Origin of the sequence: Bradyrhizobium sp. sBnM-33 (assembly GCF_032917945.1) — a bacterium.
GTDB lineage: Bacteria > Pseudomonadota > Alphaproteobacteria > Rhizobiales > Xanthobacteraceae > Bradyrhizobium.
This window is the reverse complement of sequence record NZ_CP136624.1, coordinates 283,435-340,382: the sequence shown is the minus strand read 5'-3', so window position 1 is coordinate 340,382 and position 56,948 is coordinate 283,435. Positions and strand designations below refer to the sequence as shown.

Sequence of the window (56,948 nt, the reverse complement as noted above, 5' to 3'; positions counted from 1 at the left end):
TGATGTCGAGGCCTTCGACCGCCTCGCGCTTCAGGCTGGAAGCATCGGCGAGCGCCGGGTAGCACACGGCGGGTCGCAGATTGGCGAACAGGCCGAGATCCTTGCGCAGGCGCAGAAGACCTGCCTCGGGGCGCACCTCGTAGGGCACGCTGTCCCACTTCGGGCCGCCGACGGCACCGAAGATGATGGCATCGGCCGCTTTCGCCTTGTCCATGTCGGCTTCCGAGATCGACACCTTGTGCGCGTCATAGGCGGAGCCGCCGACCAGCCCCTGCTCGGTCTCGAATGACGCGATGCCTGCCGCGTTCAGCCAGTCTATCAGGCGCTGCACCTCGCCCATCACTTCGGGGCCGATACCGTCGCCGGGGAGAAGCAGCAGTTTCTGGGTCGCCATGTCGTTTACCTCCAGTTCGTCATGGCCGGGCTTGTCCCGGCCATCCACGTCTTGTGTGCGTTGGCAGTAAGACGTGGATGCCCGGCACAAGGCCGAGCATGACGGAAAATGAGAAATCCGGGCGGAGTGCTAGAGCGGCATTGCGCGATTGGCAAGACACCATTGCGGCCGAAGAGCCTGTGCATCCCCGTGCCGGCCTGCCACAATGCCGTTCCGCCGGAGCAATTCCTTGCACGCCCCCGATCGTCCCGCGAGTTACGCGCATCCCGCACGGCTGATCCTGATCCTGTCGCTGGCGCCGACCGTCGGTCTTGGCATCGGCCGCTTCGCCTATGCGCTGGTGCTGCCTGATATGCGCGACACGCTGGCCTGGAGCTATTCCGCCGCCGGCTTCATGAACACCATCAACGCCGCCGGCTATCTCGCGGGCGCCCTGTTCGCCTCGCGGATGATCCGGCGTTTTGGACTGGCGGCTTCGGTTCGATGGGGCACGCTGGCCTGCGTGTTGTCGCTGGCGCTCTGCGCCACCACAGGCAATTTCTACGTCCTGAGTTTTGCGCGGCTTCTGGCGGGCGTCGGCGCCGCGGCCGGATTCGTCGGCGGCGGCGCGCTGGCGGCGACGATTGCGCAGTCGCGCCCCGAACGGGCGAATTTTCTGCTCAGCCTGTTCTATGCCGGCCCCGGCATCGGCATCCTGGCGTCGGGACTGGCGGCGCCGTTCGTGCTTCAGAGCTTTGGGCCGGGCTCGTGGTGGATCGTCTGGTGGGCGATGACCGCGCTGGCGGTCATCATGACCATTCCCGTTCTGCTCGCGCCGCTTCATGACGGCGTGACGGCCGCCGCGACCACAACGGCCAAATTCGCGATTGCGCCGGTGGTGATCTATCTCGCCGGGTACTTTCTATTCGGCGCCGGCTACATCGCCTACATGACCTTCATGATCGCCTATGTCCGCGACGCCGGTGGCGGGGCCGCGGCACAGAGCGCGTTCTGGAGCCTGATCGGCCTCAGCGCCTTTGTCACACCCTGGGTGTGGCGGCGCGTGCTGGCGCTCGACCGCGGCGGCCTCGCCACCACGATCATTCTCGGCGTCAACGCGATCGGCGCGGCGATGCCGATCTTCGGACACTCGGTTTGGCTGCTCGCCACATCGGCTCTGGTATTCGGCGTCGCGTTCTTCGCCGTGGTCGGCTCCACCACCGCCTTCGTCCGCTTCAACTACCCGCCGCAGGCTTGGCCCAGCGCGATCGCGGCGATGACGATTTCATTCGGCATCGGCCAGACGCTGGGCCCGATCGTGGTCGGCGCGATCACGGATGCGCTGGGCAGCCTGTCGTTTGCGCTGAACGTTTCCGCAGCGATGCTGGCGTTAGGCGCAGTGTTGTCGGCGTTTCAGAGAAAGGTGCGAAGTTTTTAGTGGAAGTGCGCCAGTCGTCATTGCGCGGAGCAAAGCGGGACGAAGCAATCCATCTATCGCTGCGCGGAGACGTGGATTGCTTCGCGGAAGCCTGTCATCCGGCGCGCATTCGCGCGACCCGTTGGCTCGCAATGACGGCAGCGAAAAGCACGCTCGACGGTCTTCCCAGAAGCTGCCTTACACTCGTATGCTTTGGACGCTTCCGACCACAAAGTGTGGCAGTTTGCGGCATAAAGTGACGTCGCCTGATGGTAAGGTGTCCGCTCGGCACCGGGAACTGTGGTATCTTCCATCAACGCGATGGGGCGATAGCTCTCCCGGGTTTCGAGAAGGACCAACGTCGTGAAGCGGGACTTCGACCTCATCGTTTATGGCGCCACGGGGTACACCGGCCGTCTCATCGCCGAATATCTGGCGACGTCCTATCGCGGCGACGATGCTCCGTCCTGGGCGATCGCGGGACGCTCGACCGACAAGCTCCAGAAGGTGCGTGTTGACATCGGCGCACCGGACGATTTGCCGTTGGTCAAGGCGGATGCCGACGAGCCGGCCAGCCTGCGTTCGATGTGCGAGCGTGCGGCCGTGATCATCACGACTGTCGGGCCCTATCAGCTCCACGGTCCCGGGCTGGTGGCGGCCTGCGCGGCCACGGGAACGGCCTATGTTGATCTCTGCGGCGAACCGGTTTGGATGCGGCGCATGATCGACGCCCATCACGAAGAAGCGAAACGAACCGGCGCGCGCATCGTCTTCTCCTGCGGCTTCGATTCGATCCCGTTCGATCTCGGCGTGCTCACGCTGCAGGAGAAGGCGCGCGAGAAATTCGGACGCCCGGCGCGGCGGGTCAAAGCCCGCCTGCGCAAGGTGAAAGGCGGCATGTCTGGCGGCACCGCGGCGAGCGCCCAAGCAACGTTGGCCGCCGCCGCGCGCGATCCAGCCCTGATCGGGCTGCTGACCGACCCCTTCGCGTTGACGCCGGGGTTCACCGGGCCTTCTCAGCCGTCGGGCCTCATCCCCGAATACGACCCGCACATGAACGCGTGGCTCGTGCCGTTCCCGATGGCGCCGGTCAACACCAAGAACGTGCACCGCACGAATTTCCTGTTGGGTCATCTCTACGGCAGGGATTTCGTCTACGACGAGATGATGGTCGCGCCGGGGTTGGGGGAAATCGCCGGCGTAACGACGGAGACGTTCGCCACGGTGTTTTCCTTGTTCAGGACCGGCGGTCTCAAACCCGGCGCAGGCCCGACCCGGGAAGAGCGCGAGAAGGGCTTCTATGACATCCTCTTCCTGGGCGAGCAGCCGGATGGCGGACGGGTCGAGACGGTCGTCAGGGGCGACCGCGATCCGGGCTACGGCTCGACCAGCAAGATGATCGCCGAGAGCGCTCTCTGCCTCGTGCGCGACGTGCAGGGCGAGGGCGGCATCTGGACGCCAGGCGCGCTGATGGGCCCGGCGTTGCGCAAGCGTCTGACGGAGCGCGCCGGCCTCACCTTCAGCGCGCGTTGAGGTAACGCTCAGAACTGCAGCGGCGTGGTCCAGTGCGGTTACTTTCGCGCAGCACCAACGCCACCGCATCCTCTCGCCTTTGCGCGAGAGGATGCCTATGTTGCGGAGTACCTGCAGCGCCCCCAAAGCGACAATGGGAGATATGCCCATGGACGCGCCGAGCAAGGAATTTGCGCTGGCGGGCAGCCTTGAGGAGCTGAAGCTCAAGGGGCGGCTCGTTGTGCACGGTGGCCATCGTCCGATCCTCGTCATCTACGACCGCGGACGCGTCTTCGCGCTCGACAATCGGTGCCCGCACATGGGCTTCCCGCTCGAGCGCGGCAGCGTCGAGGACGGCATCTTGACCTGCCACTGGCACCACGCGCGCTTCGATCTCGAGAGCGGCTGCACCTTCGACCTGTGGGCGGACGACGTGCCGATCTGCCCGGTCGAGGTGCGCAATGGTAACGTCTGGGTGAAGATCACGTTCACCCATGCCGATCTCGTCGCGCACTGGCATCAGCGGCTTGCGAACGGCCTCGCCCACAACCTTGGCCTCGTCATTGCCAAGGCCATACATGGTCAGCTCGCGGCCGGCGTACCGCAGACCGAAATCGTGCGGGAGGTGGCGCTGTTCGGGGCGCAAAATCGCGACGGCTGGGGCGTCGGTCTTACGATCTTGACGGCACTCGCCAATATCCTGCCTGTGCTGCCGGAGGAGGAAGCCTATCTCGCTCTGTTCCACGGCGCACGCCGCGTGGCGGCGGATTGCGACGGCGAGGCGCCGCGGCGGGAACGCGCGCCGCTTGGAAGCCGGCCGGATCCGGCCGCGCTGAAACGCTGGCTGCGGCGTTGGACAACCGTGCGCCATCGCGAGGCGGCCGAGCGCACCCTGCTCACAGCGGTTGCGGCCGGCTTCTCCCCGGCTGAACTGGCTGATGCGCTGTTCGCTGCCGAGACCGAGCGGGCGTTCGCCGACACCGGGCACTCCCTCGACTTCATCAACAAGGCATTCGAATGCCTCGACCTGATCGGCTGGCAACATGCGGCGGCTCTGCTGCCGACCGTCGTCGGTCAGATGGTAGCGGCCCGTGGCGCCGAGGAATCGACTGCCTGGCGCCAGCCCGTTGACCTTGTTGCGTTGTGTGAAGAATCAACCAGCGAACTCGCGGACCTGTTCGCTGCCGGACGCGGCTCGCGGGACTGGTCGGGCCACGCCGCACTTGCTCAAGAGCTGCTCGGTGACGATCCGGCCAGAATCATTGATGCGCTCAAGGCGGCGATCCGCGCCGGTGCCGCTCCGGCTGACCTTGGCCAATCCCTCGCGTATGCGGCAGCGCTCAGAGTGGCGCGCTTCGGCAATGCCAACGAGCACGCCGACTGGGAGACGGCGCATCACGTCTTCACCTACGCCAACGCAGTCCACCAGATGCTGATGCGCATCGGGACTGCCAATATCGACGCTCACGTCACGGCCGTGCGCGGCGTATTGCACGGGGCGATGGCGCTCTACCTTGCTCGCTATCTCAATGTGCCACCGGCGCGCATCCCGGGCGACGGCGGCGAGCAGCTCGATGATCTGCCCGCGGATCCAGAGACGATCGGCGCCGCCTTGCTCGACGCCTTCGACCGGCAGAGACAGGTCGATCTCGCCGCACGCCTGGTGGCACGGCATCTCACGCTCGGCCATTCGCCGCAGGCGCTGATCGCTACGCTCGCGCATGCGGTGCTGCGAGAAGATGCAGGCTTCCATGCGTATCAGATACTGGAGGCGGGAGTCCGGCAGTTCGGCGCGTGGGGCGACACGGACGAGGGCCGGCACATCCTCGTTGCGGTTACCCGCTATCTGGCGGCGCATTCACCGACCGAACGCGCGTCACTGCAGACAGCCGACATCGCCCGCCGCTTAATGCGGGGTGGTGAGCTGCATCAAGAGGCTGGATCGTCCTGAGGTCACGCACTGAGGGCGAGCGACGAAGCAGTCCATGCCCCGGCAAGCGGAGAAGTGGATTGCTTCGCGAAAGCCTGCCATCGGGCACGCCTTCGCGCGACCCAGTGTCGCGCAATGACGCCGCGGCGACTAACTTCCGCTGAACGAATTATAGCCTTGGTCTTCCCAGAAGCCGCCCTTGTAGTCGTTGGTGACTTCCATCGAGATCACGTATTTCGGGTTCTTGAAGCCGAGCTTGGTCGGCACCCTGATCTTCATCGGAAAACCATAGGCGCGCGGCAGGATCTCGTCGCCGAATTTGAACGTCATCTGGGTCTGCGCATGCAGCGCGCTCGGCATGTCGAGCGGCGAATTGTAACCGTCCTTGTCGGCGCACTGGAACCAGACATATTTCGCGCGCGTATCCGCGCCGACCAGTTTGAGGAAATCGCGCAACGGCGTGCCGGTCCAGCTTCCGATCGCGCTCCAGCCTTCGACGCAGATATGGCGTGTGACCTGCTTGACCTGCGGCAGTTGATAGAGCTCGTCCAGCGTCCAGGACTTCTTGTTCTCGACCAGGCCACGCACCTCGAGCTTCCAGCTCTTGCCGTCGACTTCAGGCGCCTCGTCAAGATCGTAATAGGCGTTGAACGGGAACGGCTTTGTAATCGCGCTTTCCGGGAAGGTCGGCGCCATCGCATTGGGATTGAACATCAATGCCTGCACGCCGTCATTGAATTTCGAGACCTGCTTCAGCATCTCCTCGGCCGAGAAACTGTCCGTGACGTCGCAGCCGGTCAGAAGCGTCAGCGCGCCGAGGCTGGCGCCGCCCGAGATGAAGCGCCGGCGGGTGAGATCCGGCATGGACTTGAGGGCGTCTCTGACGAGAAGCGTCTTATCGACGCCGGGGATCAGAAGCTTGCGCATGCGGCCCATGATCATTCTCCCTTGAATTAGCGGCCGATGATCATGGCGCGCAGACTCTTCGGCACCAGGAGGGCAAGCGCGACATGAACCACCATGAAGGCGACGATCGCCGCCATGCAGAAGAAATGGACGTAACGGGCGCCCTCGTAGCCGCCGAACAGCGCCGTCAGGTATTGCAGTTGCACCGGCTTCCAGATCGCCAGACCCGACAGCACGATGAGGATGCCGACGACGATGATGCCGGCGTACAGCAGCTTTTGCACGTAGTTGTATTTGGTGAGATCGTTATGCGACAGCTTGCCGGTCAGCGCAGCTTTGGTATCTGAAATCACGCCCTCCGGCGTGATCGGCAGCAGTTTCTTGCGGAAGCGGCCGGTAACAAAGCCCAGCACCAGATAGATCAGGCCGTTGACCATCAGCAGCCACATCGCGGCGAAATGCCAGAGCAGCCCTCCGGCGAGCCAGCCGCCCAGCGTGACCGAACGGGGGAACGTAAAGCCGAATAGCGGCGAGGCGTTATAGATCTGCCATCCCGACATGATCATCAGGACCATCGCGAAGGCGTTGGTCCAGTGCAGCGCCCGCACCCAGGCCGGCTGAATGATTTTTGCCTTGGCTGACGCGGCGTGTTCGTCGCTGACTGTTACGGCCGACATGGCTCATCCCCGCTTGCAATTCGTTGTCGAATATACGCCCGGAACCCGGTTTTCGTTACTGCCATGACGCTATCAGATCGATGCCTGACGCGTATCGACCTTCACGAAAAAGCGAGCCGGGTTGCCCCGGCCCACCAATCCACGCGTCCCGGTTGGGACCAGTCAGGGGCGCGCGGGGGCTCAAGATGCCGGCATCAGCACGGTGTCGACCACATGGATCACGCCGTTCGACTGATTGACGTTGGTGATCGTGACCGTCGAGGTTCCGCCCTTGGCGTCGACGATCCAAGTCTTGCCGTCCTGCTTCTTGACCGTCAGCTCCTCGCCTTCGGCCGTCTTGAGCTTCTTGCCATCGGTGAGGTCAGCCGCGGCGAGCTTGCCGGGCACGACATGGTAGGTGAGGATCTTGGTCAGGGTCGCCTTGTTCTCAGGCTTCACCAGCGTCTCGACGGTGCCGGCCGGCAGCTTGCCGAAGGCGGTGTTGGTCGGCGCGAACACGGTGAACGGGCCCTTGCCTTGCAGCGTCTCGACCAGGCCGGCCGCCTTCACGGCGGCGACCAGCGTGGTGTGGTCCTTCGAATTGACGGCGTTCTGGATGATGTTCTTGGACGGGAACATCGCCGCACCGCCGACCATCACGGTCTTTTCTTCCGCGCTGGCGGGCGCGGTGATGGTGGCGGTGAAAGCCAGCGCGCTGAAGACGGCGGCGGACAGAAGTGCAATACGTTTCGACATGAATCTTCTCCCGAGGATTGTTGCGGCCGGCGGGTCTCCGCCGGTGATGAAAACAACGACGCTGGTCAATGGACCGGTTGATTTCGTCGTCGTTGGGCCGAGCTACGGGAGGTTTTTGGGCCGGTTTCGGGGAATAATTTATCGTGATGTCTGAAACTTTTGAGGGCGTGATCCGTGCGGCGCCCGAGCCGTAGCCCGGATGGAGCGCAGCGCAATCCGGGATTCTTCTCAGCGGAGAGATATCCCGGGTTGCGCTGCGCTCCACCCGGGCTACGAGAAGTTCAATCCCTGCTATTCGGCGTCTGGATGAAGCCGCGATTATGCGTCGGGCTGATCAGGATCTCGTTGACACAGACCCGCGGCGGCAGGCTGGCGACGAAAGCGATGGTGCGACCGCAATCCTCCGGCTGCAGCATTTTGGCTTGCTCTTCCTCCGAGGGCACTACCGGACGCAGCTTCAGAATCGGGGTCGCGACCTCGCCGGGTGAGAGGCAGCAGGCGCGCAGCCCGTTGACGCACTCGTCCATGTTGAAGGAATGGGTCAGCGCCAGCACCGCATGTTTCGTCGTGGTGTAGGCCGGGCCCGGCATCTTTGACACGTGACGGCCGGCCCAGGACGCGACGTTGATGATGCAGCCGTCCTTTTGCTTTCGCATCGCCGGCAGCACCGCGCGCATGCAGTAGAGCACGCCGTTGAGGTTGATATCGACGACCTTGTCCCAGCCCTCCAATTCCATGTCGGCCCAGCTTCGCTTCGGCACGTTGATGCCGGCGCTGTTGACCAGGAGGTCGATCCGGCCGTGTTTGGCCAGGATCTGCTCCGCCGCCTTGTTGACGTCTTCCTTGTTGCTGACATCGAGCGCGATCGCCTCGGCTTTGCCGCCCTTTTGGGTGATATTGGCCACGACCTTGTCGAGGGCATCTTTCCGCCGCCCCGAGACCACCACCGTCCAGCCATCGGCCGCCAGCGCCTCGGCGCCGGCCTCGCCAATCCCGCTGCCACCGCCCGTCACCCAGGCCACGCGTTTCCCGCCATTTGTCATGCAAACTGTCTCCGTTGCTTTTTGAAGGGCGTTCTTGCTATTCCAGCCTGCGAAATTCGCAGGCCAGCGCCCTCTTAGGGAAGTTTGCATGAACACGACCGCCAACGCCAACCTGTTTTCCCGCCTGTTCGACACGCTCGACGATCCGAACCGGCTCGCGATCGAGATGCTCGATGGCACGCGCATCAGCTATGGCGAGCTGATCGCTCGTGCTGGCCAGATAGCGAACGTGCTGGCGTCGCGCGGCGTCAAGCCCGGCGATCGCGTTGCGGCCCAGACCGAAAAGTCCGTGCCGGCGCTGGTGCTGTATCTTGCGACTGTGCGCGCTGGCGCGGTCTATTTGCCGCTCAACACTGCCTATACGCTGAACGAGCTCGACTACTTCATCTCCGACGCCGAGCCCGCGCTGGTCGTCTGCGATCCGTCCAAGGCCGAGGGCATCGGTGCCATCGCGGCGAAAGTAAAGGCAAAGGTCGAAACGCTTGGGCCCGACGGCAAGGGATCACTGACGGACGCCGCCGCCAAGGCCGATGCCGCCTTCGCAACGGTCGCCCGCGGCAATGACAATCTGGCTGCTATTCTCTACACCTCGGGCACCACCGGCCGCTCCAAGGGCGCGATGCTGACGCACGACAATCTGGCGTCTAACTCCTACAGCCTGGTCGACTATTGGCGCTTCACCGACAAGGACGTGCTGATCCACGCGCTGCCGATCTATCACACCCACGGCCTGTTCGTGGCGAGCAACGTTACGCTGTTCGCCCGCGCCTCGATGATCTTCTTGCCTAAGTTCGACCCTGAAATGATCATCAAGCTGATGGCGCGCGCCACCGTGCTGATGGGCGTGCCGACCTTCTACACCCGGCTGCTGCAGAGCCCGGCGCTGTCGAAGGAATCGACCAAGCACATGCGGCTGTTCATTTCGGGTTCGGCGCCGCTGCTCGCCGACACCCATCGCGAATGGGCCGCGCGCACCGGCCACGCCGTGCTGGAACGCTACGGCATGACCGAAACCAACATGAACACGTCGAACCCCTATGACGGCGAGCGCGTGCCCGGCGCGGTCGGCCATCCCCTGCCCGGCGTGTCCGTGCGCGTCACCGATCCCGAGACCGGGAAGGAGCTCGCGCGCGAGGAAATCGGCATGATCGAGGTGAAAGGGCCCAACGTGTTCAAGGGCTACTGGCGGATGCCGGAGAAAACCAAGTCCGAATTCCGCGACGATGGCTTCTTCATCACCGGCGATCTCGGCAAGATCGACGACAAGGGCTATGTGCACATCCTCGGCCGCGGCAAGGATCTCGTGATCTCGGGCGGCTTTAACGTCTATCCCAAGGAAATCGAGAGCGAGATCGACGCCATGCCGGGCGTGATCGAATCCGCTGTGATCGGCGTGCCGCACGCCGATTTCGGCGAAGGCGTCACCGCAGTCCTGGTCTGCAACAAGGGTGCTGATGTCACCGAGGCGGGTGTGCTGAAGGCGCTCGAGGGCCGGCTCGCTAAATTCAAGATGCCCAAGCGCGTGTTCGTCGTCGACGAACTGCCGCGCAACGCCATGGGCAAGGTGCAGAAGAATATTTTGCGGGATACGTACAGGGATATTTATGCGAAGAATTAGCGGCGCGCCGCCGATCCGGGGGCAGAGACCATGGACGAAGCGCAAGCGGCCGAGATTCTTGATTACTTGATCGAAGCGGCCCGCGAACTCGATGAGGCGAGGGCCGCGGCGGACATTCTTGCACACGAGAACAAGGAAGCTGCCTCGGTCAGGGATCTCGTCATCAAGCTCAATTCGGAGCTGCTGCAAGCGATTTATGAGCGATTTCCCGATTTGCTGCCGTTTAAAGAATTTCCCGCAATCAGCAGCTCGCTGAGATGGGACCAGGTCCGGCTTCCGCCCTCCGCCTCCGAGGCGCAGGTCGATCAGATCATCTTCTCGGTCATTGCACCTATCTGGCACAAAATGGCGCGCATCATCGGGGATGCCGTAAAACGCGGCGAAGAGCTCGCTCTCGGAGTCACCGACGAAATGTTCGCTGCCCGCATTCGGGTCTTGGTTGAGGCGGGTCGCCTGGAAGGCCAGGGTGATCTTCGCAAATGGCGGCATAGCGAGGTGCGCTTCAAAGACTGAGCGGGCGGCGACCCGGCTCAGCGGACCGGTGCCCGCTATTGTCCATTCAACAGACTAATCACGAACCCCCGGCTGGCTTCTCCGAAGATCAGGCCTTCGTCGACTATCTCGCTGAGCGGTCGCGCGGAACTGATCCCTTTGACGTGCAGCTCCGCGCCCTCAACACATAGAATGCATATTCAATTCTTCGCTCGCGCCCGACGCCGTGGTATACCAAGCCTCTGAACAATCGCGTTTCGTAGCGCATAGCAATGAACGCTGACTCCATTCCAAGCGATTTGATCGTTGCGCGGACGGACTCGACTACGTAAATAGAATTTATCTACCGCGTTCCCCGATGGGCCGGCCGCGGCCCCACACAACGTAAAGCCGCCGAAATGACCGCCAGGATAGAACGACCGCTATCGCCCCATTTGCAGACCTATCGCGTCACCCTGACGATGGCGCTTTCCGTCATCCACCGCGCCACTGGCATTGCGCTCTATTTCGGTACCTTGCTACTCGCCTGGTGGTTGATTGCAGCGGCGTCCGGCCCCGGGGCGTATGCCCACGTGCAGGCCTTCACCGGCAGCATCATCGGCAAGTTGATCGTATTCGGCTACACTTGGGCGCTGCTGCACCATCTGGTCAGTGGTATCCGCTACTTCTTCTGGGACCTCGGCTACGGCTTCAAGCCCAACGAACGCGAGGCACTCACCTGGGGCGCGCTGATTGCGGGCATTTCGCTGACCGTTTTGGTCTGGATCATTGCCTACACAGTCGGAGGCGGACGATGAGCGGCCGCTCCTCGATGCGCACGCCGCTCGGCCGTGTCCGCAATCTCGGTTCCTCGCATTCCGGCACCACCGATTTCTGGCGCCAGCGCCTCACGGCGGTGGCCATGACGCTGCTGATCGTGCCGGTCATCGTGATCGTGCTGATGCTGATCGGCCGCAACCAGGCCGGCGCGGCGCAAATCCTCGGCTCGCTTCCGATCGCGATCATCCTGGTGCTCTTCATCATCGCCAGCGCCTGGCACATGAAGATCGGCATGCAGATCATAATCGAGGACTATGTGCACAACGAGATGGTGAAGCTCGCCAGCGTGATGGCCAATAATTTCTTCTGTATCGCGGTCGCCTTGGCGTCGATCTACGCGATCGTCAAATTGTCATCGGGAGTGTAACCCATGGCGTCTCAAGGTTCGGCCGCTGAAGGTAACGGCAAGGCCACTAGGGCCAGTAGCCCGGCCAGCAACGGAAAAGCCTATCCGATCGAGGACCACACCTATGACGTCGTGGTCGTCGGCGCCGGCGGCGCTGGCCTGCGCGCCGTGGTCGGCTGCAGCGAGGCTGGCCTGCGTACCGCCTGCATCACAAAAGTGTTCCCGACGCGTTCGCATACGGTCGCGGCCCAAGGCGGCATTTCGGCTTCGCTCGGCAACATGCATCAGGACGACTGGCGATGGCATATGTACGACACCGTCAAGGGGTCGGACTGGCTCGGCGACCAGGACGCGATCGAATACATGGTGCGCAACGCGCCGGACGCCGTCTACGAGCTGGAGCATTGGGGCGTGCCGTTCTCGCGCACCGAGGACGGCAAGATCTACCAGCGTCCGTTCGGCGGCATGACCATGGACTACGGCAAGGGCCAGGCGCAGCGCACTTGCGCCGCCGCTGACCGCACCGGTCATGCCATGCTGCACACGATGTACGGCCAGGCGCTGCGCCATTCGGCCGAGTTCTATATCGAATTCTTCGCCATCGACCTGATCATGGACGACCAGGGCGTCTGCCGCGGCGTCATTGCGCTCAAGCTAGACGACGGCACGCTGCACCGCTTCCGTGCCCAGACCACGATTCTCGCCACCGGCGGCTACGGCCGCGCCTACGCCTCCTGTACCTCGGCGCATACCTGCACCGGCGACGGCGGCGGCATGGTGCTGCGCGCCGGCCTGCCATTGCAGGACATGGAGTTCGTCCAGTTCCACCCGACCGGGATTTATGGCGCCGGCTGCCTCGTCACCGAGGGCGCACGCGGCGAAGGCGGCTATCTCGTCAATTCCGAGGGCGAGCGCTTTATGGAGCGCTATGCGCCCTCCGCCAAGGACCTCGCCTCCCGCGACGTGGTCTCGCGCTCGATGACCATCGAGATCCGCGAAGGCCGCGGCGTCGGCAAGAAGAAGGACCACATCTACCTGCACCTCGATCATCTCGACCCGAAGGTGTTGCAGGAACGGCTGCCCGGCATTTCCGAATCGGCGAAGATCTTCGCCAATGTCGACGTCACCCGCGAGCCGATTCCGATCGTGCCGACTGTGCACTACAACATGGGCGGCATTCCCACCAATTATCACGCCGAAGTCCTGACCAAGAAGGACGGCGACGACAATGCCGTGGTGCCGGGCCTGATGGCGATCGGCGAAGCGGCCTGCGTGTCCGTGCACGGCGCCAACCGGCTCGGCTCCAACTCGCTGATCGACCTCGTCGTATTCGGCCGCGCCGCCGCGCTAAGGCTGGCGGAAAAGCTGACGCCGAACGGCAAGCAGCCCGAACTGCCGAAGGATTCCGCCGACATGGCGCTCGGACGGCTCGACCATTACCGCCATGCCTCCGGCGGCACGCCCACCGCGAAGCTGCGGGACAGCATGCAGCACGTGATGCAGAACAATTGCGCGGTGTTCCGCACCGGCGAAATCCTGCACGAAGGCCAGAACCTGATTCACAAGGTGCACGGCGGCATCGGCGACATCGCCACCACCGACCGCTCGTTGGTGTGGAATTCCGACCTGATCGAGACGCTCGAATTCGATAACCTGATCGTGCAGGCGGTGGTTACGATGGATTCGGCGGCGAACCGCACCGAAAGCCGCGGCGCCCATGCGCGCGAGGATTTTGCCGAGCGCGACGACAAGAACTGGATGAAGCACACGCTGGCGTGGATCGATCCGAACGGCAAGACCACGATCGACTATCGCCCGGTGCACGACTACACGATGACGAACGACGTTCAGTACATCCCGCCGAAGGCGCGGGTGTATTGAGTTTGCTTGTCATGCGCGGGCTTCACCCGCGCATCCATCTTCAAAAAGGATGGATTGCCGGGTCAAGCCCGGCAATGACGAGAAGCACCGTAGAGGCAAGACATATGGCTGAATTCACGCTTCCGAAAAATTCAAAAATCACCGGCGGCAAGGCCTGGCCGAAGCCGGCTGGCGCGACCGAGACGCGCGAGTTTCGGGTCTATCGCTGGAATCCAGACGACGGCAAGAACCCGAGCGTCGACACCTATCATGTCGACATCAACGATTGCGGGCCGATGGTGCTGGACGGCCTGATCTGGATCAAGAACAACATCGATCCGACGCTGACCTTCCGCCGCTCCTGCCGCGAAGGCGTGTGCGGTTCCTGCGCCATGAATATCGACGGCCTGAACACGCTGGCCTGCACCAAGTCGATGCACGATGTAGCTGCAGGCGGCGCCGTGAAAGTCAATCCGCTGCCGCACCAGCCGGTCGTGAAGGACCTGGTGCCTGATCTCACGAACTTCTACGCGCAGTATGCCTCGATCGAACCCTGGCTGAAGACCACGACGCCAACACCGCAGAAGGAATGGAAGCAAAGCCACGAGGACCGCGAAAAGCTCGACGGCCTCTACGAGTGCATCCTGTGCGCCTGCTGCTCGACTTCCTGCCCGAGCTACTGGTGGAACAGCGAGCGCTTCCTCGGGCCCGCTGCGCTGCTGCAGGCGACGCGCTGGGTGAAGGATTCGCGCGATGAAGCCACCGGCGAACGGCTCGACAACCTTGAAGACCCGTTCCGCCTCTACCGCTGCCATACCATCATGAACTGCGCCAAGGCCTGCCCGAAGGGCCTGAACCCGTCGGAAGCCATCGCCGAGCTCAAGCTGAAGATGGTCGAGCGCCAGATCTAGCCGGCTAGCCTGGCTACTGGGCTACGGAGAACGCGAACAGCCGGATTTGAATCGATAGTTACCGATTCGGGGTTGGCCGCCACCCAAGTAAGTTCCCTTCGCCGCTCCGCTTTATTCCTCGCACGACTTTGCGTTAAGCTCGGTGCGGAGCCGGAGCAAGCGTGCAGACCGCGCAACGTAATTCGCTGAGACTGCTGCAATGGATGATGGTCGCCTCATTGGCGCTTCCGTTGGCGCTGTTTGTATTTGCATCCGCCGTCTCCTGGGTCTCGATCCGCGAAACCGCCGACCGTGAAATCGAGCGCACGCTGGATGTCGCGCACGAGCATGCGCTGAAAGTATTCGAGACCATCGACCGCAGCCTGTCGGAGATCGCCGAGATCATCCGCGACGTCCCCGACGCCGACATCGTTGCCCACGAGCAAACGCTGCATTTGCGGCTGAAACAATTGGTCGCTTCGCTGCCGCAGGTGAAGTCGGCCTGGATCTTCGACGCCAAGGGCCACGCGCTCGTCAACAGCCTCGTCGTCCCGGCGCCTGACATCGATTTTTCCGACCGGGACTATTTCAAGGCCCACGTCGCCGGCGATATCGGAACCTATATTGGCGAGGCACTCACGCCGCGGCCACCCTATCAGGGCGCCGCGTTCTTCGGCGTCAGCAGACGGCGCCCGAGCGAGGACGGCCGCTTCGCAGGTGTGATCCAGACGTCCGTGCTGCCGGAATATTTCGAAAATTACTACGCCCGGATCGGCCGCGAGCCGGGCAGTTTCTTCGCGGTCGGTCGCGCGGACGGCACCGTGCTGGCTCGTTTCCCCGCCGCAGGCCGCGAGGTCCGCCTCGACCACAACGGCCCGATCGGAAAACTGCTTGCGGCCGATCCCGAGGCCGGCCTCGTCACCGTGACCTCGTCGACCGACGGCATCGAACGGCGCCTCGGATACCGGCGGCTCGCCGAATACCCGATCTATGTCAGTGCCGGCCTCGAGACGTCGGCGATTCGGGCGCGCTGGCTGTCCACCATGAGCCAGCACCTGATTTTCGGCGCGCCGGCCACCGCGCTGCTGTTTGCTCTGCTGGGGCTGGCCTTGCGCCGGACGCGCCACCTTCATTACGAGGCCGAGAAGCGCCGGGTGGCCGAGGAAGCGCTGAAGCACGGTCAGCGGCTGGAGGCGCTTGGCCAGTTGACCGGCGGCGTTGCGCACGACTTCAATAATCTGCTGACAGTGATCCGCGCTTCCGTCGACCTGTTGCGACGGCCTGACCTGCCGGAAGCGCGGCGGCTGCGCTATATCGATGCGATCTCGGATACGGTGACCCGCGCCGCCAAGCTGACCGGGCAATTGCTGGCCTTCGCGCGCCGCCAGACGTTGAAGCCGGAGGTGTTCGACGTCGGGCGGACCGTGCAGATGCTGAGTGAAATGATCGGCACCTTGATCGGTTCGCGCATCGAAATTGTCATTCTTGGGCCGGAAGAACCGTGCTTCGTCAACGCCGACGCCGGCCAGTTCGAAACCGCCATCATCAACATGGCCGTGAATGCGCGGGACGCTATGGAAGGCCGCGGACGGCTGACGATTGCGGTCGGAATGGCAGCCAGCCTGCCCAACTCCGCCCCGCAGCCGCAACATCCATATGGTTATGTGGCCGTATCCGTCGCCGATACCGGCAGCGGCATTCCGCCGGATCAGTTCGAACGCATTTTCGAACCCTTCTTCACAACCAAGCAGCCCGGCCATGGCACCGGGCTCGGCCTGTCGCAGGTATTCGGCTTCGCCAAGCAATCCGGCGGCGAAGTGGCTGTGGCCAGCGAAGTGGGCAAGGGCAGCATTTTCACGCTGTATCTGCCGCGCACCGCCGGCAGCGGCAAATCGCGACAGACGCCGGCAGCAGATGCCGCGGCGATCGACGGAAGCGGGATGTCGGTGCTCGTGGTCGAAGACAATGCCGAGGTCGGACGCTTCGCCACCGATGCGCTGGCCGAACTCGGCTACGCCACCACACTCGTCGGTAATGCCGTGCATGCGCTCGAAGAACTGGCGGCCGGCGCCGAGCGTTTCGATGCCGTATTCACTGACGTCGTAATGCCCGGCATGACCGGCATTGAACTCGCCCAGGAAGTCCGCCGCCGCCATCCCGACCTGCCGGTGGTGCTGACCAGCGGCTACAGCCACGTGCTGTCGGAGCACGGCAGCTACGGTTTTGAGCTGCTGCAAAAGCCCTACTCGGTCGAGCAGCTTTCCCGTGTGCTGCACCGGGTTGGCCGGCGGAAAGTGGAGCACGCAGCAAAGTAGGCTGACCTGTCGCTTCGTCCGTCATTGGAGCGAAGCGACTCATCCGCCGTAGCTTTAGCAAGGGCGGGAAGCATTCCATTTCTCCGCGGAAAGATGGATTGCTTGCGCCTTCGCTCTTCGAGCCACCACGGACAAGAGTACAGAACAATTGTCAGGAACCATCTGATTTTCCTTGCGTTGTTGCGCCATGGCCAGGTCCGACACCAAGTCAAAGCCACCCCGCAAACAATCCGACGCGAAGAACACCTCTGAGTCAGAAGAAAAATCAGAGTTGATAGACGTTACCGCGGAAGGCAGCGATCCCGTCGAACCGCCTCCGCCGGAAGTGGTAGAGCCCGATCCGCAGATGTCTCCGGAAGAGGCCGAGCAAGCTCGCAAGAATTATCTGCTGACGCGGTTCTGGATTAGCGCACGCGGTTATTGGGGCAGAGGCGGCGACCGGCTGGCGTGGCTGTTCTCGATCGGCCTGCTGCTCCTGATTGTCGGCCATGTCGCCTTTCAGTATGGCATCAACATCTGGAATCGGGCGATCTTCGACGCGATCGAAAAACGCGATTCCGCGACCGTGTACTTTCTCTCCGCCGTGTTCTTCCCACTGGCCGTCGGCAGCGTACTGCTCGGCGTCGCACAGGTATTCGCGCGCATGGGGATTCAACGCCGCTGGCGCGCCTGGCTGACCAACGCCGTGATATCGCGCTGGCTGGCCAGTGGCCGTTACTACCAGCTCAACCTCGTCGGCGGCGATCACCAGAATCCGGAATATCGTATCGCCGAAGATCTGAGGATCGCGACTGACTCGCCGGTGGATTTCGTCGCCGGCGTGACGTCGGCATTTCTCTCTGCCGCCACCTTCATCGTTGTGCTCTGGACCATCGGCGGCGCGCTGACGGTGACGTTGGGCGGCTCAACCATCACCATCCCCGGCTTCCTCGTGATCGCCGCCGTGATCTACGCTATGATCGCCTCGGGTTCGATCGCTGCGATCGGACGGAGCTTTGTGCAGGTATCCGAGGACAGGAACCAGGCCGAGGCCGAATACCGTTATGCACTGACCCGCGTGCGCGAGAACGGCGAAAGCATCGCGCTGCTTGGCGGCGAAGAGGAAGAGCGCGACGGCATCAATAAGACTTTCACGAAGGTGCTGCGGCAATGGGCGCGGCTCGCCGGCCAGCACATGCGCACCACGCTGGTGTCGCAGGGATCGGGCCTGATCGCTCCCGTGGTTCCGCTATTGTTGTGCGCGCCCAAATATCTCGACGGCAGCATGACGCTCGGACAGGTGATGCAGGCGGCGTCCGCCTTCACCATCGTGCAGACCGCGTTTGGCTGGCTGGTCGACAATTACCCGCGGCTTGCCGACTGGAACGCCTGCGCACGCCGCATTGCCTCGCTGATGATGTCGCTTGACGGGCTGGAGCGCGCCGAACGTGGCGCTGGCATCGGACGTATCAAACGCGGCGAGACCAAAGGCGACGCCATGCTGAGCCTCAACGACCTCTCGGTGTCGCTCGACGATGGCACCGCGGTGGTTGACGAAACCGAAGTGGTGATCGACCCCGGCGAGCGCGTGCTGGTGGCCGGAGAATCCGGAACCGGCAAGAGCACGCTGGTCCGCGCGTTGGCGGGGCTGTGGCCATGGGGCGACGGCAGCGTCAATTTCCATCCCGACCGCCGTCTCTTCATGCTGCCGCAGAAATCCTACATCCCCTCCGGCACGCTGCGCCGCGCGATTACCTATCCCGGCGCGGCCGATGACTGGCTCACCGAACAGATCTGCGACGCCCTGCACAAGGTCGGCCTCGACCATCTCAGGGACAAGATCGAGGAAGAAGGACCGTGGGACCAGACACTGTCCGGCGGCGAGAAGCAGCGGCTCGCCTTCGCGCGCCTCCTGCTGCATAACCCCGACATCGTGGTGCTGGACGAGGCGACGAGTGCGCTCGACGAACAGAGCCAGGACAAGATGATGGAGCTCGTCATCAAGGAATTGCCGAACGCGACCATCGTCAGCGTCGCTCATCGCGCCGAGCTGGAAGCGTTCCATAGCCGCAAGATCGTGCTGGAACGACGCAAGGGTGGCGCCAAACTCGTCAGCGACGTCGACCTGATTCCGCGCAAGGACAAACGCCGTTTGCTCGGCCGTTTCCTGCGCCCGCGCAAAGCCGCGAAAAGGGCGGCATAGATTTTTCTCGGTCATACTCCACTGTCATCGTCCGCCTTGTGCGCAATTGCGCACTGGGGCGGACGATCCAGTATCCCACAGCCGGCAATGATTGACCGAGAGGCCTCGGCGTACTGGATACCCTGCCTTCGCGGGGTATGACAGCAAACAGGAACGATCCGCCTAACCACCCTCAGAGCCTCGTTGGAGTCGGGTGCAAAACCGGCTATGCATGCGCCGCTTCTACCCGAGGACTTAGGTTTGACGCCCGACAACGATCCGTCACCCGCGCCATTCGGCGCATTCGCCCCGAATGCCGCACAGGCCGCCATTATCTTGCTGGCCCACCGCTCGCGGCTGAAACGCGGCGCGTTCCGGCCGATGCTGTCTCGGCTGGTGAACCTGTTGCGGACAGGGCCCATCGACGTGCAGTACCAGGGCGCTTCGTTCCGCTTCTATCATCAGGCCAGCGCCACCGAGCGCGGCGCGCTGTTCAATCCCGACTACAATCTCGACGAACTGAATTTTCTCCGCGCGCATGTTCCCGCCGGCGGCGTATTCGTCGATGTCGGCGCCAATGTCGGTACCTATGCGCTTGCGCTGGCGCGCCATGTCGGCGCCGGCGGCAAAGTGATCGCAATCGAACCGCACCCGGTCACCCATGCGCGGCTCGCCTTCAATAAGGCCGCCTCCGGCTACAGGCAGGTGCGACTGGTCGCGGCCGCCGCCAGTCCCGCCGACGGCGAATTGATGATCGAAACTGATGGCGACAATCTCGGCGCCAGCCACATCGTGTCGGGCGTGGCCTCCGGCAAGGCGATCAAGGTGCCGTCGCTGCGGCTGCAGCGCATCCTCGAAGAAGGAGATGTCTCGCATGTTGATGCGCTCAAGATCGACGTCGAAGGATTTGAAGATCGCGTGCTGACCGGCTTCTTCGCCAAGGCGCCGCAGACGCTGTGGCCGCGCGCGGTCGTGATCGAGCATCTGTCGAAGGACGAATGGCAGCAAGACTGCATCGCCGACATGCGCTCGCGGGGTTATGTCGAGACCGGCAAGACCCGCAGCAACACGCTCTTGGCGCGAGGCTGAATTTCCGTTGCGAACCGATCTCTCAAACCGCAGGAGAGCTTGATGATCGACCACATCGGATTTCCGGTTTCGGATTATGAACGTTCCAAGGCCTTCTATCTGACAGCCTTGGCGCCGCTCGACTACACCCTCGTGATGGAAGTCACGCAGGAGCAACACAGCCACGAGCCCGCCGCAGGTTTCGGCGCCAACGGAAAGCCCGACTTCTGGATCGGCGGCGAGGGCGGATTGGACAAGCCGCTGCATGTCGCGATCGTGGCGAAGGACCGCGCCACGGTGGACGCCTTCTACAACGCTGCGATAGCCGCGGGCGGACGCGATAACGGCGCACCGGGAGTCCGCGCGCACCACCCGAATTACTACGGTGCATTCGTGCTCGATCCCGATGGCCACAACATCGAGGCCGTCTGCCACGCGCCCGAGTAACCGGGTTCCATCGGTTCCATTAATTGGATCGCGCGGGAACTTGGCGCCGCCATCGCCGTTGTCGCTCCCGGAACTGTAGCCCGGGAGATGTGATGCCGATTGAACCGCCGGAAGTACCACCGGCGACACCGGGAAAACCGACCGAGCCGCCGCGAGAAGAGCCGCCGGGCCGTCCGCGTCCGGAGGTGCCGCCACCGGTACACGAGCCGGGCCAGCCACCGCAGCCGCGGGAATTGCCGGGCAAGATGCCAGACGAGCTACCGGTGCGCGGACCGAATGGCCCGCGAACGCCTAACCCAGCCACCGATCCGGGGACCGAATGAAACAAACTTTGAAAGCACCGTCTGAACGCGCAATGAATAAGGGTGCATGCAACCCCTTGCTTTCATGAAATAAAAAGCTACGGGCGATTTGTAAGCCGCCACAATCCGGCCTAATGATGAGCGGCTGATCGACTAACTGATACCTCAATACAGCACTTCCGTTATTGCCAGGCCTTTTCCGGGACCAAGGACATCATGACAAACCTTCGCATCGTGCTGCTTGCCACAACTGCTTTGACGGTGACGCAGCTTGCGATCTCCGCATCGCAGGCGCAGACCGCTCCGCTCGTCGTGGCGCAAGCCAAGGAAGAGGAAGGCAGAGCCAAGGGGCAGCAGCAGCCGCCGAAGGGCGCACCGCCGCCGGCGGCCGCCCCCACTCGACCGGCACCTGCTCCCCCGCCGCCCGCCGCAGCGCCGCCTCCTCGTCCGACGCCTGCCCCACCTCCGCCGGCGGCTGCCCCACCGCCACGCCAGGCACCGCCGCCCCCGCCACCGGCGGCTGCACCGCCGCCACGTCCAACGCCGCCACCGCCTCCTCCGGCAGCCGCGCCGCCGCGTCCAACGCCGCCTCCGCCGCCACCTCCAGCGGCCGCACCCGCACGTCCGACTCCGACCCCGCCACCTCCTGCGGCGGCGCCTGCGCGTCCGACTCCACCGCCGCCTCCGCCATCGGCGGCAGCTCCCACTGCGCCGAAGCAGCCGGCGGCACCCACGCCGACGCCTCCACCGCCTTCCACTCAGAAGGGGACGCCGTCTCCTGTGCCGCCCCCGCCTTCTGGTGCAAGGCAGCCGCCGGCGCCGACTGCGACGCCGGCTCCAGCCGCGTCGCCGACCGCCCCATCGCCCGGCGGAACCACGGCTGCGCCGCCGGTGCGTCCCGGCGCGCCACCCACGACGCCACCGGCCGCCGGCACCCCGACAACGCCACCGGCCGCGGGCACCCCAACGACCGCGCCAACGCCACCGCAAGGACGCCCCGGCACACCGCCTCCGGCCGCGGGTGCTCCAATGACGGCGCCAACGGCGCCGACGGGCCGCCCCGGCGCGCCGCCCCCCGGCGCCCCCGCTGGAACGGCGCCGACCGCGACACCTGCGCCAGCGGCACCCCCGGCTGCTGGCACTCCAGCCGCTCCGGGCACCACAACCGCTCCCGCAGCGCCGACCGCCGTGCCAGGTGCTCCGGTCGCCACGCCGCCAGCCGGCCGGGTCCAGAACGCACCGCCAACGGTCGCGCCGGCATTCCAGCGTGCGCCTCAGGTCGCGGCACCATTGCCGCCGCCTCCTCCGACTCAAGAGGGGTTGAGAGCAGTTGCCCCAGGCGCACCGCCCGCCGGCCCGCAACGGCTTGATGACTTCCGCGGCCAGCGTCGCGAAGTTCAGCAAGGCGGCCGCACGGTCATCACCGAACCGGGCCGGATCATCGTTCGCGATCCCGGCGGTCAGGCCTATGTCCGTCACAATGAGGTCGAGCGCTTCCGCTACGGCGCGCGCGACATCCAGACCCAGACCGTCGGCGGCGAGACCCGCACTGTCGTCATCAGACCCGACGGCACCCAGGTGATCACCGTGATGGGTCGCGACGGTCAGTTGCTGCGCCGTATCCGCCGCGATGAGCGCGGCCGCGAGATCATCATCATCGACAACAGCTACCGCGATCCGCGGGCGACCGGCGGCTTCTTCGTCGCGCTGCCACCGCCGACGATCCGCATTCCCTACAACCGCTACATCGTCGATTCCGAGGAGGCGTCCCCAGATGTGATCTACGAGACCATGATGGCGCCGCCGGTGGAACGGATCGAACGGCGTTATTCGCTGGACGAAATCCGCTACAGCCCCACGGTGCGGCAGCGGATGCCGAGCATCGACGTCAACACCATCAACTTCGAAACCGGATCGTGGGAAATCCCGCCCGATCAGGCGGCGAAGCTGCAGGTGATTGCCGACGGCCTCAACCGCGCAATCCAGCAAAATCCACGCGCGGTATTCCTGATCGAGGGCCACACCGACGCGGTCGGCAACGATGTCGACAATCTGTCGCTGTCGGATCGCCGCGCGGAATCTGCCGCCACCCTGCTGACGCAGCAGTTCAACGTGCCTGCGGAAAACCTGACCTCGCAAGGCTATGGCGAGCAGTATTTGAAGGAGCAGATCGACGGGCCGAGCCCGATCAACCGGCGTGTCACCATCCGCAACATCACGCCGCTGCTCACTGGCGGTCAGGCTTCGCTGCCGCCGCCCCCGCCCGGCACTGCGCCGCCGCGCTGAGCTTGGCAGTCGATCAAAATCAAAATGGCCGGGAACAATCCCGGCCATTTTTTGAATCAAGCGCTGAGGGCCCGCGATGGCACGCACGCTTCGCAAATGGCGGCGGCATGCCGGTGATCGGTGCCGCAGCACCCGCCAAGAATGCGCATCGCCGGAAACGCGCTCCTGAGCGCAACATAGCGCCGCCCGAGATCGGCCGGATCACCCGCATCGAGCGTTTCGGATTCGTCGAGTTCGGCATGGCTCTTTGTCGAGGCGTTGGCCCTGATGCCATGGATACGTTCGGTCCAGGCTTCGCCCGCCTTCAACGCATCTTCGAAATGCGTTGGGTGCGCGCAGTTGATCAGGAAGTATTCGGGCGCACCATCGGTCTCACGATCCACGGTCTCGATCGCCTCACGCAACGTTTCACCCTTCACCAGGCGGCCATTGGTCTCCACGGTGAACGAGATAGCCGCCGGTATCCCCAGCGCTTTCGCTGCGCGCACGATGCCGATCGCTTCATTGATGCTGGTAAGGGTATAGGCGGTGACCATGTCGGCGCCGCCTTCGACGAAGGCCGCAATCTGCGCCCGATGATAGGCTTCGGCTTCCGCAGCGTCCATGTTACCCGCCTTGTAGCCGTCGCCGCGCGGACCGATGGCACCGCTAATGACGCAGGGTGCGCCGGGCCGCTCCCAGCCGGAGCGCAATTCTTTGAGAAACTCCATCGAACGGACGTTGATCGCCTTGAGCGCAGGCGCGTCATACCCGAGCTTCGCACCCCAATCCGGATTGGCGCGCCAGGTCGGACTGTCGAGCACAAAGCCGGTGCCGTGGTCGCGCGCGACCTCAAGATAGGCGGCATAATACTGCTTCAGCTTCTCCCGTCCTTCGGCACTGTCGAGCAGCACAAAGGCGGCAAAGTGCGGCAGATCCACGCCTCCGTGAAAGATCAGCGTGGTTTCCATGCCGCCATCGGTTAGGAAAATGCCACCACGGCGCTGCGGCAGGGCATGTCGGTACTTGGCCATTTCAATATCTCCGCGAAGTGAGGACCTCGATACGTCTCGCCGGCATCGGCTTGGTCCGGCCGTGTTGGTGCCTCATAGTGTCGCGGCGGCCTAGGCGGCTCGTGGTGCGGCTGAACCATAGGCCCGCAAATTGATACGAAATCAGATGGTTATAGGGTTGGTCGGCAGCCCGCTTGCACTGACTGCCACGGAGAAACAGTACCATGGGTACAGTTCTGGAACCCCGGATGAGCAAAGGCGAAGCGACTCGCGAGCGCATTCTCGAAATCGCAGAGGCTGCCGTTCTCGCCAAGGGATTCGGCGCCACCTCGATCGAGGAGGTGATTGCCGAGGCCGGCCTCACGAAGAGCGGCTTCTTTTATCACTTCAAGGACAAGAATGCGCTCGCCCGCGAAATGCTTCGCAGATACGTCGCGACCAACGATCAGCTGTTCGATGATATCTTCGCGCGCGGCCGCCAGCTTTCCGACGATCCGCTGCAGGCATTTCTGATCTCGCTGAAACTGCTTGCCGAAACGATGGCCGACCTGCCGAGCGGTCACCCCGGCTGCCTGATTGCCAGCATCTGCTATCAGGAACGGCTGTTCGATCGGGAGATACGCGAACTCACTGCGCAATCGGTGCGCGACTGGAATGCGCGCTTCCGCACGATCCTCGACGGCATCGCGGCGGTGTATCCGCCGAGAGAGCCGGTCGACCTCGACGATGTCGCCGACATGCTGTCCTGCATCGTCGACGGCGCCATCATCATGTCCAAGACGCTGAATGATCCGAGCCGTCTCGAACGGCAGATCATGATCTTTCGAAGCTGCGTCAAACTGATGTTTGCCGCGCCGACGTCTTAATGAAGCTCACGGCGCAAAAGCTACCGGCCCACTGCGGCAAGGCCGAGCGCCTCCGCCATCACACGAAAGACTTCGGTATTGTCCATCGAGCCCCGCACGCGTTCGCTGCCGGGGCCGGTCGCGGTGAGGATGACGTCCTCACCGGAATGCACGCTCGCCCCGACCATCGCCGGCAGGTTGCCCGGCCGCAGCACCGCGCCGGGGACGCCCCTGTATTTCTCATTGGCCTTGAAGGTTGCGGGATCATCGCCCTTAACGGTCGGCTCGTTCGGATCGTCGAGCTTGGGACGGAAGGTCTCGTAGTGGTCGGGAAGGCTGGCGGAGAAGATGGCAAGCCGCCGGCTGACATCGACGCGCGACGGATAGCCGTCCGCATCAGGCGCCGGATAGTTGGGGAAGCCGGCCTTGTCGTAGACGCCGACGCGTTCGCGGAACGGCACGTTCGGCGTCGTGCTCATGTCGTCATTGATGGTGCCGACAAGGCTGTTGGGATGGTTGTGGTCAGCCACAACCAGGATCAGGGTGTCGTCGCCGCGCTTGCTCGCCCAATCGCGGGCGAGGCGCACGGCATTATCGAGCATGATGGTGTCGTAGACCGCCCGCTCCATGTCGAGCAGATGCGCGTATTTGTCGATCATTCCGGACTCAACCATCAGGAAGAAGCCAGCCTCGTTCCTCGACAGCACGTTCAAAGCAGCCTGAACCTGTTCGGTCAGGTCGGGCTGCTCGGGGAATTTCTTGACGCCGCCGCCCTTGAGGAATTTGCGGTCGAGCGCGCCATCCATATTCCCGGCGGCGAACAGGCCGAGCAACCGGCGCGTCTCGGACTTTGTCGCGAGCGCGTTTAGTTCGCCCGCGGTGGTCGCCAAGGGATAACCGGCCTCGCGGAAGCGGGCGATATAATCGACATCATCTTTGCGCTTTCCGGATGCAGCTTTTGGCAGGAAATTGGCGCTGCCGCCGCCGAGCAACACATCAGGCTTGGCTGCGAAATACTGCTCAACAATCTGATCGTACTCGGCGCGGCGGCGGGTATGGGCCACCATCGCCGCGGGTGTTGCATCCTCGATCTCGGTGTTGCTGACGACGCCTACCGCCATGTTGAGCCGGCGCTTGACTAGGTTCGCAATGGTCTCGACCTTGGGATCGTCTAACGGGTCCTTGGTGCGATCCGCATAGACACCCATCGCATTGACGGCGCTCTTGTGGCCGGTGGCATAGGCGCTGGCCGAGTTCGCTGAATCGGTGATAATCGAATCGGAGCCCGCCGTCGCCACCAGCGCCATATGCGGCATGTCGTCGATTGCGAGCTTGCCGAGGCTCTTTCCTTCAGCGATGCCCTTGGAAAGCAGCCGAGCCGCAACGCGATGCGAGGGCGACATGCCGTCGCCGATGAACAGGATGACATTTTTCGCTTTGCGCGGGCCGGTGTCATAGACGGTCCATGTCACCTTGCCGCTGCGCGCGCCGTCACTGGCCTCGACGACGACAGGGCCGGGCGCAGTCAGCGTGACATCGCGGAGGATCAGCGCCGACTGGTCCTTGCCATCCTCGCGCTCGACGAACGTTCCGGCCCGGCCGAAGGCGGCGGCATAGTCTTGACCGTTGACCGTCACCTTCAGCTTCGCCGGATCGACCTTGTCGGGAAATTCGACCTTGAGGTCGAACTGCGCGCCGGAAAGGATTTCGGCCCGGTCAATGGGATAGATCGTCTGGGCATCCGCCGCTGATGCCGAAAGCAGGAGGCCGAGGGCGATGGTGACTGGCTTGATCATGATCGAGGCTCCGGTCGGACACACACGGAGCGGCCAGCGTCCGCGGCTGCTCCGCAAGAATTCACGGCGGCAAATCTATCTGTCCCGGATGACGTGTCGATAACGGACAGTCAACCCGGGCGGGCCTCGTGCCCCGGACGCGGCGCAGCACGAAGTGATGCGCTGCTGAGCCGGGGCCCACATTAGGCGGCCACTATCGGCACTCTTGGGCTTGGGTCCCGGCTCTGCGCCGCACCGCTACGCGCTGCGTCGCGTCCGGGACACGAGAGTCAGCCCTTGTCGCTCTCGAGCTTGAAGATCTCCGAGCCTTCGCTGCCGGACAGCAAGCCCGTCTCTCCGTAGAGCTTCAGCTTGGCGCGGGTATCGGCGATGTCGAGATTGCGCATGGTGAGCTGACCGATGCGATCCGCCGGCGAGAACGCGGCGTCCTCGACCTTCTCCATGCTCAGCCGCTCCGGCTGATACGTCAGGTTGGGGCTCTCGGTGTTCAGGATCGAGTAGTCGTTGCCACGGCGCAGCTCGAGCGTCACCTCGCCGGTGACCGCGCGCGCCACCCAGCGCTGCGCGGTTTCGCGCAGCATGAGGGCCTGGGAATCGAACCACCGCCCCTGGTACAGCAGTCGGCCAAGGCGCATGCCGCTGATCCGGTACTGCTCGATGGTGTCCTCGTTGTGGATGCCTGTGACCAGGCGTTCATAGGCGATGTGCAGCAGCGCCATGCCGGGCGCTTCGTAAATGCCGCGGCTCTTGGCCTCGATAATCCGGTTCTCGATCTGGTCGCTCATGCCAAGGCCATGCCGGCCGCCGATGGCGTTGGCCTCGAGGAACAAGGCGACCGGATCGGTGAATGTCTGGCCGTTCAGCGCGACGGGCTGGCCCTCCTCAAAACGCACGGTGACCTGTTCGGCCTTGACGGCAAAATCGTCGCGCCAGAACGGCACGCCCATGATCGGGTTGACGATCTTGATGCCGCTGTCGAGGCGCTCGAGATCCTTGGCCTCGTGGGTGGCGCCGAGGATATTGCTGTCGGTCGAGTACGCCTTTTCGGCGCTCATCTTGTAGGCGAATCCATTGGCGGTCATGAACGCCGACATTTCCGCGCGCCCGCCCAGTTCGTCGATGAACTGCTGGTCGAGCCAGGGCTTGTAGATGCGCAAGTTCGGATTGGTCAGCAGGCCGTAGCGATAAAACCGCTCGATATCGTTGCCCTTGTAGGTGGAGCCATCGCCCCAGATATTAACGCCGTCCTCCTTCATGGCCGCAACGAGCATCGTGCCGGTCACCGCGCGCCCAAGCGGCGTGGTGTTGAAGTATGCGATGCCGCCGGTAGAGACGTGGAAGGCGCCGGACTGGATGGCGGCAATCCCTTCGTGGACCAGTTGGGTGCGGCAATCCACGAGCCGGGCTTTCTCCCCGCCGAACTCGAGCGCCTTACGCGGAATCTCGTCGTAGTCGGCCTCGTCAGGCTGGCCGAGGTTTGCGGTATAGGCAAAAACGCGCGCGCCCTTTTGCTTCATCCAGAGCAGCGCCGCGCTGGTGTCGAGACCGCCCGAGAAAGCGATGCCGACTTTTTCCCCCTTGGGCAGGCTTTTCAGGATCGTACTCATCGAGCTTCCAATCGGTCGAAATGGCGGATGTCGTTTGCGGCTTGAGGGCGCGAATAACAAATTTCACGCTACTGAGCACGCGTTTAATGGCGCTTGGCGGCTGAGTTCGGCTTATCCCGCCTCGCGCCCGCGCCAGCGCTGCCACAGGCGATAGCCGGGCCAACCCCAGCGCGCCAGCGCGGCCTCGACTTGCGCATCCGTAAACCTCGTCGACGGCCAGCGGTAAATCCAGGCATAGGCGAGCCAGATCACGAAGAAGCTGACCAGGCCGGCGGCGGCGACATCGGTGAAGAAATGCCCGCCGAACGCCATTCGCAGCGCGCTGGTCGCGATACCGAACAGGGTCGCCGCGGTATAGGCCAACGGTCGCCACGCCGGCGGCGTCAGCGCTGCGGGCGCGTAGGTCCAGAATGCGGTCGCGCCCTCGCCCGAGAAGAACGAGCAATTGCGCCCGCAAGCCCCGCGCGGGTCCCACCACGGCACGAATTCCCAGGGGCCGTTGAACTCCGTCACCACCACCGGCCTTGGCCGTCCCCAATGGCTCTTGAAGGTCAGATTGGTCAGCACGACCGCGGAGAGCAGGATAGTGACCAGGAGGAACACCGCCGCGCGTCCCGGAACCAGCATCGGCCGATCTGGCCGCAGCAGCTTCGCGACAATCGCGATCAGCGCCGGCAGCGCCAGCGCCCATGCGATCCACATCGCAGCATCGCGCGCGAATGCGGCAAGCCCGTTCTGCTTTAATGGAAACGAGGCGCTCGCGGGATCGTAGAACAATGCCGCCAGCTTCAGATCGAGTTCGGGAAAGATTCCAAACAGCAGTCCGATAACGAGCGACAAGCCCAACGCGATAATTAGTCCGGTACGGTTCATGGCGCGGGGTTTAGCCGAGGCAGTTGGGGATGAAAACCCCTGTCATTGCGAGCGAAGCGAAGCAATCCATTCTTTCTTTTCGCGGCGGGATGGATTGCTTCGCTTCGCTCGCAATGAACGCTGTGCCTGAGTCACACCTGCGGCCGCGAGTGCGAGGGCAATGGCGGCGGTGGCCGCAGTGGAGGTCGCGGTTCGCGCCAGGCTCCGGCGGATCGGCCCGCGATCATCCAGTAGACGAGGCCGGCGACGATGCCCGCCCCGGTCATGATTTCGAGGTGGCGGTGCACGATGCCGTCGAAGCGCAGCGTTTCCGGGTCGAATGGCGTAAGGCCGAGATAGCAGGCCGCGCCGACGATAGCGCCGCCGATGGCGTAAGCGAGCACGCTGCGGATATAGAAAGCCTCGGTAATCAGGACGATGACCAGCGCCGGCAGCAGTGCGAAGCCGGACAGAAAAATGAAGCCGAAGCCGAGCACGACGTTGACCGCGCTCTGGTCGATCGGCACGCCGCCGAGATCGCTCAACTCAGGATACAACACCGCGCCGACCACGATCATGCCTGCCACGAAGCAGGCGGCGAGGAAAGCGAACAGGATGACGAAGAAGCGGCCGATCAGTGCCATTAGGCTGTTCCGTCGTTGAGCATAAATAGCACTGCCCTCTCCACCATCATGCACGGGCTTGTCCCGGGCATCCACGTCTTATCTGCCGAGATTGACCAAGGACGTGGATGGCCGGGTCAAGCCCGGCCATGACGACCATTAGTGCTCTGACCATTCAATCCGTCATCGCCATAGCGCGGAGCGCCTGGCGCTCGCGCGCGGAGAGCTTTTCGGTCTCCGACTTCAACTGGCCGCAGGCGGCGAGAATGTCGCGGCCGCGCGGCGTGCGGACCGGCGAGGAATAGCCGGCATTGAATATGTATTCAGAGAATTTTTCGATCTGCTCCCAGTCCGAACACTCATACTTTGTGCCCGGCCAGGGGTTGAACGGGATCAGATTGATCTTGGCAGGAATGCCCTTGAGCAGCTTCACCAGCAGCTTGGCGTCGTCGAGAGAATCGTTGACGCCCTTGAGCATCACATATTCGAAGGTGATGCGCCGCGCGTTCGACGAGCCCGGGTAGTCGCGGCAGGCCTGCAGCAGTTCGGCAATCGGATATTTTCGGTTGAGCGGCACCAGCTCGTTGCGCAATTCGTCGCGCACCGCATGCAGCGAGATCGCCAGCATGACGCCGATCTCCTCACCGGTGCGGATGATGTTCGGTACCACGCCCGAGGTCGACAGGGTGATGCGGCGGCGGGAAATGCCGATCCCTTCATTATCGGCTGTGATCAGCAGTGCATCGCGCACCGCGTCAAAATTATAGAGCGGCTCGCCCATGCCCATCATGACGATATTGGTGACGAGACGGCTACCGGTCGGCGTCTCGCGATCGGCCCAGTCGTTGAGACGGTCGCGCGCCACCATGATCTGGCCGACGATTTCACCCGCGGTGAGGTTGCGCACCAGCCGCTGCGTGCCGGTATGGCAGAACGAGCAGTTCAGCGTGCAGCCAACCTGCGAGGAAACGCAGAGCGTGCCGCGATCAGTTTCGGGGATGTAGACGCACTCGACCTCATGCGCCTTCTGGAACGCATCGCCGCTCGGCAGGCGCAGCAGCCATTTGCGGGTACCGTCGCTGGAAATCTGCTCGGCCACCACCTCGGGGCGGTCGACGGTAAAATGCTGCTCGAGCTGTGCCCGCATATCCTTGGAGACGCTGGTCATATCGGCAAAGGATTTGGCGCCGCGAAAATACATCCAGTGCCAGAGCTGCTGCGTGCGCATCTTGCGCTGCGCAGGCGCAACGCCGATCTCCCCCAGCCGGTCGGCGATCTCGGCGCGCGACAGGCCGATCAGCGAGGGCTTTGCCGGCGGCACATAGGTTTCGAGCGGAACCTTCTCCAGCGGCGCTACGGAAGTTATCGGCGTGGACTTCGTCTCTGTCGAAACTGCGGTCATCGTATTTCTGTTCTAGGGAGGTTTCTCCCTCATCCTGAGGAGCGGCGTCTTCGCCGCGTCTCGAAGGATGAGAGACGGGCCTCATGGTTCGAGACGGCGCAAGCGCCCCCTCACCATGAGGGGAGACAGCTTCAAATAGGCTTTCCAACGCCCGCAAACAACGTCATTTTGGGCTTAAAGGTCGTCTAGCGCTTGCAATCCTGCGCCAGCCGGTCGAGCGCCTGGGACAGCCCCTTGAGCGAGAAGACGTCCGTCGTCTCGGTGCCCTTGGCCGAGATGCCCTTGACGGTGACCTCGGCGGATTTGCGCATGGCGTTGACCATTTGCTCTTCCTCTGCGGCGTTCTTGATCCAGAGCCCATCGCCCTGGGTGTACATCGCATACGACGCCCCGCCGACCTCGAGCGAGGATTCCGAGCCCGGCTTTAGCGCATAGCCGATCATGATCGAGACCTCGTTGAAGACCTTCTCGGCCGGACGTGTTGAGACGAAGGCGTAAGCGGGATCGCGCGGACGATTTGGCGGATTGGTTTTCGACGACGACGGCTTCGCCAGAGCAAAGCAAACCTTCTTGCCGTTCGGCGCCGCCGTGTAGGCGCCCCAGGTACCGTACTGACCAATTAAGGTAGGTTCCGCGCTGCCTGCCGCAGCGGCCCCTGCCGGTTCCGCAGATTTAGCTCCGGGCTTTGCCGCCGGTGCAGGCGCAGGCTTGGCTGCTTCCTTCGCCGAATCCTTGGCGCCCTTCGAAGCAGGGGCCTGTGTTTGCGCGAGGGCTGTCGTCCCGCACAACGCCGCAATCGCAACCAGAAATGTCAGTATTCGCAACACGGACAACTGGTTCCCTCATTATTGTGACTGGAAGATGGCCCGAGCGCCCATCGCGCCGCCGGGGATGGATAGCCGGGAAATGCTTTTTTGGGAAGGCAGTTACGGTGTTACTCACCGTCGCGGACCTTCGTTCCCGATGCCCTTCGAATTCAGGGCGCCGGTCTCGACTTCAGTCCCTGGAACGGCGCTCGCGCTGCTTCTGCCACTGCGCATCGGTCCATTGCAGCAGATCCTCGGCGCCGGAACTGCGCAGATGCGCGCCGCCATCCTGCACCACCATCTCGCCATTAATGTAGCCGGCCTGGTCGGAAATCAGAAAGCTCGCGAGATTCGCAAGTTCGCCATGCTCGCCGGCGCGGCCGAGCGGATTGCGCTGCGCCCAGCTTTCATCGCGGCCCTCGGGACGGAGCTGGCCCGAAGCGCCCGGCGTCGGAAACGCGCCGGGCGCGATCGCAACGGTGCGCACGCCCTTGGGTCCCCACTCCACCGCAAGGCTCTTGGTCATCGCGAGCACGGCGGATTTCGCCATCGCCGACGGCACCGTGAACGCACGGCCGGTGATCGTCGAGGTCGAGAGTATGCTCAGCACCACGCCCTTGTGCTTGCTGTCGATCCAGCGCCTGCCCGCGGCGAGGGTGCAGTACATCGTGCCGTGCAGCGTCGGCGCCAGGATCGCATCCGCCGCGCGGAACGAAAGATGCTCGGTCTGCGCGATGAAGGTCGCGGCAGCATTGTTGACCAGCACGTCGATCGGCGCCTCCCGCCAGATCTGGTCCATCATCACATCGACGGCCGCACCGTCGCGGATATCGCATCGGACTGCAGTGACCTTGCCGCCGAGTTCACCGCGCATCTGCGCGGCAGTCGCCTCCAGCAATTCGAGCCGTCGGCCGCAGATGACGAGCTCTGCGCCAAGCTCGACGAAGCGGCGTCCCATCGCGGCTCCAAGCCCCGAGCCGCCGCCGGTGACCAAGATCCGCTTTCCCGCCAGCAAGCCCTTTTCAAACATCGTTTGAATCCCCTCGATCCGCCGTCATCCGAATCGGATTGTAGCCCGGCTTCAAATCCGGCATGAAGCAATCAGCAATCAGCTCATCTTCGGTCCGAAAATCAGGTGCGTCCATGAAAGCCATTCTCTGCTCGCAATATTGCCAACCGGACGATCTCGTGCTGGCCGACGTGCCCGATCCGGTGGCCGAACCGGGCCAGGCCGTGATCGCGATCAAGGCCGCGGCGCTGAATTTTTTCGACATCCTGATGATTCAGGGCAAGTACCAGATCAAGCCGCCGTTCCCGTTTTCGCCCGCCGCCGAAGTTGCCGGCGTGATCGAAAGCGTCGGCGCCGGCGTGACCGACCTGAAGGTCGGTGACCGCGTGGTGGCGTCCTGCGGCCACAACGGCGCGCGCGAAAAGATCGCGCTGCCGGCAAGCTCGATCGTGAAGATCCCCGACAATCTGGATTTTGACCGCGCCGCCGGGATCATCATCATCTACGGCACGGCACTGCACGCCCTGGAAGATCGCGCCAGCCCGAAGCCCGGCGAGACGCTTGCCGTGCTGGGCGCTGCCGGCGGCACCGGCCTTGCGGCCTGCGAGCTCGGCAAGCTGATGGGCCTCAAGGTAATCGCCTGCGCGTCGTCGGACGAGAAGCTGGAATTTGCCAGGGCGCACGGCGCCGAGCTGACGCTGAACTACAGCAAGGAAGATTTGAAAGAGGGCTTGCGTCGCCTCACCGGAGGCAAGGGCGTCGACATCATCTTCGATCCGGTCGGCGGCACTTACGCGGAAGCCGCGTTGCGTTCGATCGCCTGGGAAGGCCGTTTCCTGGTGATCGGTTTTGCGGCGGGCGACATTCCGAAGATGCCGCTCAACCTCGCGCTGCTCAAGGGCTGCGATATCCGCGGCGTGTTCTGGGGCGCCTGGACCAGGGTCAATCCCGAGAAGAACCGCGCCAACCTGGAAAAGCTCGTGAAGTGGACGGCGGAAGGCAAGATTTCCTCGCATGTCGACCGCACCTTTCCGCTGGCACAAACCGCCGAAGCGCTGAAGGTGCTCGCCGGCCGCAAGGCGATGGGCAAGGTGATCCTGCATCCCTGAGGTGCGGGGTCATCTGTCGAACCTAGTCGTCCACTCGGAAGAAACGGGAGCGGTCCGTGCGATGCGCGGACCAGCGACGCACTTTTTTTCGCGTCAGCGGCATGAATTTCATCTCACCGATATAGTTGCTCGGTAACAATGCGTGTTTTCAAACGGCAGGATGCCGCTTGTTCGCCTCAATCATACCAAAATATCTCCTCATTCCCCCCGGCCGCCGTCGTTTTTTGAACCCATTCCGTGTGCGATTTTAACCATCAGTAGAGGGGCTCCTGTACGTCAACAAGAGCAAGAAGTAGGTGCAGGGGAACGCCCGTCGTTGCGTTCAGTAGTGGGGAGCATCCATGGCGGAGAACACCAAGCCGGTTCAGGCGAGAGATCCGTTCGACAGATTCGACGAAGCGATCAGCGATCCTCGGTTGTACGAGGCCGACCAATCTCGACACGAGCAGCTTCGATACGAGCAACCCCGATACGAACAGCCTCAATACGAACAGCTCCGATACGAGCAGCCTCACTACGAGCAGCCCCAATATGCGCAGTCCTTTGCGCCATCGTTTGAGCGGACAGATGTGCTGCCGGAGGAGCTGCCACCACACGAGCCGGTGCCGCTTTTCCTCTCCAACTACGAGGAGGAGTCACATCAGCAGCTTTCCGAATATACGTTCGGCAGTGGAAGGTTCGGCAGCGGCGGCCTGAAGAAAGCGCGCGCCGGGCGCATTGTCACCGGCGTCGTGATCGTCTCGGCGATAGCGGCCGTTCTCGCGCTGTTTTCCATCGACTCGACGCGTGCCGTCATCTTCAACGCCTCGCTCGGCGGTGGCGGCGGCAACAGTCCACCGCCTGCTGAGCTCGCCGCCGCGGCCATGCCGGAGCCTGCGCAGCCGCAGCGCGTTGCCGCGCCGCCGCTGGCCGCCGAACCGTCCGGCGCGGAGATAGCAGCCGCTCGCCGCACGCCGCCTACCGCGCTGGCATCGGCATCGCCGACGCGCGACGAAATTGCCGCCGCCTATCAGAGCGCGCTCAAGGGCAAGGTCGCCGCACCTGAGCCGGTGGCGCGCGAAGCGTCCCGTGAGGTCGTCGCCGCGATTAATCCGGCGGCCCCGGTTGCTGCGGCTGCGCCCGCGGTTCGCGAGCCCGTTCCGGTGACGCGTGAAGTGGCTCCGGCACGGCGCATCGATCCGGACGAGCTTGCGGCGCTATTGAAGCGGGCGAAGAGCCTGCTTGCGATCGGTGACATCACCTCCGCCCGGCTGCTGCTCGAACGGGCTGCGGACGCGCAGGAAGTGGAGGCCGCGCTGATGCTCGCGGGAACGTATGATCCGCAGGTGCTGGGCAGCCAGGATTTGCGGAGCGTCACGCCCGATCCAGCACAGGCAAAGCTCTGGTACCAGAAGGCCGCCCAACTTGGTTCGGCCGATGCGAAGCGGCGGCTCGGCCAGTAACAGAGCCAGGCAATTACTCAAGAAATTTACTCAAGACCAGCGCAGAGGAACCCATGCGACACTTATTGGGAATGGTATTGCTCGCCATAACGGTGGCATGCAGCAATACGGCGGCCAAGGCCGCCGAAACGGAATACGATCCAGCCAAGGTCAGCGAAAGTCTGAAGGCCATCTTCCAGTTCGGTTCGGTCGCCACCAAGCAGGCGCTGAACGCCAACACAGTTACGCTGATCTCCGGAACAATCGGCGGCACCTATGTGCAGTTCGGTGCCGACCTCGCTTCCGTGCTCGACGACGGAAACAAGTTGCGCGTACTTCCGATCGTCGGGCGCGGCTCGGTGCAAAGCGTGGCCGACATCCTGTTCCTGCAGGGTGTCGACCTCGGCATCGTGCGCGCCGACACGCTCGACTATCTCGAGAAGAAAGGCTTCGCCAAGGACATCAAGAAGCAATTCACCTACGTGACGAAGCTCTACAACGAAGAGATGTACGTCATGGCGTCGAAATCGGTGACCAGCATCAGCCAGCTCAACGGCAAGAAGGTCAGCGTCGACCTTCCCAACGGCGGCACCTTCGTGACCGCCGCGGTCGTGTTCGAGCGGCTCGGCATCAAGCCGAACTTCGTCTATATCGAGCAGCGTATCGCGATGGAGAAGATGCGGGCCGGTGAGATCGACGCGGTGATTGCCGTCGGCGGCAAGCCATACAAATCGGTCAGCAATTTCAACGACAACCGCTTCCACCTCGTCCCGGTCGAGTATTCGCGGCCGCTGCAGGGCGACTATCTGCCCGCGGTACTGACCTCGAAAGACTATCCCAACCTGATCGCCGAAGGCGCGAAGGTCGATACCATTGCCGTGCCTGCGGTGCTCGCAGCCTACAACTGGGCACCCAACACCGAGCGCTACCGCAAGCTGGCCCAGTTCGTGGACGCCTTCTTCACCAAATTTCCGAGGTTCCAGAACCCGCCGTTCCATCCGAAGTGGAAGGAAGTCTCGCTGGCGGCGCCGTTGCCGGACTGGCAGCGCCTGCCGGTCGCCGAGCAATGGCTCAAGAGTCACAACGTCGAGGCCGTGTCGCGCGCCAGGTTCGATGAATTCCTGAAACAGAGTCCGACGACCGCGGCAAGCGTCAAGACCGACGCGGACAAGGAGGCGCTCTTCAAGCAGTTCCAGGCGTGGGAAGCGGAACGAAGCGCAAGGGCGCAGGCTCGCTGAGGCGTTTTCCGCCGGAAGCCGGCGCCGAATTCAATCCGCGATGGCGGCCGGTTCATCAAGGCCGGAGAATCAAAAGCCCCGTTCCGATTCAATCGGCAACGGGGCTTTTGGCATCTGCTATTCGCTCGCTTCAGCAGCGTCGATCCCGCGCTTCAGCGCGGCGCGGGCGGCATCGCGATGCTCCTGCGTGATGTGACTTGCAACCATGCGGATGGCGGTAGCGAGCACAGCGGCATCGTCGGTAAAGCCCAGCAACGGCAGCACGTCCGACACGAAATCGAACGGCAGGATGAAGTAGGCGATGGCGCCGAGCAGCGCCGCCTGCACGTGACGCGGCGTCTCTTTGTCGAATGCACAATAGTAGGCCGCGAGCAGATCCTCGGCGAAGGGAAGCTGCGCTATCACCCGCTTGAGCTTGATCCAGAAGCGCCGGCGCACACTCTCCCGGTCCTGTGCCAGCCGGTCGGCCGGCTCAAAACCCGCGGCGTGATCGGACGATGCCATCGCGGCGCTCTCCTCGCATCTGGCGCGGTAGATCGCCGCGGCCAACCCTGTGTACGAATAAAGAATTGGGGATGTCCGGCCGCCGCCGCAAGATCGCGGCGAGGCCACCTTAGGCGACGCCCAATTGCCTGGCGATGGCGTTCATGGCCTTGGCCAGATCGATATCGCGCCTGGTGACGCCGCCGGCGTCATGGGTCGCCAGCACCACTTCCACCGTCTTGTAGACGTTCTTCCATTCCGGATGGTGATCGCCCTTTTCGGCCACGAGAGCGACGCGGGACATGAAACCGAACGCTTCGTTGAAGTCCTTGAAAGTGAAGGTGCGGGCAATCGCCTCGCGGCCGGCCGTTTCCGACCAGCCGGTCAGTTCCGCCAGCGCCGATTTTCGCGCTTCTGCCGACAGCCGTTCCGCCATGATCGCCTCCGCGCTTGAATCAGCCTGCCACCCTAACACCCAAGGCCGCTTCGGGGATCCCCATGCCCAAAAGAGGCATGCAAGGCGCGTCCAGTGATGGCCTCGGACGCCGGTAACCATGACAGAGATGTAACAAAGGTTCCGCGAGAAAATTTGCTAGAATGCGCGCCGAAGCGTGCCGGCTGCGTGAAAATTCCACCCTCAAACGTACGGGGATTGATGACCGACGGCCCCCATTCCGCGGAAACGCCGGCCGCACCCTCGCCCCGCTCTGCGAAACGACGGCTGACATTCGTGACGCTGGCCGGCGTGCTGGCCGTCGTCGGCGCGCTGGCGGCCGGTTATTACTTTGCGATGCGGCCAGTGACGCTGCGGATCGCAGTTGGCCCTGCCAACAGCGACGATCTCAAGGTCGTCCAGAATCTGGCGCAGGCGTTCAATAGTCCCCGAAACAGCCAGGTTCGGCTGCGTCCGGTGCAAACTGACGGCGCACTCGCGAGCGCCAATCTGCTCGGCGAAGGCAAAGCTGATCTCGCCATCATCCGCGGCGACCTCGATGTGCCGAAGAACGCGCAGGCTGTGGCAACGCTGCGCAAGAACGTCGCGGTATTATGGGTGCCGTCGGCCGGCAAGGCCAAGGCAGTCAGGGGCAAGCGGGCCGCGCCCGAAATCACCAAGATTACGCAGCTCGCCGGCCGACGCATCGGCGTGGTCGGCCGCACCCAGGCCAATGTCAATTTACTCAAGGTGATCCTGCGGCAATACGGCGTCGATCCCGACAAGGTCGAGATCGTTCAGTTTCCGGCCAACGAGGCCGCGGAAGCCATTCGCAGCCAGAAGGCAGATGCCTATCTCGCGGCCGGCCCGGTCAACAGCAAAATCACTTCGGACGCGATCGCGGCTTCCACCCGCGACGGCGGCACGCCGAAATTCCTGGCGATCGATTCGGCGGAGGCGATTGCGCAGAACCACCCCGCCTACGAGGCTTCCGAGATTCCCGCCGGGACCTTTGGTGGCGCGCCTGATAAGCCCGAGGCAGAGGTCAAGACCATCAGCTTCGCCCACCATATCGTGGCGCGCAGAGGCGTTTCGGAAGCGACGATTGCCGCCTTTACCCGCCAACTGTTCGCCATCCGGCAAAACCTGAAGAACGAATTTCCGCTGGCTGCCAAGATCGAGACGCCCGACACCGACAAGGACGCCACGATTCCCGTGCATCCCGGCGCCGCCGCCTTTGTTGACGGCGAGGAAAAGACCTTCCTCGACCGCTACAGCGATTACATCTGGTGGGCGTTGATGGCGATGTCGGCGATGGGTTCCGCCGGCGCGTGGTTTGCCGGCTATCTCAAGAAGGACGAGCGCAACGTCAACACATCGCAGCGCGACCGTCTGCTAGACATGCTCAGCGCCGCCCGCCAGTGCGATTCGACGGACGAGCTCGACCAGATGCAGGCGGAAGCGGACGACATTTTGCGCCACACGCTGCTGTGCTACGAACACGGCACGATCGAGGAAGGCACGTTGACCGCTTTCAACATCGCGATCGAGCAATTCCACAACGCGGTCGCCGACCGCAAGGCGCTGTTGCTGAGCATGCCGCAAAACCTGCAACGCGCAAGCGCGCAGTTCCGTGCGGCCGGCAACGCCTGATCAGCCGATCCGGTAATCGAGCCGTCATCAATTCTTTCTAGGTCTATCGGCGCGATCACTATGCCCGCTCCAGATCCGAAGAAGTTCGCATGACGTTCAGGTTGTTCCGCAGAACTTCCCCCGATGGTCTCCACGGAATTTCCCGACGCCGGTTCCTCGCGAGCGTGGGCGCCGGCGCGATCGGCGCGGTTGCGATGCCCTATCTCAGCCGCGCCGCGGACCGGCCCGTCGTCACCTCCGGCGTGCAATCTGGCGATGTCGGCGCCGATGGTGGCGTCGTATGGGCGCGCGCCGACCGCCCCTCGCAAATGCTTGTTGAAGTCGCCACGTCGGAATCCTTTGCCAACGCATGGGCTTTGCCCCCGATCGCAGCGCTGCCCGAAAGCGACTTCACCGCGAAGATGCTGCTGGAGAACCTGCCTGCCGGGCAGGAGATCTTCTATCGCGTCCGGTTTCGCGACCTCGCCCATACCGGCATCGAAAGCGCGCCGGTGGTCGGGCGGTTCCGCACCGCGCCTGGCGACCGCCGCGACGTCAGCTTCGTTTGGGGCGGTGACGTTGCCGGACAGGGCTGGGGCATCAACCCGGATGACGGCGGTATGCTCACCTTCGCGACCATGCGCAAGCTTCGCCCGGATTTCCTGCTGCACTCCGGCGACACCGTCTATGCGGACGGCCCGATCAAGGGCGAGGTGACGCTTGCCGACGGCAAGCTCTGGAAGAACGTGACGACGCCCGAGAAGGCAAAGGTCGCCGAAACGCTCGATGAATTTCGCGCTGCGCACAGGTACAATTTCATGGACGAGCATCTGCGCGCGTTCAATGCCGAAGTGCCGGTCTTCGTGCAATGGGACGACCACGAAGTCGTCAACAATTGGTCGTCTTCCAAGGAGCTGCCTGCCGCCTACAAGGAGCGCAACGTCGCCCTGCTCGCCGCCCGCTCAGCGCGCGCCTTCCACGAGATGTATCCGATTCGCGCGAGCATCGCGGAGCCGGGGCGAATCTACCGCACGATTCATTATGGCCCGCATCTCGACGTGTTCGTGCTGGACGAGCGCAGCTATCGCGGACCGAATGGCGCGAACCAGGAGGCTGCTTACGGGCCGGAAAGCTACTTTCTCGGGCCGGCGCAGCTCGCCTGGCTGAAACGGGAGCTGTTGAATTCGCGCGCCACCTGGAAGGTGATCGCATCCGACATGCCGCTCGGCCTCATCGTCTATGACGATGCGCGCAACAAGAAGGGCTCGGAGGCCGTTGCGCAAAGCGACGGCCCGCCGCGCGGCCGTGAACTGGAGATCGCCGACCTCCTGCGCTTCATCAAGACGTCGAGCGTGGTCAACACCGTGTGGCTGACGGCGGATGTGCACTACGCGGCCGCGCATTACTACAATCCCGACAAGGCGCAGTTTGGGGAATTCGACCCGTTCTGGGAGTTCGTCGCTGGTCCCCTGCACGCCGGGTCGTTCGGTCCGAATGAGCTCGACAACACCTTCGGGCCCGAGGTGAAGTTCATCAAGGCGCCGGGGCCGGGCAATCAAAACCTGCCGCCGTCGGCGGGCATGCAGTTTTTCGGCCATGTCAGGATCGACGGCGGCAGCGGGCAGATGACGGTGACCTTGCGCGACCGCGCCGATGTTGCCTTGTGGTCGACGACGCTCGATCCCAAGCCGGTGTAATTGCTGTGCCGGCCGCAACCGCTCAAGGCATGACGCGGCTGTTCTTTAGCAGCGCCTCAAGCGCTTCGGCCGAACAGGGTTTTGGCAGACGCGGCTTCGCCGCAAATGCCGCCGGCAGCAGAGCGTCCGCGCCATAGCCGGTGACGAAGACAAACGGGATCTTCAGCACCTCGAGCCGTTCGGCGACGGCAAAGCTCTTTTCGCGGATAAGGCTGACGTCGAGCAGCGCAAACTCCGGCGGCCGATGGGCGATCAATTCGAGCGCCTTGGCCACGTTCGCGGCGATCCGCACCGTCTTCACGCCAAAACCCAGAATGGTGTCTTCAAAATCGAGTGCGATGATCGGATCGTCTTCAACGACCAGCACGTCGCAGGGCATGCCGTCATGGGGGGCGCGGTCCATGTTCTCGCCGGTTCCAGAGTTCAAGATTTTGATCGGGATCCGGGCCGAAGCCCCGGAAATTGGCGGTCGGCCTAATGCCTCGCAAAAGCGCATCCGCCGGTTCCGGAACTGAAACCACCATATCTTCGTTCTATCGTCTGTTCACTTGTGAACATATGGACGGAGCCAAACCGATTATATTGAGGGAAACAGGGGCCACCGATGCTCACGCGACGCGATGTGACGGCCGATGTTCGGCCGTTCAATAACCTGCTGCGTCGCTTGAACGACGCCGACTTCGGATTGATCGAACCACATCTCGTTCCGGTCGAGACCCAACCGAACGACCTGCTCTACAACCCCGGCGACAACGTCGAGACCGTCCATTTTCCCTGCGGCCCCAGCCTCGTCTCCTACATGGTCGCCAACGAGGATGGCCGCGATGTCGAAACCGTTCTGATCGGTCGCGAGGGTGCGGTCGGCGGCATCGTCAGTCACGGCCATCTCCCAGCCTATACCCGCATCACGGTCAAATTCGCTGGGCCGTTCGTGCGGCTCCCGGTCGGAAAGCTCGATGTGGCGAAATCGAAGTCACGCACGCTGAGCAACATTTTCGCACGCTATGCGGATTGCATGCTGGCGCAAATCTTCCAGTCCACCGCCTGCAACGCGATCCATTCGATCGAACAGCGCACCGCGAAATGGGTCATTTCGGCAATGGAGCGCACCGATGGCGATGACGTCGTGCCGCTGACCCATGAGCAACTGGCGACCCTGCTCGGCGTCGGCCGCTCCTACGCCAGCCGGGTTATTCAGACTTTCAGGGTGGAAGGCACGCTGGAAACCCGGCGCGGCTCGATCCTGGTCCGTAACCGGGACACGCTGCGGAACCGGTCCTGCCGCTGTAACGAGGCGGTCAAAGCCCATTTTGATGAGGTTTTGCGCGGGGTCTATCCCGACCCCGAAACGGGCAACTGAGCCCGGCGCCCATGCCCAAAATCGGCTAACCAAATGCCAAACGAACCATTGTTTTTTGGCGTTTTCTGAATATATTGCGCCGCAACGCGTAAGGTGTGCCCGGTCCTTTTGGCCGGGCTTCCTTTTTGGGGCCAGGTTTGAGCCGTGGCCCCGTTCGCATTCCAGGCTTTGAGCGCGATCCGGAAAAGTGGGTCCCGGTTTTCCGGTGAGATCGCGCCTCCACCTGCACGACCAGAAGAAGAGCCATGAACCTTCGTAACGTCGCCATCATCGCCCACGTCGACCACGGCAAGACCACCCTCGTCGACCGTTTGCTGCAGCAATCCGGCACCTATCGCGAGAACCAGAAGGTCACCGAGCGCGCGATGGACTCCAACGACCTGGAGCGCGAGCGCGGCATCACCATTCTGGCCAAGGCCGCCTCGGTGCAGTGGAAGGACACCCGCATCAACATCGTGGACACCCCCGGCCACGCCGATTTCGGCGGCGAGGTCGAGCGCATCCTGAACATGGTCGATGGCGCGCTGGTGCTGGTCGACGCAGCCGAAGGCCCGCTGCCGCAAACCAAGTTCGTGGTGTCGAAGGCGCTCAAGGTCGGGCTGAAGCCGATCGTCGTCATCAACAAGGTCGACCGTCCCGATGCGCGTCCGACCGAAGTCATCAACGAGGTATTCGACCTGTTCGCGGCGCTTGACGCCAGCGAGGAGCAGCTCGACTTCCCGATTCTTTACGGGTCGGCCAAGCAAGGCTGGATGGCCGACAGCCCGGATGGCTCGCAGGATGCCGGCATGCAGCCGTTGTTCGACCTGATCGTGCGTCATGTGGCGCCGCCGAGCGTCGAGCAGGGCCCGTTCCGGATGATCGGCACCATTTTGGAAGCCAATCCCTATCTCGGCCGCATCATCACCGGTCGCATCACCTCAGGCTCGATCAAGCCGAACCAACAGGTGAAGGTGCTGGGCGCTGACGGCAAGACGATCGAACAAGGGCGCATCACAAAAATCCTCGCCTTCCGCGGCATCGAGCGCACCCCACTCGATGAAGCCGAAGCCGGCGACATCGTCGCGATCGCGGGCCTGACCAAGGGCACCGTCGCCGACACCTTCTGCGATCCTTCCGTCGAGACGCCGCTGGTGGCGCAGCCGATCGATCCGCCGACAGTGTCGATGTCGTTCATCGTCAATAACTCGCCGCTCGCCGGCACCGAAGGCGACAAGGTGACCTCTCGCATGATCCGCGACCGCCTGCTGCGCGAAGCCGAAGGCAACGTCGCGCTGCGTGTGGTCGAGGCCGCCGACAAGGATTCCATGGAAGTATCGGGCCGCGGCGAATTGCAGCTCGCGATCCTGATCGAGACTATGCGCCGTGAAGGCTTTGAGCTTTCGGTGTCGCGTCCGCGCGTCGTGCTGCAGAAGGACGAAGCCACCGGCCAGTGGCAGGAGCCGATCGAGGAAGTCGTGATCGACGTCGACGAGGAGCATTCCGGCGTCGTCGTGCAGAAGATGAGCGAGCGCAAGGCCGAGATGATCGAGATGCGCCCCTCCGGCGGCAACCGTCTGCGGCTGGTGTTCTACGCGCCGACCCGCGGCCTGATCGGCTACCAGGGTGAATTGCTCACCGATACCCGCGGCACCGCGATCATGAACCGCCTGTTCCACGGCTATGCGCCCTACAAGGGCGACATCCAGGGCCGCCGCAACGGCGTGCTGATCTCCAACGACCAGGGCGAAGCGGTGGCTTACGCGATGTTCAAGCTGGAAGACCGCGGCCCGATGATGATCGAGCCGGGCTGGAAGGTCTACAAGGGCATGATCGTCGGCGAGCACACCCGCGACAACGATCTCGAGATCAACGTGCTCAAGGGCAAGCAGCTCACCAACATCCGCACCACCTCCAAGGACGAAGCGGTGCGTCTGACGCCGCCGATCAAGATGACGCTGGAAAAGGCGCTGGCCTATATCGAGGACGACGAGTTGGTCGAAGTGACGCCGAAGTCGATCCGCCTGCGCAAGAAGTTCCTCGACGCCAATGACCGCAAGCGCGCGGAAAAGGCCAAGGAAGCGGTGGCGTAGGTAGATCTCGCGCCCCGGACGCAGCGCAGCGCGATAGCGGTGCGCTGCTGAGCCGGGGCCCAAGCGTTCGTGGCACCCTACGGGTGCCGGCTCTGCGGAGCAGCGTTACACGCTGCACCGCGTCCGGGACACGATAGCATCGTCTTCCCTTCGCGATGACAGCTATGCTCGAGGCGGCTTCTGGCACGGCATCGAACATGCTAGAGGCGTCCCATGACGTCCCTCCCCTCATCAATCGATGTTGCCATCATCGGCGCCGGCGCTGCCGGGCTCGGTGCGGCGAACGCACTGAAAAATTCCGGCCTCTCTGTCATCGTGCTGGAAGCGCGTGACCGCGTCGGCGGCCGCGCGCACACCATCATGGCCTCGCCTGACGTCACCTTCGACGTCGGCTGCGGCTGGCTGCATTCGGCGGATGAGAACTCCTTTGTCAAAATCGCCGAACAGCTCGGTTTCGAGATCAACAGGTCACTGCCGCCCTGGCGCGAGCGCGCTCACGGCAAGGCGTTTCCGCAAGCAGAGCGCGACGACTTCATGCACGCGCTCAATGCGTTCTACGACCGCGCCGAAGTAGCGGCGGCGGAAGCCGCGAAGAATGGCCGCGACTGCGCTGCGAGCCTTTATCTGGAGCCTGGCAATCGCTGGAACCCGATGATCGATGCGATCTCGACTTACGTCAACGGCTGCGAGCTCGACCAGGTCTCCATCCTCGACATGGACGCCTATGAAGATACCGACATTAACTGGCGCGTCCGCCGCGGCTATGGCGCGCTCGTGGCGGCCTATGGCGCGACATGTCCTGTGGCGCTCAATTGCGCCGTGACGCTGATCGATCATTCCACCAAGCGCATCCGCATCGAGACATCGCGCGGCACGCTGACGGCCGACAAGGTGATCATCACGGTGCCGACCGGCCTGATCGCCGACGAAGGGATCCGCTTTCAGCCGCCGTTGCCGCAAAAGGTCGATGCCGCGCGCGGCCTGCCGCTCGGCCTCGCCGACAAGGTGACGCTGGCAGTGGATCAGCCGGAGGCGCTGCCCGTAGAGGGCAATCTGCGCGCCGCCACCATGCGTACCGAAATGGGCACCTATCACATCCGCCCATTCGGTCAACCCTGCATTGAAGGCTTTTTCGGCGGCCGCTTTGCGCAATCGCTGGAAGATGCCGGCCCTGGCGCGCTGTCCGCGGCTAGCATCGACGAGATCGTCTCGATCCTCGGCAACGATTTTCGCCGCAAGCTAAAGCCGCTCGCGGAGTCGCGCTGGGCGCATGATCCTTTCGCCCGAGGCTCTTATTCGCACGCGCTGCCGGGCCATGCGGGAGATCGGGCGGTGCTCGCGGCCCCGGTCGACGGCCGGCTGTTCTTTGCGGGAGAGGCGACCTCGCCGGAGTTCTTCTCGACCGCGCATGGGGCAAGGGATTCGGGTGAGCGGGCGGCGGAGGAAGTTTTGGCGGCGACGACGAAGCGCTGACGTCTACGCCGTCATTGCGAGCGAAGCGAAGCAATCCATCGCGCAGCATAACGGGCCGATGGATTGCTTCGTCGCTTTGCTCCTCGCAATGACGGTTGAGGCGACGTTCTTTCCTACTCCATCACCCTCGCCCGCATCTCTGCATCCGGCACAAAGCATTCCTCGTACTTCCCGAATATCCGATAGCGGTTTTTCGCCACGAGGCTGTAGACAGCGTCGCGCAGCGGCTTCGGCACGGCAAACAGCGCCCGCGTCCATCGCCAGCCCGGCAGCATGCTGAGTACTGTCAAAGCGGCGTCCGATTTGAGATACGCGACGCCTCCATGCACCACAGCATTGGTGTCAGGATCGTTGGGATCGATGCCAAATGCCTGCGCCAGTCGTGTGCCATACGCCGACTGGATCGCGGTGAAACGAAACCTCCGCTCGATGTCGCGTCTTGCGACGAAGCGGACCCAGCGGGAGCAGAAGACGCAGACGCCGTCATAGAGGATCACGTCATCATCGGGCCATTGGGTCACAGGTTTGGGCTCATCGGTTATCCAACGTCAGCAGCGCCACCAGCATCAGCACGATCGCGGGTCCCGTCTTCACCAGCGCACCGAGCGGCTCGATCCAGAGGTCCGGCGTCAGGATTGTGGCGCCGGCCATATAGCCGAGCGATGCAACAATACCTGCAATAAGGCCAAATGCCGAGGTGCGGCGGAACGCTATCAGCGCGCCGATGGTCATATCCATCAGGCTGGTGCCCACGGTAATGGGGGCGACGAGCGCCGGCGGAAAGCCGTGGCTGCGCAGGATTCCGGCCGCCGCGTCATAGGAAATCACCAGTGCAATGAAGCCGGAGGCGACCCAGAACAGCACGAGGCTTGCGATCATCAAGGCCTTGATCGGAAACAGCCGGGCGAACCATTTGTCCTGGATGGTCGCTACGCGTTTTCCCGCCATTTGCCCGATCGTCTTCGGTATGATGCCGGTGGCGGCCATCCAGCCGGCAGGGCTGCCGCTGACGCCGCGCCGCAGTTCCGCAATCGCCGTCGTCCGCATCGGCGGCGTCCAGCCGAGCAAGCTCGTGAGGTCGCCGAGCCTGGCGCCGAGATCGAGCAGGAACGCCGGCATCGCAATGCGCCACCATTTGCCGGTGCCGAACACCTCGCGAAATTGATCGATGACGTCGCCGAGCGTGACCGGCTGCTCCTGCATCAGGTCCCACGTCACGGCGTTCGCCTCGCCCGGATCGCGCGCGGCAAGCCAGGCGATGGTCGCGGCGATATCCTCCATGGCGACGGGCTGGAATGGCGTGAGCCGTTCGGCAGGCGAAAGATCGATCGGAAGCGCCGCAACCGAGCGCAGCATGGCGCTGCCGCCATAGGCGGCCAATGCCACCACGAAACCCGGCCGCAGGATCGTGTACGGGACGCCGGAACCTGCGATCAGCCGTTCGGCCTCGCGCTTGGTGGTGCTGAAGGCGGTGGCGTCGGTCTCGGCGGAGCCGGGAATCGAGATATGCACCAGCCGGATCGCGAGGCGGCTTTCGCGGATCGCCTGCAACAGCCGCGCAACGAATTCGCGATGCACGGCGGCGGTGTCGCTGCCGGGGCCGTCCTGCAGCACGCCGAGGCAATTGATGACGAGGCAGATACCGTGATCGCGCAGCAGGCGCGCCATCGCCGCCGCATCCATCGACATCAGAGGCAGTTCGAGATCGACCGCGCCGTTCTTCTGCGAGGCGGATAATTTGCGGGCGACGCCGACCACGCGAAATCCCCTCCCGCGCAGATCGTCAGTCACGAAGCGGCCGATCAGGCCGGAGGCGCCGAGCACGAGGATTTTTCGGATGTCGGCGGTCATGCTGCCTAGAGCGGTTTGGCGATCATCAGCCAGAGAATAGCCATGACCGGCCAAACCCGGGAATCCCAAACAGAAACCAGCGGTGGAAAAGTGCAAAATAGCGCGACGGCAATCCTCGGTTTTGCTCCGCCGCCTTGCGCGCGAGATCGCGCATTTCGATCTGCAGGAGATACAGCGTCATCGCTTGGCCGCCGGGGTACGGGACCGCGCCTTCAAGGCACGATCGAGTTCAAGTCCGGCAAGGTTTACACCGCCGCCCGTTTCGACCAGCCAGTGGCCTTCACTGCCATGGGCCGGCAGCACGCGAAAATCGGCCTTGCCGCCGGCGGCGCGATACGCATCGGCCAGTTGACGCGACAATGCGGGCGAAAAGTAGCTGTCATTGGCAGCCACCAGCCAGGTCACCATCACGCGTGCGGCCTTGCCGAATTCGCCGGCGGCAGCCATCAGCATGTGCGGCGCGCAGACGCGGTCGAGAGAATCATTGGCATGCCCGCCGCGCCCCGGCGCGAACGCGATGATGGCGGCAACGTTCTTCGGATCTTCGCCGGCCAGCGCCAGTGCACCCCAGGCGCCGGCCGAATGACGATCACGACCATGCCTTCGGCGCGGATGAAGGGCTGCTTGCGTATGAAGCCGGTGGCAGCGGCGATCGCATCCGCCACAACCCGGCCAGACCTCGCGTAATCAGCCTCGTCGCAATCGCCCTGATCCTCGAGGTATTTTCCGCCCGTCGCGCCATGGCCCAGACGTTCAGGAACCAGCACGGCAAAGCCGCGCGTCACGAGCCATGCGGCGAGCGCGCGGTATTCCGGTTGCGGCATCTGCGCCCGCCGCAACGCGTTCTGGGTGGAGGCGTGCGCGATCACGGCAAGCGGAAACGGACCTTCGCCGCGCGGCCTGAACAGCACCGCATGCGCGGCGGTTGCAGGATCGGGAGAAGGTATCAGCCATTGCTGCCGCCGGTGAGGCTCGCCTTCCGGGCCTTGCTCGCCAAGGCTGGGCTGCGCCATCGACACCCGCGCGCCGAGCGCAGCAAGGATGGCCACTGCAAAAAGCAGTCTGGGCGGATGCATGGATTGGCCTGACACAGCTGGGAGGAGTGTTGCGAGTAACCAACAGAATACCGCCGCCGAATCAACTCCAGCGCATTTTTCCGTGAACGGATTTGCGGAAGGCATTCGACGGATCACTCAGAGAATAGTTTTCCCCTTCGTTACCCCGGCAAAACGCAAATCGAAGCAACACCCTGTCCTCTTTCGGCACAGAAGCGTGAAGAACTGATGCAGAAAATCCACAGGTTAACCGATAATTAACGATGGACCTTGAAGCCGGCCCGCCGACTTGCTTTGATCAGGATATGAGCACAACCCTGATCGAGGTTCGACCGGCCAAGGCTGCAGACGCAGCCGCGGTGGCCTCTACCCATGATGAAGCCTGGCGCTCCGCCTATCAGGGCATCATTCCCGGCGCCGAGCTCGAAAAGCTTATTAACCGTCGCGGCCCGCAATGGTGGGACAGCGCGATCCGCAAGGGCAGCCGCGTCAGCGTGCTGGTGTTTGGCGACAAGATCGCGGGCTACGCCAATTACGGCCGCAACCGCGCCCGCAGCCTGCATTTCGAAGGCGAGATTTACGAGCTCTACCTGCGGCCGGAATTCCAGGGTCTCGGCTTCGGCCGCCGCCTGTTCACCGCCGCCCGGCGCGATCTGATGCAGAGCGGGCTGAAGAGCATGGTGATCTGGGCGCTGTCCGACAACGATCCGGCGACGGAATTCTACCGCGCGCTCGGCGGTCGCATGGTGGCGCGCTCCTCGGAGAAGTTCGGGGCCAAATCGCTCGATAAAGTCGCTTTCGCCTGGACCAACTGAACCTCCGGCCGTCATTGCCGGGCTTGACCCGGCAATCCATCGTTCCTAAAGCGCCGTTGAAAGTACGATGGATACGCGGGTCAGGCCCGCGTATGACGATTATGCCTGTCGGCACACCTGCCCAGCACCACGGAGTCCCTTATGCGTATTGACGCCATCTCGATCGGAGTAAATCCGCCACACGACGTCAACGTCATCATCGAGGTGCCGGTTGGCGGCGAGCCGATCAAATATGAGATGGACAAGGAAGCCGGCACGCTGGTGGTCGATCGCTTCCTCTATACAGCGATGCGCTATCCCGGCAATTACGGCTTCATCCCGCACACGCTGTCCGGCGACGGCGATCCCTGCGACGTGCTGATTGCCAATACCCGCGCGATCGTGCCGGGCGCCGTGATGAGCGTGCGGCCGGTCGGCGTCTTGCTGATGGAAGACGAGGCCGGCGGCGACGAGAAGATCATCGCCGTGCCATCCTCAAAACTGACCCAGCGCTACGACAAGGTCCGGAACTACAACGACCTGCCCGACATCACGCTGCAGCAGATCCAGCACTTCTTCGAGCACTACAAGGATCTCGAGAAAGGCAAATGGGTGAAGGTGCTGCGCTGGTTGGGCGCTGAGGACGCCCACCGCCTGATCCTGGAAGGCATCGAGCGCGCCAATAAGAAGTAGGCCTCGTGTCCCGGACGCAGCCTGGTAACGACGAAGCCGTCATTCCGGGGCGATGCGCCAGCATCGAACTATGGTTCGCTCGCTTCGCGCCCGCCCCGGAACGACGATAAGCTCACACCGCCGGCTTAGGCAGGCCGTGAATCGCACAGGCCGCGCGTAGCGTATTCACCAGCAGGCACGCCACCGTCATCTGGCCGACGCCGCCCGGCACCGGCGTAATTGCACCGGCGACCTCGGCGACTTCCTTGAAGGCGACATCGCCGACCAGCCGCGTCTTGCCGTCGGCCAAAGGCAGGCGGTTGATACCGACATCGATCACGGTAGCGCCCGGTTTGATCCAGCCGGCGCGCACCATTTCGGGTTTGCCGACCGCGGCATAGACCAGATCGGCGCGCGCGCAGAGCTGCGGCAGCTCCTTTGAGCGCGAATGCGCGATCGTCACCGTCGCATTTTCATTCAGCAGCAATTGCACCAGCGGCCGGCCAACCAGATTGGAGCGGCCGATGACGATCGCGTTCATGCCTTCCAGCGAGGCATGCACGCTCTTGGTCAGGATGATGCAACCGAGTGGCGTACACGGCGACAGCGCGGCAAAGCCGCCGGCCAGCCGGCCGGCATTGTTAGGATGCAACCCGTCGACATCCTTGGCGGGATCAATCGCGTTGATGATGGTTTCGGCGTGAAGCGATTTCGGCAGCGGCAATTGCACGAGAATGCCGTGCACGGCAGGATCGCGGTTGAGCTTTGCGATCAGCGCCAAGAGATCGTCCTGAGCGACGTCGGCGGGCAGCTTGTGCTCGAACGAGGCCATGCCGGCGGCCTGGGTCTGGCTGTGCTTGCTGCGGACATAGACCTCGCTGGCGGGGTCGTTGCCGACCAGTACCACCGCGAGACCCGGTGTGACCTGATGCTCGCGTTTGACCCGCGCGACCTCTTCGGCGACACGGACGCGAAGCTCCGCCGCAATGACCTTTCCGTCGATAATGCGTGCCGTCATCTCAGTCCTTCGTCTTCGCTTTTCCGCATGATCTTTTCGGAAAACCGGTTCCCACTTTTCCGGATCATGCTTTGTCGGCGGCTACCTTTCGCAGCGTTTCGCCGAGAATTTTGGGATCGCCGTCAACGGCGACCTGCTTGATGCGCGAGGTCATGCCAGACAGGATTTTCACCCTCGCCTTCGGAACACCGAGCACCTTCGCCAGCAGTTCCGTGACCGCACGGTTGGCCTCGCCGCCATCAGCGATGGCGCGGACGCGAACCTTCACCACGGAACGGCCGTTGGCGAGCGTTTCAACGCCGTCGATGTCATCGCGCCCTCCACGTGGCGTCACTCGCAGTGCGACACTGATGCCCTCGGTGGAGTAACGCCAAGGATCCATCAGCTAGCGGCGCCCGCGGTCAGATGACGTTTGGATAGATGTAGTAGAGGATTACCCGCTGGATGAGCATAATGATCAGGATCAGGATGATCGGCGAGATGTCGAGGCCACCCAGGTTGGGCATGAACCGGCGGATCGGCGCCAGCGCCGGCTCGGTGATCCGGTACAGGAATTCCGCCGCCGTCGCGACGAACCCGTTGCGCGTGTTCACGACATTGAAGGCGATCAGCCAGGACAGGATGGCCGCGGCGATCAAAAGCCAGACGTATAGGTCAAGGACAATGATGATGATGTCGAGGATAGCGCGCATGTGAGGGGGAGCTCGCAGGAGGGATACTCAGCTAGATATCGGTTCATCCCCGCGCAAACAAGGGAAGTTCCCGGCAAAATCACGCCAAAATCGGTACTTTCACCGTTCTTGACTTGACCTCGGGCCGGACTGTAAATGGCGCCGATTGTCGGCTGCTTCGGACGATGTCGAGGCGGTCGCGACGGGGCCATAGCTCAGCTGGGAGAGCGCGTCGTTCGCAATGACGAGGTCGGCGGTTCGATCCCGCCTGGCTCCACCAGCCTTCGCTGGCTTCGGCAGCTTCGGCTAGGCAAGCCACACCGTTCCCTATCGTAGCGAAGGCTGCCTCGGCGTAGCCCGAAGGGCGGAGACGGGCTTCATCCGCAACTACTCTTTCACGAGCTGCGGCTCGGCAGGCCACACCGTGCCCTATCGTAGCGAAGTGAGCGAAGGCTGCCACGCCATAGCCCGAAGGGCGACGGCGGGCCGGCAGACCCGACCCCGCCCCCTCACTTCCCCGTAAACCGCGGCGGCCGCTTCTCCACAAAACTCGCCACGCCCTCCCGGAAATCGCTCCCCTTCAGCGCGATCTGCATTTCGCGGTTGGCGTCGATGGTGGCTTCCGCGAGCGTCTGGAACGGCACGTCATAGAGCTGGCGCTTGATTACCGAAACCGCGCTGGGCGAGACGAAATCGGCGAGATCGCGCGCATAGGCATAGGTCTGCTCGCGCAACTGATCCGGCGGATAGATCCGGTTGACCAGCCCGATCCGCAGCGCTTCCTCGCTTGAGACCCGCCGCGCCGACATCAGCAAATCCAGCGCATTGGCGTGGCCGACGATGCGCGGCAGCATCCAGCTAATGCCGTGCTCGGCGATCAGCCCGCGGCGTGCAAACGACGTGGTGAAGACGGTATTGTCGGCCGCAAAGCGCAGGTCGCAATACAGCGCGTGGACCAGGCCGATGCCGGCGGTGGCGCCGTTCAGCATGCCGATCACGGGTTTCGGGATCGCCGGATAATAGGCGTAGCGCGTCTGCCAGTCTGCCCGGCGGTTCATGTCGAAGGGCGGGATGTTCTCGCCGCGCCGGATCTCGCTGGGATTGATGGCCTGCAACGCCTCCATGTCGGCACCTGCGCAGAAGGCGCGGCCGGCGCCGGTGAGCACGATGACGCGGACATCGTCGTCGGCGCTGGCGGCCTCCATCGCGTGACGCACATCGCGCTCCATGGTCGCGGTCCACGCGTTCATGCGGTCGGGGCGGTTGAGCGTGATGGTCGCGATCTTGTCGCTCACCTCGTAGAGAATATGCTGGTAGGTCACCGCGGGTCTCCCTGTCGTTCTTGTCATTGCCATTTGGGCGCGCGAGCCCTTCGGCCGCGCCAGATGTAGACGTGATAGACGGCGTCTTCGGTGAAATAACTGGCGAAGCGCGCGCCGTACCTCGCCTCCCTTTCGCCCGTTCGGAACCTGCGGGCTCAGGAGCGCGACACTATCACATCGGCGGTTTTTGAAAGGCGTTCGGACGCGCGGGCAAATTCCGCGTGGCGCTATTCGGCTGCTTCCAGCAGAACCGCGTGCGGCGCCCGCGCGATCCAGCCCGCAATGAAGTTCTTCAGCCACGCCCGTTCGACGAGGTCGTGCACGGCGCGGCCTTCGAAGTGAAGGTGACGCGGCTGCGCGCCCGGCGAATCCATCCGCACGCACCCGCGCGTGGTCCAGCGATGCATCATGGCGTAGGTGACGTCGGGATGAAACTGGAAACCGAACGCGTGACCGTGCCGAAACGCCTGCACCGGAAAGTCATCGCCTTCGGCAAGCAGTTCGGCGCCATCCGGCAGTTGAAATCCTTCGCCGTGCCAATGATAGACGCGCTCCGGCCAGTCCGAACAGAGCGCATGACCGGCAGCGGTTGGGCGGATCGGATAGTAACCGACCTCGACCCGGCCTTCATGATGCGGTGCGACCTGCGCGCCCAATTGTTTGGCAAGCATCTGGGCGCCCAGGCAGATGCCGAGAAACGGCCGCCGCTCGCGCAGGGGAACTTCGATCCAGTCAATCTCGCGGCGGATATAGTCGTCGGAGTCGTTGGCGCTCATCGGGCCGCCGAAGATGACCGCGCCGGCATGCTGGTCCAGCGTTTCCGGCAAGGGGTCGCCCGACCGCGGACGCCTGACATCGAGGGGATAGCCGAGCGCACGCAGCGCGTTGCCGACCCGGCCGGGTGTCGAGCTTTCCTGGTGAAGGACGATCAGAACGGGTGGCAGGGATGCGGCGTCAGGCGCAAACAGCGCCTTTCGGCCCGGAAAGGGCACGATGTTGTCACCATTTTTGCTCGACCGGAACGACATCGACGTTGCTCAGGTGTCTCAGACCGAAACCATACCTAAGTGAATCTTAATTTCGGGTGAGTTCACGCACACATCCAAAAATGTAAGCAAACCGCGGGCCAGATGCGGTCAGCGCGCGCGACCCGCGGTGCGAACGGGCAAGAACACCGAAAACCCGGAGATTTCTTCAGCGCTGGCGGAGCTGGAAGCGACCGATCGCCCCGAGGATAAAGGAGCGCGGAAACAGCCGGAGCATGAATGGCACAATCTTGATGCCGAGACCCGGCAACACTGCCCGTTTGTTGGCCATCAATCCGCTATAGGCCTGCTGAGCGACATCGGCCGGTGAGACGTTGAGGACCGCCGAATCATAACCGGGATTAAATCCGGCGCGCGCCTGAAATTCCGTGGGCACGGGCCCCGGACACAACACCGTCACCCGCACGCCATGTGGCGCCAGTTCTGCGCGCATGGCCTCGGTGAACGACAGCACATAGGCCTTGGACGCGTAATAGACCGCCATTCCCGGCCCCGGCAGGAAACCCGCGATCGAGCCGACGTTGAGAAGCCCGCCGCGATTGCGGATCAGGTGATCGGAAAACCGCAGCGACAGGTCGGTCAGCGCGCGGATGTTGACGGCGATAATCTCGAGCTGGTTGGAGCGATCGCGCTGGATCGCTCTGCCGAACACGCCAAATCCAGCGTTGTTGACGAGATATTCGACCTCTACGCCGGAAGTGGTCAAGGCCTCGGCAATCCTGTCGCCGCAATCGGGCTGCGCGAGGTCGCAGGGAATGACGATCGGTGCCGCGCCGCCGGCCGCCTTGATTTCCGCCGCCAACGCTTCCAGGCGATCAGCGCGCCGCGCCACCAGCGCTACGCGATGGCCCTTCGATGCAAAAACGCGTGCTAGCTCGGTGCCTATGCCCGCCGATGCACCGGTAATCAGCGTCACACGCTCGGTCACGGTTGAATGCTCTTAATATCAAGTCAGGGTTATGCCGCCAGCACGGGAACGAGAGCATAGGCGCGCGGTGTGACGCAAGCCATCCCCCAAATATGGCGCCATGCGGGCCTGTATGGCCCCACGCGCTGAAGTTCCTATGTTTTCAGGCTTATCGCGCGTGGCCGCGGCCGACCGCGTCGCACATTAAAGTTTCGTCATCTGCAATGAAGCACGGCTTCATCACTCACCGTCACATTGCTGCGTCTTCGGCGTTCGGCGCACCTGCGGACGAGGCCGGCTGCCGCTCAGCCACCCGATGCTTGAGGTCGATCCGGTCGCGCGAGGAAATGCCAAGCAGGTCGGCCGCGCGCCAGACGACGTTATCCTCGAACTCGCTGACCTCGCCATCCGCGTATACCAGTTCCCACATCATCTCGATGATGCGAAGCCGGCCCTCCTCGTTCACCGAACGCATGATGACGCTGGTGAAACGATAGAGATCGACCGCCTCGCCTTCGGCCCGCGTCGCCGACGCGATCAAATGATCCGCCGTCCCGGGATCGAGCTTGAAGCGGCTCTCGATCAAACTGTGCAATTTGCGTTTCTCGATCGCGCTCGGCTCGCCGTCGAGCGAGACGACGTGAACCAGTAGTGCAGTCGCCGCGAGAAGATAGCCGGTATCATCGAACGCGAGATCTGAATCCGCGCTGGGTGCAACGATGTCGGCAATGAATTGGCGCAGTCCGTCGAGCATCAATCTACCTGCAAATTCGAAGAAGCTGTTGAGCGAATATGGGTCGAAGACTTGGCCTTCGCAATCCGCGCAATGGGTGGCTGACAAGGCACGCAGATTAAATCGGCGTCACGTTGAACGTGACGGAAATTCCTGCGTTTAAACTTGGGCAGGGCTCAGAACCGCCACAGCGAGCGGCCTTCGCTTCCTGTTGAATCTGAATCGGGCCCGCGGTCGAGGGTTCAAGCACGACCTTGCTGCTTCGGAACGACATTCCAATCGGCCAAAGTCCGACTCGCGCGATTCGCCGCAGGCTGCGAGGTCGATAATCTAATTGCAAGTAATTCGCATTTGCATTAGAGAAGAGCTCGCTGTTCCAACAAGCGATTCTCGAGGAAACGATCATGGCCTCCTTCCGCTTCGCACTTGGTGCTGCCGTTGTGCTCGGAATCGCTTCGGGAGCTGCGCTTGCGGCAGGTGACCTGTCGCGACAGACGCCGATCGAGGTGACGGTCGATCTCGGCGCGCCCGGCAAACACGAATTCGCGCCAAAGCAACTCAAGTTTGAAACCGGCAAGCTCTACAAGCTGATCCTGCGCAATTCGAGCAACGATCCGCACTACTTCACCTCGCACGCGTTCTCGCAGATGGTGTTCACGCGCAAGGCGCAGGTGACGCAGCAGCAGAACGGCAAGACCGTTACGCTCGCCGAATTCAAGGGCGCGATCCGCGAGATCGAGGTCTATCCGGGACAATCCGCCGAATGGTGGCTGGTGCCGATCGCAGCCGGCCGTGCCAGCGACCTGCGCTGCGACATCAAGACCAGCGACGG

General features: G+C 63.3%; 53 protein-coding genes, 1 tRNA gene and 2 pseudogenes (2 of these 56 only partly in view). 28 read left to right on the top strand and 28 right to left on the bottom strand.

All coding sequences use genetic code 11. The features are described 5' to 3' along the window. On the bottom strand, nt 1-394 hold the start of the coding sequence (gene leuB, locus RX328_RS01615) for a 3-isopropylmalate dehydrogenase (RefSeq protein ID WP_213250854.1). Its footprint begins 719 nt before the window's first position; only the first 394 of its 1,113 coding nucleotides appear in the window; it begins with the start codon at nt 392-394; the stop codon falls past the left edge of the window. 229 nt (nt 395-623) lie between these two features. On the opposite strand from leuB, the gene RX328_RS01610 reads away from it, so the two are divergent. The 3 genes from RX328_RS01610 to RX328_RS01600 all read left to right on the top strand — a co-directional run bounded on the left by RX328_RS01610 (nt 624) and on the right by RX328_RS01600 (nt 5,253). After that, the gene (locus tag RX328_RS01610) at nt 624-1,811 is read left to right on the top strand and encodes a YbfB/YjiJ family MFS transporter (RefSeq protein ID WP_213250851.1); all 1,188 of its coding nucleotides are present in this window, start codon (nt 624-626) and stop codon (nt 1,809-1,811) included. A 342-nt stretch (nt 1,812-2,153) separates the two neighbouring features. After that, complete coding sequence (locus RX328_RS01605; RefSeq protein ID WP_213250848.1) at nt 2,154-3,323, top strand: saccharopine dehydrogenase family protein; 1,170 nt, start codon at nt 2,154-2,156, stop codon at nt 3,321-3,323. Between the two features lie 148 nt (nt 3,324-3,471). Further along, on the top strand, nt 3,472-5,253 hold the full coding sequence (locus tag RX328_RS01600; RefSeq protein WP_249726289.1) for a Rieske (2Fe-2S) protein: 1,782 nt from the start codon (nt 3,472-3,474) through the stop codon (nt 5,251-5,253). A 129-nt stretch (nt 5,254-5,382) separates the two neighbouring features. Here RX328_RS01600 and RX328_RS01595 read toward each other — a convergent pair whose 3' ends face one another. The 4 genes from RX328_RS01595 to RX328_RS01580 form a co-directional block, all read right to left on the bottom strand. Next, a complete protein-coding gene (locus RX328_RS01595) occupies nt 5,383-6,168 on the bottom strand; it encodes a molybdopterin-dependent oxidoreductase (RefSeq protein ID WP_213250845.1) in 786 nt (261 codons plus the stop codon). Nucleotides 6,169-6,185: 17 nt separating this feature from the next. Continuing rightward, complete coding sequence (locus tag RX328_RS01590) at nt 6,186-6,815, bottom strand: cytochrome b/b6 domain-containing protein (protein ID WP_213250843.1); 630 nt, start codon at nt 6,813-6,815, stop codon at nt 6,186-6,188. 180 nt (nt 6,816-6,995) lie between these two features. Further along, nucleotides 6,996-7,550 carry a fasciclin domain-containing protein gene (locus RX328_RS01585; protein WP_213250841.1) on the bottom strand — a complete coding sequence of 185 codons (555 nt, stop codon included), beginning with the start codon at nt 7,548-7,550 and terminating at the stop codon, nt 6,996-6,998. A 281-nt stretch (nt 7,551-7,831) separates the two neighbouring features. Then, nucleotides 7,832-8,593 carry an SDR family oxidoreductase gene (locus tag RX328_RS01580; protein ID WP_213250839.1) on the bottom strand — a complete coding sequence of 254 codons (762 nt, stop codon included), beginning with the start codon at nt 8,591-8,593 and terminating at the stop codon, nt 7,832-7,834. Nucleotides 8,594-8,681: 88 nt separating this feature from the next. Here RX328_RS01580 and RX328_RS01575 point away from each other — a divergent pair, with 88 nt between their 5' ends. The 12 genes from RX328_RS01575 (at nt 8,682) to RX328_RS01520 (ending at nt 23,197) form a co-directional block, all read left to right on the top strand. Further along, nucleotides 8,682-10,211 (top strand): malonate--CoA ligase, encoded by a 1,530-nt coding sequence (locus RX328_RS01575; protein WP_213250836.1) that lies wholly within the window; start codon nt 8,682-8,684, stop codon nt 10,209-10,211. A gap of 30 nt (nt 10,212-10,241) precedes the next feature. After that, nucleotides 10,242-10,724, top strand: a complete 483-nt coding sequence (locus RX328_RS01570; protein WP_213250833.1) for a DUF3658 domain-containing protein — start codon at nt 10,242-10,244, stop codon at nt 10,722-10,724. A gap of 377 nt (nt 10,725-11,101) precedes the next feature. Then, nucleotides 11,102-11,500: a succinate dehydrogenase, cytochrome b556 subunit gene (sdhC, locus tag RX328_RS01565; protein ID WP_213250830.1), complete on the top strand. Its 399-nt coding sequence runs from the start codon at nt 11,102-11,104 to the stop codon at nt 11,498-11,500. A 14-nt stretch (nt 11,501-11,514) separates the two neighbouring features. Continuing rightward, complete coding sequence (gene sdhD, locus RX328_RS01560) at nt 11,515-11,889, top strand: succinate dehydrogenase, hydrophobic membrane anchor protein (protein WP_213251035.1); 375 nt, start codon at nt 11,515-11,517, stop codon at nt 11,887-11,889. A 3-nt stretch (nt 11,890-11,892) separates the two neighbouring features. Next, on the top strand, nt 11,893-13,749 hold the full coding sequence (gene sdhA / locus RX328_RS01555; RefSeq protein ID WP_213250827.1) for a succinate dehydrogenase flavoprotein subunit: 1,857 nt from the start codon (nt 11,893-11,895) through the stop codon (nt 13,747-13,749). 104 nt (nt 13,750-13,853) lie between these two features. Beyond that, nucleotides 13,854-14,639 (top strand): succinate dehydrogenase iron-sulfur subunit, encoded by a 786-nt coding sequence (locus RX328_RS01550; protein WP_213250824.1) that lies wholly within the window; start codon nt 13,854-13,856, stop codon nt 14,637-14,639. A gap of 161 nt (nt 14,640-14,800) precedes the next feature. Further along, nucleotides 14,801-16,933 (top strand): hybrid sensor histidine kinase/response regulator, encoded by a 2,133-nt coding sequence (locus RX328_RS01545; protein ID WP_213250821.1) that lies wholly within the window; start codon nt 14,801-14,803, stop codon nt 16,931-16,933. A 187-nt stretch (nt 16,934-17,120) separates the two neighbouring features. After that, complete coding sequence (locus RX328_RS01540) at nt 17,121-19,115, top strand: ABC transporter ATP-binding protein/permease (RefSeq protein WP_213250817.1); 1,995 nt, start codon at nt 17,121-17,123, stop codon at nt 19,113-19,115. A gap of 240 nt (nt 19,116-19,355) precedes the next feature. After that, entirely contained in the window at nt 19,356-20,183 is an 828-nt protein-coding gene (locus RX328_RS01535) for an FkbM family methyltransferase (RefSeq protein WP_213250815.1), read from the top strand. A 42-nt stretch (nt 20,184-20,225) separates the two neighbouring features. Continuing rightward, the gene (locus RX328_RS01530) at nt 20,226-20,609 is read left to right on the top strand and encodes a VOC family protein (RefSeq protein WP_213250811.1); all 384 of its coding nucleotides are present in this window, start codon (nt 20,226-20,228) and stop codon (nt 20,607-20,609) included. A 92-nt stretch (nt 20,610-20,701) separates the two neighbouring features. Continuing rightward, on the top strand, nt 20,702-20,932 hold the full coding sequence (locus RX328_RS01525) for a hypothetical protein (protein ID WP_213250808.1): 231 nt from the start codon (nt 20,702-20,704) through the stop codon (nt 20,930-20,932). A 195-nt stretch (nt 20,933-21,127) separates the two neighbouring features. Next, the gene (locus RX328_RS01520; RefSeq protein ID WP_213250805.1) at nt 21,128-23,197 is read left to right on the top strand and encodes an OmpA family protein; all 2,070 of its coding nucleotides are present in this window, start codon (nt 21,128-21,130) and stop codon (nt 23,195-23,197) included. Nucleotides 23,198-23,253: 56 nt separating this feature from the next. On the opposite strand, the gene RX328_RS01515 is transcribed toward RX328_RS01520, so the two are convergent. After that, nucleotides 23,254-24,210 (bottom strand): homocysteine S-methyltransferase family protein, encoded by a 957-nt coding sequence (locus RX328_RS01515; protein WP_213250802.1) that lies wholly within the window; start codon nt 24,208-24,210, stop codon nt 23,254-23,256. Between the two features lie 227 nt (nt 24,211-24,437). Between RX328_RS01515 and RX328_RS01510 the strand changes: the two genes are divergently transcribed. Next, entirely contained in the window at nt 24,438-25,055 is a 618-nt protein-coding gene (locus RX328_RS01510; RefSeq protein WP_213250798.1) for a TetR/AcrR family transcriptional regulator, read from the top strand. 20 nt (nt 25,056-25,075) lie between these two features. On the opposite strand, the gene RX328_RS01505 is transcribed toward RX328_RS01510, so the two are convergent. From RX328_RS01505 to RX328_RS01470, 8 genes are all read right to left on the bottom strand, one after another. Beyond that, complete coding sequence (locus RX328_RS01505) at nt 25,076-26,830, bottom strand: alkaline phosphatase (RefSeq protein WP_213250795.1); 1,755 nt, start codon at nt 26,828-26,830, stop codon at nt 25,076-25,078. Nucleotides 26,831-27,099: 269 nt separating this feature from the next. Then, nucleotides 27,100-28,437, bottom strand: coding sequence for an argininosuccinate synthase (gene argG / locus RX328_RS01500; protein ID WP_213250792.1), 1,338 nt, complete (start codon nt 28,435-28,437; stop codon nt 27,100-27,102). Between the two features lie 111 nt (nt 28,438-28,548). After that, nucleotides 28,549-29,310, bottom strand: a complete 762-nt coding sequence (locus tag RX328_RS01495; protein ID WP_213250789.1) for a phosphatase PAP2 family protein — start codon at nt 29,308-29,310, stop codon at nt 28,549-28,551. 131 nt (nt 29,311-29,441) lie between these two features. Then, nucleotides 29,442-29,933 (bottom strand): hypothetical protein, encoded by a 492-nt coding sequence (locus RX328_RS01490; protein ID WP_213250786.1) that lies wholly within the window; start codon nt 29,931-29,933, stop codon nt 29,442-29,444. A gap of 154 nt (nt 29,934-30,087) precedes the next feature. Further along, a complete protein-coding gene (rlmN, locus tag RX328_RS01485; protein WP_213250783.1) occupies nt 30,088-31,314 on the bottom strand; it encodes a 23S rRNA (adenine(2503)-C(2))-methyltransferase RlmN in 1,227 nt (408 codons plus the stop codon). Between the two features lie 185 nt (nt 31,315-31,499). Beyond that, nucleotides 31,500-32,147, bottom strand: coding sequence for an invasion associated locus B family protein (locus RX328_RS01480; RefSeq protein WP_213250780.1), 648 nt, complete (start codon nt 32,145-32,147; stop codon nt 31,500-31,502). A gap of 163 nt (nt 32,148-32,310) precedes the next feature. Further along, entirely contained in the window at nt 32,311-33,150 is an 840-nt protein-coding gene (locus RX328_RS01475) for an SDR family oxidoreductase (protein WP_213250777.1), read from the bottom strand. Continuing rightward, the gene (locus RX328_RS01470; RefSeq protein WP_283772356.1) at nt 33,143-33,274 is read right to left on the bottom strand and encodes a hypothetical protein; all 132 of its coding nucleotides are present in this window, start codon (nt 33,272-33,274) and stop codon (nt 33,143-33,145) included. Before RX328_RS01470 ends, RX328_RS01475 begins: the two co-directional genes overlap by 8 nt. Here RX328_RS01470 and RX328_RS01465 point away from each other — a divergent pair. The 3 genes from RX328_RS01465 (at nt 33,264) to RX328_RS01455 (ending at nt 36,897) form a co-directional block, all read left to right on the top strand. Further along, on the top strand, nt 33,264-34,238 hold the full coding sequence (locus tag RX328_RS01465; RefSeq protein ID WP_213250774.1) for an NADPH:quinone oxidoreductase family protein: 975 nt from the start codon (nt 33,264-33,266) through the stop codon (nt 34,236-34,238). The genes RX328_RS01470 and RX328_RS01465 overlap by 11 nt on opposite strands. A 341-nt stretch (nt 34,239-34,579) precedes the next feature. After that, on the top strand, nt 34,580-35,680 hold the full coding sequence (locus RX328_RS01460) for a hypothetical protein (protein ID WP_213250771.1): 1,101 nt from the start codon (nt 34,580-34,582) through the stop codon (nt 35,678-35,680). Nucleotides 35,681-35,733: 53 nt separating this feature from the next. Next, on the top strand, nt 35,734-36,897 hold the full coding sequence (locus RX328_RS01455) for a TAXI family TRAP transporter solute-binding subunit (RefSeq protein ID WP_213250768.1): 1,164 nt from the start codon (nt 35,734-35,736) through the stop codon (nt 36,895-36,897). A 117-nt stretch (nt 36,898-37,014) separates the two neighbouring features. Here RX328_RS01455 and RX328_RS01450 read toward each other — a convergent pair whose 3' ends face one another. Together RX328_RS01450 and RX328_RS01445 are read right to left on the bottom strand one after the other, a co-directional pair. Continuing rightward, a complete protein-coding gene (locus RX328_RS01450; protein WP_213251032.1) occupies nt 37,015-37,401 on the bottom strand; it encodes a YkvA family protein in 387 nt (128 codons plus the stop codon). Between the two features lie 109 nt (nt 37,402-37,510). Next, entirely contained in the window at nt 37,511-37,816 is a 306-nt protein-coding gene (locus tag RX328_RS01445; RefSeq protein WP_249726288.1) for a 4a-hydroxytetrahydrobiopterin dehydratase, read from the bottom strand. Between the two features lie 219 nt (nt 37,817-38,035). Here RX328_RS01445 and RX328_RS01440 point away from each other — a divergent pair, with 219 nt between their 5' ends. Further along, nucleotides 38,036-39,466 carry a TAXI family TRAP transporter solute-binding subunit gene (locus tag RX328_RS01440; protein ID WP_213250763.1) on the top strand — a complete coding sequence of 477 codons (1,431 nt, stop codon included), beginning with the start codon at nt 38,036-38,038 and terminating at the stop codon, nt 39,464-39,466. Between the two features lie 89 nt (nt 39,467-39,555). Continuing rightward, complete coding sequence (locus RX328_RS01435) at nt 39,556-41,142, top strand: alkaline phosphatase D family protein (RefSeq protein ID WP_213250760.1); 1,587 nt, start codon at nt 39,556-39,558, stop codon at nt 41,140-41,142. A 22-nt stretch (nt 41,143-41,164) separates the two neighbouring features. On the opposite strand, the gene RX328_RS01430 is transcribed toward RX328_RS01435, so the two are convergent. Then, nucleotides 41,165-41,545, bottom strand: coding sequence for a response regulator (locus RX328_RS01430; RefSeq protein WP_213251029.1), 381 nt, complete (start codon nt 41,543-41,545; stop codon nt 41,165-41,167). Between the two features lie 201 nt (nt 41,546-41,746). On the opposite strand from RX328_RS01430, the gene RX328_RS01425 reads away from it, so the two are divergent. The 3 genes from RX328_RS01425 (at nt 41,747) to RX328_RS01415 (ending at nt 46,047) form a co-directional block, all read left to right on the top strand. After that, complete coding sequence (locus RX328_RS01425; RefSeq protein WP_213250757.1) at nt 41,747-42,502, top strand: Crp/Fnr family transcriptional regulator; 756 nt, start codon at nt 41,747-41,749, stop codon at nt 42,500-42,502. Between the two features lie 245 nt (nt 42,503-42,747). Further along, a complete protein-coding gene (typA, locus tag RX328_RS01420; protein WP_213250754.1) occupies nt 42,748-44,574 on the top strand; it encodes a translational GTPase TypA in 1,827 nt (608 codons plus the stop codon). 213 nt (nt 44,575-44,787) lie between these two features. Then, the gene (locus RX328_RS01415; RefSeq protein ID WP_213250751.1) at nt 44,788-46,047 is read left to right on the top strand and encodes a flavin monoamine oxidase family protein; all 1,260 of its coding nucleotides are present in this window, start codon (nt 44,788-44,790) and stop codon (nt 46,045-46,047) included. A 113-nt stretch (nt 46,048-46,160) separates the two neighbouring features. Here RX328_RS01415 and RX328_RS01410 read toward each other — a convergent pair whose 3' ends face one another. The 4 genes and pseudogenes from RX328_RS01410 to RX328_RS01395 form a co-directional block, all read right to left on the bottom strand. Continuing rightward, nucleotides 46,161-46,568, bottom strand: a complete 408-nt coding sequence (locus RX328_RS01410; RefSeq protein ID WP_213250749.1) for a thiol-disulfide oxidoreductase DCC family protein — start codon at nt 46,566-46,568, stop codon at nt 46,161-46,163. Between the two features lie 10 nt (nt 46,569-46,578). Then, nucleotides 46,579-47,898, bottom strand: a complete 1,320-nt coding sequence (locus tag RX328_RS01405) for an SDR family oxidoreductase (RefSeq protein WP_213250746.1) — start codon at nt 47,896-47,898, stop codon at nt 46,579-46,581. A 5-nt stretch (nt 47,899-47,903) separates the two neighbouring features. After that, nucleotides 47,904-48,064: pseudogene (locus tag RX328_RS01400) on the bottom strand (DUF2269 family protein); the annotation flags it as partial. Between the two features lie 11 nt (nt 48,065-48,075). After that, a pseudogene (locus RX328_RS01395) lies at nt 48,076-48,974 on the bottom strand (dienelactone hydrolase family protein). Between the two features lie 284 nt (nt 48,975-49,258). On the opposite strand from RX328_RS01395, the gene RX328_RS01390 reads away from it, so the two are divergent. Together RX328_RS01390 and ppa are read left to right on the top strand one after the other, a co-directional pair. Further along, on the top strand, nt 49,259-49,768 hold the full coding sequence (locus RX328_RS01390) for a GNAT family N-acetyltransferase (protein WP_213250743.1): 510 nt from the start codon (nt 49,259-49,261) through the stop codon (nt 49,766-49,768). A gap of 141 nt (nt 49,769-49,909) precedes the next feature. Then, nucleotides 49,910-50,440, top strand: a complete 531-nt coding sequence (gene ppa / locus RX328_RS01385) for an inorganic diphosphatase (RefSeq protein WP_213250741.1) — start codon at nt 49,910-49,912, stop codon at nt 50,438-50,440. Nucleotides 50,441-50,552: 112 nt separating this feature from the next. On the opposite strand, the gene folD is transcribed toward ppa, so the two are convergent. From folD to RX328_RS01370, 3 genes are all read right to left on the bottom strand, one after another. Next, on the bottom strand, nt 50,553-51,437 hold the full coding sequence (gene folD / locus RX328_RS01380; protein WP_213250739.1) for a bifunctional methylenetetrahydrofolate dehydrogenase/methenyltetrahydrofolate cyclohydrolase FolD: 885 nt from the start codon (nt 51,435-51,437) through the stop codon (nt 50,553-50,555). Between the two features lie 64 nt (nt 51,438-51,501). Further along, a complete protein-coding gene (locus RX328_RS01375) occupies nt 51,502-51,819 on the bottom strand; it encodes a DUF167 domain-containing protein (RefSeq protein ID WP_213250737.1) in 318 nt (105 codons plus the stop codon). A gap of 19 nt (nt 51,820-51,838) precedes the next feature. After that, on the bottom strand, nt 51,839-52,129 hold the full coding sequence (locus RX328_RS01370) for a YggT family protein (RefSeq protein ID WP_213250734.1): 291 nt from the start codon (nt 52,127-52,129) through the stop codon (nt 51,839-51,841). A gap of 183 nt (nt 52,130-52,312) precedes the next feature. On the opposite strand from RX328_RS01370, the gene RX328_RS01365 reads away from it, so the two are divergent. Then, nucleotides 52,313-52,388 (top strand) — tRNA-Ala (locus RX328_RS01365). Nucleotides 52,389-52,617: 229 nt separating this feature from the next. On the opposite strand, the gene RX328_RS01360 is transcribed toward RX328_RS01365, so the two are convergent. The 4 genes from RX328_RS01360 to RX328_RS01345 all read right to left on the bottom strand — a co-directional run bounded on the left by RX328_RS01360 (nt 52,618) and on the right by RX328_RS01345 (nt 56,137). Then, the gene (locus RX328_RS01360) at nt 52,618-53,430 is read right to left on the bottom strand and encodes an enoyl-CoA hydratase (protein ID WP_213250731.1); all 813 of its coding nucleotides are present in this window, start codon (nt 53,428-53,430) and stop codon (nt 52,618-52,620) included. Between the two features lie 227 nt (nt 53,431-53,657). Beyond that, nucleotides 53,658-54,458: a glutamine amidotransferase gene (locus RX328_RS01355; RefSeq protein ID WP_213250728.1), complete on the bottom strand. Its 801-nt coding sequence runs from the start codon at nt 54,456-54,458 to the stop codon at nt 53,658-53,660. A gap of 166 nt (nt 54,459-54,624) precedes the next feature. Beyond that, nucleotides 54,625-55,404: an SDR family NAD(P)-dependent oxidoreductase gene (locus RX328_RS01350; RefSeq protein ID WP_213250726.1), complete on the bottom strand. Its 780-nt coding sequence runs from the start codon at nt 55,402-55,404 to the stop codon at nt 54,625-54,627. Between the two features lie 229 nt (nt 55,405-55,633). Continuing rightward, a complete protein-coding gene (locus tag RX328_RS01345; RefSeq protein WP_213250723.1) occupies nt 55,634-56,137 on the bottom strand; it encodes a TerB family tellurite resistance protein in 504 nt (167 codons plus the stop codon). A 383-nt stretch (nt 56,138-56,520) separates the two neighbouring features. Here RX328_RS01345 and RX328_RS01340 point away from each other — a divergent pair, with 383 nt between their 5' ends. Beyond that, a protein-coding gene (locus RX328_RS01340) for a hypothetical protein (protein WP_213250720.1) crosses the window boundary here: on the top strand, nt 56,521-56,948 show its 5' portion. 49 nt of this gene lie beyond the right edge of the window; the window shows 428 of its 477 coding nt (coding positions 1-428); its start codon is at nt 56,521-56,523; the stop codon falls past the right edge of the window.

Coding starts and splice junctions, on each gene's coding strand:
- RX328_RS01600 (WP_249726289.1), top strand. CDS start 3,472: ATGGACGCGCCGAGCAAGGAATTTGCGCTGGCGGGCAGCCTTGAGGAG.
- RX328_RS01595 (WP_213250845.1), bottom strand. CDS start 6,168: ATGGGCCGCATGCGCAAGCTTCTGATCCCCGGCGTCGATAAGACGCTT.
- RX328_RS01590 (WP_213250843.1), bottom strand. CDS start 6,815: ATGTCGGCCGTAACAGTCAGCGACGAACACGCCGCGTCAGCCAAGGCA.
- RX328_RS01585 (WP_213250841.1), bottom strand. CDS start 7,550: ATGTCGAAACGTATTGCACTTCTGTCCGCCGCCGTCTTCAGCGCGCTG.
- RX328_RS01580 (WP_213250839.1), bottom strand. CDS start 8,593: ATGACAAATGGCGGGAAACGCGTGGCCTGGGTGACGGGCGGTGGCAGC.
- RX328_RS01575 (WP_213250836.1), top strand. CDS start 8,682: ATGAACACGACCGCCAACGCCAACCTGTTTTCCCGCCTGTTCGACACG.
- RX328_RS01570 (WP_213250833.1), top strand. CDS start 10,242: ATGGACGAAGCGCAAGCGGCCGAGATTCTTGATTACTTGATCGAAGCG.
- sdhC (WP_213250830.1), top strand. CDS start 11,102: ATGACCGCCAGGATAGAACGACCGCTATCGCCCCATTTGCAGACCTAT.
- sdhD (WP_213251035.1), top strand. CDS start 11,515: ATGCGCACGCCGCTCGGCCGTGTCCGCAATCTCGGTTCCTCGCATTCC.
- sdhA (WP_213250827.1), top strand. CDS start 11,893: ATGGCGTCTCAAGGTTCGGCCGCTGAAGGTAACGGCAAGGCCACTAGG.
- RX328_RS01550 (WP_213250824.1), top strand. CDS start 13,854: ATGGCTGAATTCACGCTTCCGAAAAATTCAAAAATCACCGGCGGCAAG.
- RX328_RS01540 (WP_213250817.1), top strand. CDS start 17,121: ATGGCCAGGTCCGACACCAAGTCAAAGCCACCCCGCAAACAATCCGAC.
- RX328_RS01530 (WP_213250811.1), top strand. CDS start 20,226: ATGATCGACCACATCGGATTTCCGGTTTCGGATTATGAACGTTCCAAG.
- RX328_RS01525 (WP_213250808.1), top strand. CDS start 20,702: ATGCCGATTGAACCGCCGGAAGTACCACCGGCGACACCGGGAAAACCG.
- RX328_RS01520 (WP_213250805.1), top strand. CDS start 21,128: ATGACAAACCTTCGCATCGTGCTGCTTGCCACAACTGCTTTGACGGTG.
- RX328_RS01515 (WP_213250802.1), bottom strand. CDS start 24,210: ATGGCCAAGTACCGACATGCCCTGCCGCAGCGCCGTGGTGGCATTTTC.
- RX328_RS01510 (WP_213250798.1), top strand. CDS start 24,438: ATGAGCAAAGGCGAAGCGACTCGCGAGCGCATTCTCGAAATCGCAGAG.
- RX328_RS01505 (WP_213250795.1), bottom strand. CDS start 26,830: ATGATCAAGCCAGTCACCATCGCCCTCGGCCTCCTGCTTTCGGCATCA.
- argG (WP_213250792.1), bottom strand. CDS start 28,437: ATGAGTACGATCCTGAAAAGCCTGCCCAAGGGGGAAAAAGTCGGCATC.
- RX328_RS01495 (WP_213250789.1), bottom strand. CDS start 29,310: ATGAACCGTACCGGACTAATTATCGCGTTGGGCTTGTCGCTCGTTATC.
- RX328_RS01490 (WP_213250786.1), bottom strand. CDS start 29,933: ATGGCACTGATCGGCCGCTTCTTCGTCATCCTGTTCGCTTTCCTCGCC.
- rlmN (WP_213250783.1), bottom strand. CDS start 31,314: ATGACCGCAGTTTCGACAGAGACGAAGTCCACGCCGATAACTTCCGTA.
- RX328_RS01475 (WP_213250777.1), bottom strand. CDS start 33,150: ATGTTTGAAAAGGGCTTGCTGGCGGGAAAGCGGATCTTGGTCACCGGC.
- RX328_RS01465 (WP_213250774.1), top strand. CDS start 33,264: ATGAAAGCCATTCTCTGCTCGCAATATTGCCAACCGGACGATCTCGTG.
- RX328_RS01470 (WP_283772356.1), bottom strand. CDS start 33,274: ATGGCTTTCATGGACGCACCTGATTTTCGGACCGAAGATGAGCTGATT.
- RX328_RS01460 (WP_213250771.1), top strand. CDS start 34,580: ATGGCGGAGAACACCAAGCCGGTTCAGGCGAGAGATCCGTTCGACAGA.
- RX328_RS01455 (WP_213250768.1), top strand. CDS start 35,734: ATGCGACACTTATTGGGAATGGTATTGCTCGCCATAACGGTGGCATGC.
- RX328_RS01450 (WP_213251032.1), bottom strand. CDS start 37,401: ATGGCATCGTCCGATCACGCCGCGGGTTTTGAGCCGGCCGACCGGCTG.
- RX328_RS01445 (WP_249726288.1), bottom strand. CDS start 37,816: ATGGCGGAACGGCTGTCGGCAGAAGCGCGAAAATCGGCGCTGGCGGAA.
- RX328_RS01440 (WP_213250763.1), top strand. CDS start 38,036: ATGACCGACGGCCCCCATTCCGCGGAAACGCCGGCCGCACCCTCGCCC.
- RX328_RS01435 (WP_213250760.1), top strand. CDS start 39,556: ATGACGTTCAGGTTGTTCCGCAGAACTTCCCCCGATGGTCTCCACGGA.
- RX328_RS01430 (WP_213251029.1), bottom strand. CDS start 41,545: ATGGACCGCGCCCCCCATGACGGCATGCCCTGCGACGTGCTGGTCGTT.
- RX328_RS01425 (WP_213250757.1), top strand. CDS start 41,747: ATGCTCACGCGACGCGATGTGACGGCCGATGTTCGGCCGTTCAATAAC.
- typA (WP_213250754.1), top strand. CDS start 42,748: ATGAACCTTCGTAACGTCGCCATCATCGCCCACGTCGACCACGGCAAG.
- RX328_RS01415 (WP_213250751.1), top strand. CDS start 44,788: ATGACGTCCCTCCCCTCATCAATCGATGTTGCCATCATCGGCGCCGGC.
- RX328_RS01405 (WP_213250746.1), bottom strand. CDS start 47,898: ATGACCGCCGACATCCGAAAAATCCTCGTGCTCGGCGCCTCCGGCCTG.
- RX328_RS01390 (WP_213250743.1), top strand. CDS start 49,259: ATGAGCACAACCCTGATCGAGGTTCGACCGGCCAAGGCTGCAGACGCA.
- ppa (WP_213250741.1), top strand. CDS start 49,910: ATGCGTATTGACGCCATCTCGATCGGAGTAAATCCGCCACACGACGTC.
- folD (WP_213250739.1), bottom strand. CDS start 51,437: ATGACGGCACGCATTATCGACGGAAAGGTCATTGCGGCGGAGCTTCGC.
- RX328_RS01375 (WP_213250737.1), bottom strand. CDS start 51,819: ATGGATCCTTGGCGTTACTCCACCGAGGGCATCAGTGTCGCACTGCGA.
- RX328_RS01370 (WP_213250734.1), bottom strand. CDS start 52,129: ATGCGCGCTATCCTCGACATCATCATCATTGTCCTTGACCTATACGTC.
- RX328_RS01355 (WP_213250728.1), bottom strand. CDS start 54,458: ATGTCGTTCCGGTCGAGCAAAAATGGTGACAACATCGTGCCCTTTCCG.
- RX328_RS01345 (WP_213250723.1), bottom strand. CDS start 56,137: ATGCTCGACGGACTGCGCCAATTCATTGCCGACATCGTTGCACCCAGC.